Here is a 55922-nt window from a genome sequence, read left to right on the forward strand (position 1 = left end):
TTTATTTTTACAGTGAAAATTTCACAGTCAGAATGACTATGATGTATGCAGTCAATATGACACTATGCATTGTCAAATTGACAGTGAGGCTGGAATGAGTTTTTCCTTGAATGTGCTGGCGGGCATCGCCATTGAATTGCAGAGCGGTATTGGGCATGCGGATCGTTTCCAGCGGTTGATCACCACGTTGCGTCAGGTGCTGGAGTGCGACGCCTCAGCGCTGCTGCGCTATGAGGCACGGCAGTTTATTCCTCTGGCCATTGATGGGCTGGCGCAGGACGTACTGGGGCGGCGTTTTACCCTGGAAGGCCACCCGCGGCTGGAAGCCATTGCCCGTGCCGGAGATGTGGTGCGTTTCCCGGCGGACAGTGGCTTGCCCGACCCCTACGATGGGTTAATTCCCGGGCAGGAGAGCCTGAAAGTGCATGCCTGCGTTGGTTTGCCACTGTTTGCCGGGCAGAACCTGATTGGCGCCCTGACGCTGGATGGGATGGCACCTGACCAGTTCGACACCTTTAGTGATGAAGAGCTGCGGCTGATTGCGGCGCTGGCGGCAGGAGCGCTCAATAATGCGCTGCTGATTGAGCAACTGGAAAGCCAGAATATGCTGCCCGGCGCGCCAGCGGCGTTTGAGCAGGTGGCGCACAGCGAGATGATTGGTCTTTCCGCCGGGATGACGCAGTTGAAAAAAGAGATCGATATTGTCGCGGCGTCCGATCTTAATGTGTTGATCAGTGGCGAAACCGGCACCGGCAAAGAGCTGGTCGCGAAAGCAATCCACGAAGGATCGCCGCGTGCCGCGAACCCGCTGGTTTATCTCAATTGTGCTGCATTGCCGGAAAGCGTAGCGGAAAGCGAATTGTTTGGTCATGTCAAAGGGGCCTTTACCGGTGCGATTAGCCACCGTAGCGGCAAATTTGAAATGGCTGACAATGGCACGCTGTTCCTGGATGAAATCGGCGAGCTTTCACTGTCGTTACAGGCAAAACTGCTGCGTGTGCTGCAATATGGCGACATTCAGCGAGTGGGGGACGATCGTAGCTTACGTGTGGATGTGCGTGTGCTGGCGGCCACTAACCGGGATCTCCGCGAAGAGGTGCTGGCCGGGCGGTTCCGCGCAGATCTGTTCCACCGGCTGAGTGTTTTTCCGCTGTCGGTGCCGCCGCTGCGCGAGCGGGGCGACGATGTGGTGCTGCTGGCCGGGTATTTCTGCGAGCAGTGCCGCCTGCGCCTTGGGCTTGGCCGCGTGGTGCTCAGCCCCGGCGCGCGTCACCACTTGCTCAGTTACCGCTGGACAGGCAATGTGCGCGAACTGGAACATGCTATCCACCGGGCAGTGGTGCTGGCGCGCGGCACGCGTAATCAGGGTGAAGTGGTGCTCGAAGCACGCCATTTTTCCCTGACTGATGAACCCGCGCAGCCGGAACCGGCACTGGCGGAACTGCCTGTCGGGCTGAACCTGCGCGAGGCAACAGAGGATTTTCAACGGACGATGGTTTCCCGCACGTTGCAGGAGAGCGGCGGCAACTGGGCCGCCAGCGCCCGCAGGCTGGAAATGGACGTTGCCAACCTGCACCGGCTGGCGAAACGCCTGGGCCTTAAGGGTTAGAGAATGCCCGCCTGATAGAAGTCCTGCAGGTTGATGGCGCCGACCAGAAGTCCGGCGTCATCAATGACGGGGGCGGCAGCAATCTTACGCTGCATTAGCCGTTCTTTGGCGTCTACGGCGCGGCTGTGGGCATTTAGCGTGATACCGCCGTGGGTCATCGCTTCGCTGACGTCGGTGCTGAGCGCACCGCCCGCTACCAGCCAGCGACGCAGGTCGCCATCGGTAAAGACGCCCTGTACGCGGCGCTGGCTGTCGCATACTGCCACCATACCCAGCCCGGTGCGGCTGAGTTCCAGCATCGCGTCCATTACGCTGGTGGTCAGCTGTACCTGTGGCAGTTGCTCATCTTTGCGCATCAGGTGGTGCACTTTATTCAGCAAGCGTGCGCCCAGCGCGCCTGCCGGATGGGAGCGGGCAAAGTCTTCTTCATCAAAGCCGCGCGCCTGCATCACCGCCATAGCCAGCGCATCGCCCATCATCAGCGTGGTGACGGTGCTGGAGGTCGGGGCCAGATGCATCGGGCAGGCTTCACGTTCCACGGAAATATCCAGCACCGCATGGGCGGCTAACGCCAGCGGCGAACGCGGTTTACCGGTCATCGCCAGCAGTGCGACGGATTTCTCTTCCAGCCGGGGCAGGATGAGTTCCAGCTCTCTGGCGGAACCGGAGTAAGAGATAAACAGCATAATGTCCCGGCTCTCGACCATGCCTAAATCGCCATGCAGCGCTTCCGCAGGATGAACGAAGAAGGCCGGGGTGCCGGTACTGGCTAGGGTGGCGGCGATTTTCTTGCCGATATGCCCGGATTTGCCAATACCCGAGACAATGACTTTGCCACGGCAGTTCAGTACGGTTTCGGCGGCGCGAACGAAATCGTCGCCCAGTCTTTCGGGCAGGCGGCTGGCTTCCTGAAGCTCCAGCAGCAGGGTTTGCCGCCCGGTATTGATGAAGGATTCACTCATGATGCTCTCCGGCAATGATCACCTCGACCCCTTTCTCCTCCAGCGCGGCACGAACGTCCGGCGGGATCCCGGCATCGGTGATCAGTTTATTCACGCTTTCCAGGCTGCAAACAACGTTAGGGCTTTTACGGCCGAACTTTGAGGAGTCTGCCATCAGGATCACCTCGCGGGCGGCGTTACACATGGCTTTGCTGACGGTAAACACTTCGTTGAAGGTGGTCACGCCGGCATTCAGGTCGATGCCGTCTGTCCCCATAAACAGTTTGTCGAAACTGAAATGCTCAAAGGCGTTCTCTGCCAGTTGCCCATGAAAAGAGGCCGATTTTTTGCGGAATGTCCCGCCCGGCATCAGGATGGTTTGCTCGTTATCCAGCTCTGACAACGCGTTGACGATATGCAGGCTGTTGGTCATCACCGTGATGTTATTGAAGTGACTGAGCAGCGGCACCATCTGCAGTACGGTGCTGCCTGCATCAAGAATAATGGAGTCGCCATCGTGAATATAGGCAACCGCCGCTTCGGCGATCTGCCCTTTTTGCACGGTGTTGATCAGCGTTTTGTGATCGATGGGCGGATCGGCTTCGTCTTTATTAAGCACCACACCGCCATAAGTGCGGATCACCGCACCAGAGTGCTCCAGCGCGACAAGATCCTTACGAATGGTCGTCCCTGTGGTGTCGAAGTATGCTGCCAGCTGTTCAACAGAACACTTTCCCTGCTTTTGCAGATGCTCAAGAATAGCCGCCTGACGCTGACGTGGTTTCATAGGCGCTGATATCCTGCGTTACGTTGCGAAATGATAATTTCGCAAGCTAATAGCGTTCACAACGAAATTATCAATGTTTCATTTTAAGCGCTAATGATAGAGCATTCCGACAGCCAGGATCATGGGGAAAGATCACATCAGGGTTTAATTCCTCTCTTTTTAAGCCGATTAAGTGATTGATTTTTGCCGGACGGGCAAAAACAGTGATGCCGCGCATCAGCAGCGTGTCGCTGACGCAGTCCTGCTTATCAAAAGCCAGCGCCAGCACCGTGCGGGGTTTAAAGCGCCCACCTGAGCGCCCGACCCCTACGCGCCCGCGCAGGCAAAGCGCATCGAACGCATGGTTAAACTGACGGATTTGCCAGCCGCCCAGCGCAAACTGGCTGAGCCAGGCGATAGCAGCAACGGTGATCAGTGCGGGAACCATAACTTTCTCCTTCTCCTTTTCAGGACGTATAACCCGGCCTGCACGCAGTGGCAGGCCAGATATAAAAAGCGCCACCAGCATTTGCCCGTGATGTCGCCGGAGGGGGATGCGTCAGAACATCACCTGGCCGCCGGTCACATTGATGGACTGGCCAGTGCAGTAAGACGCTTTACTGCTGGCGTAGAACATCAATACGTTCAGCACATCCTGGTAGTCGCAGCCACGTTTCAACGGCACTTTGTCGATGTAGTACTGCTCTACTTCGTCTGCAGCAATGCCGAGTTTGCTGGCGTATTGCGGGATCAATGACTGGAACATAGGCGATTTCAACAAGTTGCCGAGCATCAGCGAGTGGACGGTAATGCCATACTCTGCCAGATCCAGCGCCAGCGACTGCGTCAACCCTACGCCGCCGAACTTGGCGGCGCTGTAACCGGAGTTGTGTTTGCTGCCCACTTTGCCCGACTTCGAATTGATTTGGATAATGCGCCCCTGGATACCGTCGCGGATCATCAGCCTGGCGAATTCCCTCGCGCACAGGAAATAGCCCACCAGATTGACCTGCAATGAGCGGTCGAAGTCCCCGAGGGCAAAGTCGCTAATAAACGCTGCCTTAGCGATGCCAGCGCTGTAGACCAGCAGATCGGCGCGGCCGAAGATTTCATCGACGCCGCGTGCCAGCGCCAGTACGCTCTGTTCGCTGGTGGCATCGGCGCCAAAGCCGTAGGCAGTACCTTCGCCAAACTCGCTGTTGATTCCCTGCGCGACATTCGCCGCTTTATCACTCTGAATATCCACTACCGCGACGCGGTACCCTTCTGCGGCAAGCCCACGGCTCAGGAACGCCCCAAGAGTTTGTCCTCCGCCAATGACTACGGCAACCTGTTTCATATGATTCTCCTTACCTCTTAAGCAACAAATTTCAAAATGCAACCTGGGGCGACGCCGGCCGGTGTCGGGCCGTCGACATGTACTGTGCCGGGGTATTCCGCCTGTGTTTGCCCGTCGAACCGCAGCGTAATGTGGCCCAGTTCGCGCAGATTAAGTTCGGCAACCTCGCCGACAGCGGTGACCGGATAGCGCTGTTCGCCCAGCAGTAACTCCGCGCCAGGGCGCAGCGCACCGGACAACTCGCCGTGGTTATGGATAAAGCAGAACTCCGCCACGTCGGCAGGTGCGCCTTCACGAAACGTAATCAGCATGTTGTCGCTGAGCGCATCCTGCGCGCAGCCGCCGATATGGGTAATGGTGGTCTGGTAAATGACACTCATCGCACACCTCTTATTGGTAAATGAAACCCGACACGAACCAGGCAATCAGCACGGTAGGCGCACCGGTTAAAAAGCGACTGACGAGCACCGAAGGGACGCCAACGCGTACCGTTTCCTGGCGGGCTTCAGCCAGCGACAGACCGACCGGAATAAAGTCGCAGGCGGCCTGGGCATTAATCGCAAACAGGGCGGGCAGAGCAAGGTGCGGCGGAATGTGCCCCTGGCCGATTTGCACGCCAATCAGTACGCCGATCACCTGAGCGATAACGGCGCCAGGGCCGAGAAAGGGCGACAGCAGCGGGAAGGAGCAAATCAGCGCCAGCGTGACCAGCCCGAGCGGATGACTGGCAAGCGGCGCAAGACCGTGGGCAATCCAGTCGCCCAGTCCAGAGGCCATAATGATGCCGATCAGCGCCGAGACGAAGGCCATAAAAGGCAGGATGGTTTTCAGTACGGTATCGATGGTGTCGCGTCCGGCCTGAAACAGCACTGCGACGGCTGATCCCATGCCCATGCCGACTTTTGCCAGCAGGCCGTCGCTCTGCTCGGTGATTTTTTTGCTGGTGTCGTAATCGCGCGGCTGCGGCTGTTTTGCCGTTGACGATTCCCCCTGCAGGAAGATGTTTTCCTCTTTTACGCCAGAGACATAGATATCTTCCACAATGTACTGCGCCAGCGGCCCGGACTTGCCGGTGGCGTGGATATTGATGGTTGGAATACGGCGTTTTGGGTAGATGCCGCAGCGCAGCGTTCCGCCGCAATCAATGACCGCGACGCCAATCTCCTCTTCCGGCGGTTCACCTTCTTTAAAGCCATCCACCGCTTGCCAGCCGGTCAGTTGCGCCAGCTTGTCGACGATAGCCGGGCGGGTACCTGCAGTGATATAGACGATTTTTTTACTGGTACTGGCCTCGAGTTGCAGCGGGCCGCCCCAGCCGCCAGTGCCTTTTTCAATAACGATATTGCTCATGATGTTGCTCCGGCGAGTCGGACGTTTTGTTCAAGCTGAATGCCCATTTTTTTCTCGAAAATGGCGGTCGTCAGGTCGGTCACCCAGCCACGGAAGAAGTTGGTGACCAGGCCGACCAGCAGATAGCTGATCGCCAGCGGACCAAGCGGCAGGCCGAGCGTGGTAAGACCGTTGGCAATGCCGAGGTAGACAAATAATTCGCCGGGATTGATATGGGGAAACAACCCATTCATAGAGTGGCAGCTATAAGAGGCTGCGGCGTAATAACTGGGTTTGTACTTTTCTGGCATAAAGCGCCCGAGGCTGAGGGTCATCGGGTTGCAAAAAACAAAGGTGCCGACACAAGGCAGCAGCAGATAACGGGCAACGGGATTACCTGCGCAGCGCTGGGCGAATCTTTCAATACGGTGCTGGCCAATAAAATTTATCAGCGCGTTCATGATCACCAACAGGCTTATCAGTAGCGGCAGAATACCGGTCACCATCCCGGTAAAAACTTCGCCGCCTTTCTGAAACAGCCCGATGAACCATTCGGCGCCATGTGTAATGGTCTCCATTGTTCTCTCCTGTAGGGTTATCGTTTTGTGGTTTAACTGTGCACTATGATAATCATGATGAAAGCTAAAAATGTGTTATTTAGATCTCGTTATGAAAGAAAAAATGATCATTGTGAAAGTTTTTTGAATGAGCAAGGTTTAAATGCACGCGAAAGAAAGGGTGAACAAACGAAAAATGATCGTGCGGGGCCGTGTTGCGGCGCTTCCTTGTCGGTAGCCAGATGCTTTACCATACTTGCTCCTGGCTGAATTCGTTTAATGGATGCCCCATGTTGAAGCGTTATTACGCAGTGTTACTGCCTGCGTTTGTTGTGCTCTGTGCCTGTAGTAGTAAACCCCCGCTTGCTGAAACCCCGCAGACTGCCACACCCGCCGCGCCATCCGGTGGGTTCCTGCTGGCACCACAGCATAATGTGGTGATGGCGGGGGGGGATTTCGCCAATAACCCCGCGGCGGAGCGCTTTATCGACCGAATGGTCAGCAAGCACGGTTTTGACCGTCAGCAATTGCATGAAATTCTTTCGCAGGCCAAACGTCTGGACTATGTGCTGCGCCTGATGGACAAACAGGCACCGACCAGTGCCGGGCCAACCGGGCCGAATGGTGCCTGGTTGCGTTATCGCAAGCAGTTTATTACCCCGGATAATGTGCAGAATGGCGTTGCTTTCTGGAATCAGTACGAAGATGCGCTGAACCGCGCATGGATGGTGTACGGCGTGCCGCCGGAGATCATCGTCGGCATTATTGGCGTGGAGACACGCTGGGGCCGCGTGATGGGCAAAACCCGCATTCTTGACGGGCTGGCAACGCTGGCGTTCGATTATCCGCGCCGTGCCGACTATTTTGCGGGCGAGCTGGAAACCTTCCTGCTGATGGCGCGTGACGAAAGTGACGATCCGCTGGATCTGAAAGGTTCCTTCGCCGGAGCAATGGGGTACGGCCAGTTTATGCCGTCTTCCTATAAGCAGTTTGCGGTGGATTTCAACGGCGACGGTCACATCAACTTGTGGGATCCGGTGGATGCCATCGGCAGCGTTGCTAACTATTTCAAACAACACGGTTGGGTGAAAGGCGATGTGGTTGCCGTACCGGCTAACGGCCAGGCGCCGGGGCTGGAAAATGGCTTTAAAACCAATTACAGCATCGGGCAACTGGCGGCGGCCGGGTTAACACCGCAGCAGCCGCTGGGCGATCATCAACAGGCCAGCCTGCTGCGGCTGGATGTCGGCACCGGGTATGAGTACTGGTACGGCTTGCCGAACTTCTTCACGATCACCCGCTATAACCACAGCACGCACTACGCGATGGCAGTCTGGCAGCTTGGCCAGGCTGTAGCGCTGGCGCGCGTTCGCTGATCCACGTCCCCTCCCGCGGGAGGGGATTGAAACATTTCGACGCACTCCCGTTTCGTCTTGTCGTTTACATCATTATCACTTCTGATTATTGTTATGTTATAACATATGAGGTGTGTGAATGATTCCCGTAACGCTGTTCTCCCTTTCTGGCGTCGCCCGGTTGCTGCTGGCAGCCGGGTTAGTGCTGGTGCTCTGGCTGCTGACTTGCTGGGCGGTAGCGCTGCCATGATTGAACTGGATCACCTGGTCGCGGGCTATGATCGGCTGGCGATCACACCGGCATTGTGCGGCAGCGTGGCGCGCGGCAGCATGACCGCGATTGTCGGCGCGAATGGCTGCGGTAAGTCAACGCTATTGAAAACGCTGGCCGGTTTTTTACCGCCGGTAAGCGGCGTAATACGCTGGCCTTCGCACCGCCCGGTGGTGGGCTGGCTTGCCCAGCGCCACGCTCTGGAGTCGCAATTTCCGGTTACCGTGCAGGATGTTGTTTGCATGGGGTGCTGGCCGCGCTTTTCGCTGTTTCGCGGTCTGAGCCGTGATGCCCGCCAGCGTGTGGCGCAGGGGCTGGAGCGCGTGGGTTTGTCGACGATGGCGCAAGAAACCATCGACACCCTTTCCGGCGGGCAGTTTCAGCGCATGCTGTTTGCCCGCATCTGGGTGCAAAATGCGCCGCTGGTGATGCTTGATGAACCTTTTACCGGTATTGATGAAGTGACTTCGCATGTGCTGATGGAGCTGATTGTCGACATGCACCAAAGCGGGCAAACCATTCTGGCGGTACTGCACGACAGTGAACGCGTCACGCGTTATTTCCCTCAGACGTTGCGCCTTGACGAACAGCGGGCGCAATGGGGGGAAACACCCGCACAGGTGTTGCCGCCGGAGGAATGCCGCGCATGATCTGGCACCTCTTTTTCCAGCCTTTTATTGAGTTTGGTTTTATGCGCCGTGCGCTGGTGGTGTGTCTGGCACTCTCTGTTAGTACCACGGCGCTGGGCGTCTTTCTGCTATTGCGGCGAATGAGCCTGATGGGAGATGCGCTGTCGCACGCCATTCTGCCCGGTGTGGCGGTGGGTTTTTTGCTGAACGGTATGTCGTTACTGGCAATGAGCATCGGCGGTTTTATCGCTGGGATCGCCGTGGCGCTGGTGGCCGGTTGGGTAAGCCGCCGCACGCCCCTCAAAGAGGATGCCAGTTTTGCCGGTTTTTACCTCGGATCGCTGGCGCTGGGCGTGACGCTGGTGTCGTTACGCGGCTCCAGTGTCGATCTGCTCCATCTGCTGTTTGGATCCATTCTGGCGGTAGATAACGATGCGGCGCTCTTTGTTGCTGGGGTTTCCAGTCTGACGGTAGTGATACTGGCGCTGGGGTATCGCGGGCTGGTGAGTGAAGCTTTTGACAGTGCTTTTTTGCAGGTCAATGCCCCCCGGGTGCCCGGGCTGTTTCATGGGTTATTTCTGGCGTTGCTGGTGCTCAACCTGGTGGCGGGTTTCCAGGTGCTTGGCACGCTGATGGCCGTTGGGGTCATGATGTTGCCCGCCGTGGCAGCCCGTTGCTGGGCGCGCACCTTGCCGGGGCTGTTATTACTGGCGGCCGGCATTGGCGCACTCTGCGCCTGGCTGGGGTTAAGCCTCTCCTGGACGGCTGGCTTACCTGCGGGGCCAGCCATTGTGCTTACCGCCAGCATCACCTTCTTTTTTTCGATTTTATTCGGTACGCGTAGCGGGCTGGCGCACAGCCTGCGAGCGCTTTTAACGTAGCAAGGGGACATGATGAAACGTACAGGGGTAATTCTGGCACTCGCGCTGGGCTTAATGTCACAGGGCGTAATGGCTAAAACAATTAACGTGGTCGCCAGCTTTTCCATTCTCGGTGATATGACGCAGCAGGTCGGGGGCGAGCACGTGCACGTCACGACGCTGGTTGGGCCGAATGGCGATCCGCATACTTTCGAGCCGTCGGCAAAAGACAGCGCCATGCTTAACAAAGCCGATGTGGTGGTGGTCAATGGTCTGGGGCTTGAGGGCTGGCTGGACCGACTGGTTAAAGCCTCCGGCTTTAAAGGCCAGATTGTGGTGGCATCGAACGGTGTTGAAACCCACACGCTCGAAGAGGACGGCGCGACGGTAACCGATCCGCATGCCTGGAACAGCGCCGCCAACGGTGCGCAGTATGCGCAAAATATCCTCGCCGCATTAATCAAAGTCGATCCGGCGGATGAAGCGGCTTTAAATGCCTCCGGCCAGCGTTATATTGCCGCGCTAAAAGAGATGGATAGCTGGGCCAAAGAACGCTTCAGCGCCATCCCGCAGGCCAAACGTAAAGTGCTGACCAGCCATGACGCCTTTGGCTACTTTGCCCGTGCTTATCATGTTGAATTTATGGCGCCGCAGGGCCTTTCTTCTGAAAGCGAAGCCAGCGCCGCGCAGGTGGCCACGCTGATTAAACAGATCAAAGCCGATGGCGTAAAAGTATGGTTTATGGAAAACCAACTGGACCCACGACTGGTGAAACAGATTGCCAGCGCCACCGGTGCGCAGCCTGGCGGGGAACTCTACCCGGAAGCGCTGAGTGCGAAGGGGGGAGTGGCTGATACTTACCAGAAAGCGTTCCATCATAACGTTGAAACCATCGCAAGCAGCATGCAATAACCTCGTATGACCGGATGGCGACAGCGTTGGGATCATTACCCGGCGCTGTCGCCATCCGGCTTACCGAATCAGCCACATAATTCCACTTTTTCTGAAGCGTCCTCGTAAATTTGTTCACCCATCCCCATCTCTGTGCTGAAAGTGGTATCTTTTCCGCCACGGTTTTTTGGCGCATGGGAGCCAGTATGACGGACAGTGAATTAACCCAACTGAGCGAACGCGTTGGACAGGCGTTAAAAGCGCGTGGTGCGACGTTGACGACCGCAGAATCCTGCACTGGCGGGTGGATAGCCAAAGCGATTACGGATATTGCAGGCAGCTCCGCCTGGTTTGAACGCGGATTCGTCACCTACAGTAATGAAGCCAAATCGCAAATGATAGGCGTTGAGCCTGCCACGCTGGACGCGCACGGCGCGGTGAGTGAGCCGGTAGTAATAGAGATGGCAATTGGCGCACTGAAAGCGGCATGCGCCGATTACGCAATATCGGTAAGCGGTATTGCCGGGCCGGATGGCGGCAGCGCGGAAAAACCGGTCGGCACTGTCTGGTTTGGTTTTGCCAGTGCTTGGGGCGAGGGCATTACCCGGCGTGAATGTTTCCTGGGGGACCGGGAAGCCGTGCGCCGACAGGCCACGGCTTATGCGTTGCAAACCCTGTGGCAACATTTTCTACAAAACACTTGATACTGTATGACCATACAGTATAATTGCGGCAACAAAACAGTAATTCACAGCGAAGCGTAACGCGCTTCACTCTGCATGACAGGAGTAATAATGGCTATCGACGAAAACAAACAAAAGGCGCTTGCAGCTGCACTGGGTCAGATCGAAAAGCAATTCGGTAAAGGCTCCATCATGCGTCTGGGTGAAGACCGTTCTATGGATGTGGAAACCATCTCTACCGGCTCGCTCTCTCTGGATATTGCACTGGGTGCTGGCGGTTTGCCGATGGGGCGTATCGTCGAAATCTATGGGCCTGAATCATCCGGTAAAACCACGTTGACGCTACAGGTCATTGCTGCAGCACAGCGCGAAGGCAAAACCTGTGCGTTTATCGATGCTGAACACGCCCTCGACCCGGTTTATGCTCGTAAACTGGGCGTAGATATCGATAACCTGCTGTGTTCTCAGCCGGACACCGGTGAGCAGGCGCTGGAAATTTGTGACGCGCTGGCGCGTTCAGGTGCGGTTGATGTGCTGGTTGTCGACTCCGTTGCGGCGCTGACGCCGAAAGCGGAAATCGAAGGCGAAATCGGCGACTCTCATATGGGTCTCGCGGCACGTATGATGAGCCAGGCGATGCGTAAGCTGGCGGGTAACCTGAAGCAGTCCAACACGCTGCTTATCTTCATCAACCAGATCCGTATGAAAATTGGTGTGATGTTCGGGAACCCGGAAACCACTACCGGTGGTAACGCGCTGAAATTCTATGCTTCTGTACGTCTGGATATTCGCCGTATTGGCGCGGTGAAAGAGGGCGATAACGTCGTCGGCAGCGAAACCCGTGTCAAAGTGGTGAAAAACAAAATTGCGGCGCCGTTTAAACAGGCTGAGTTCCAGATCCTTTACGGTGAAGGCATCAACTTCTACGGTGAGTTGGTTGATCTTGGCGTGAAAGAGAAGCTGATTGAGAAAGCGGGCGCCTGGTACAGCTACAACGGCGACAAGATTGGCCAGGGTAAAGCAAACGCAACGACCTGGCTGAAAGAGAACCCGGCGGCTGCGAAAGAAATCGAGAAGAAACTGCGTGAAATTCTGCTCAGTAATCAGAACTCCGCAGCGGAATTTACTGTGGGTGACAACGGCGAGGACGTTGAAGAAACCAACGAAGATTTCTGATAATGTGAATCTCAATCAAGGGCTGCTGATGCAGCCCTTTTGTTTTTTTACGGTTACAGGATTTTGTCATGTCTGATAATGCTCCCCGACGCTCCTCCATTGCACGCTTGCGCGATCGCGCGATGCGGATTCTGGCCATGCGCGACCATAGCGAGCAGGAGTTCCGGCGGAAACTGACCGCGCCAGTCATGACCAAAAATGGCCCTGAGGCGCTGGACACCACGCCAGAAGAGATCGACGAAGTGGTGGAGTGGTGCCAGCAGCATAACTTTCTTGACGATGCGCGTTTTGCCCGTCAGTTCATTGCCAGCCGCGCCCGGAAAGGTTATGGGCCAGCGCGTATCCGCCAGGAATTAAACCAAAAAGGCATACCGCGGCAAATGGGGGAAAACGCCCTCTATGAATGCGAGATCGACTGGGCCGTCAGCGCGCGAGAACAGGCCGTGCGGAAATATGGCGAACCGCTACCCACGGAATTCGTCGCCAAAATAAAAGTGCAACGCTTTTTGCTCTATCGCGGCTTTCTGCAGGAAGATATTCAGGAAATATGGCGAAATTTTGCCGACTGAGCGCATACGGGATTTTACTTCGTAGTAAAGAAAACTTATCTTATTCCCACTTTTTCCAGTAGCTGGCGCGTTTGCCGGGCAAACGGCTACGGTCAGTTACCACATTTCGTTAGCTTGATTTCAGGATAATTATGAGCAAGAGCACCGCTGAGATCCGTCAGGCGTTTCTCGACTTTTTCCATAGCAAGGGACATCAGGTAGTTGCCAGCAGCTCCCTGGTGCCGAATAACGACCCGACTTTGCTGTTTACCAACGCCGGGATGAACCAGTTCAAGGACGTATTCCTTGGGCTCGACAAACGTAATTATTCCCGCGCTACCACTGCACAACGTTGCGTTCGTGCAGGCGGTAAACACAATGACCTGGAAAACGTCGGTTACACCGCACGTCATCACACCTTCTTTGAAATGCTGGGCAACTTCAGTTTCGGCGATTACTTCAAACATGATGCCATTCAATACGCATGGGAACTGTTAACCGGTGAAAACTGGTTCAACCTGCCGAAAGAACGTCTGTGGGTAACGGTGTACGAAACGGACGACGAAGCCTACGAAATCTGGGAAAAAGAAGTGGGTATCCCGCGCGAACGTATTATTCGCATTGGTGATAACAAAGGCGCAGCGTATGCGTCTGACAACTTCTGGCAGATGGGTGATACCGGGCCGTGCGGTCCGTGCACCGAGATTTTCTACGATCATGGCGATCACATTTGGGGTGGTCCTCCGGGCAGCCCGGAAGAAGACGGCGACCGTTACATCGAAATCTGGAACATCGTCTTTATGCAGTTCAACCGCCAGGCCGATGGCACCATGGAGCCGTTGCCGAAACCGTCTGTGGATACCGGTATGGGTCTGGAGCGTGTTGCGGCGGTTCTGCAACATGTGAATTCCAACTATGAAATCGATCTGTTTGCGAACCTGATTAAGGCCGTGGCCGGGGTAACGGGCGCAACCGATCTGAGCAACAAATCACTGCGTGTGATTGCGGACCATATCCGCTCCTGCGCATTTCTGATTGCTGATGGGGTGATCCCGTCGAACGAAAACCGCGGCTACGTGCTGCGCCGCATCATTCGTCGCGCCATTCGCCATGGCAACATGCTGGGCGCGAAGGACACCTTCTTCTATAAACTGGTTGGCCCGCTGATTGCGGTAATGGGTTCTGCCGGTGAAGATCTGCAACGTCAACAGGCGCAGGTTGAACAAGTTCTGAAAACTGAAGAAGAGCAATTTGCCCGTACGCTGGAACGCGGTCTGGCGCTGCTGGACGAAGAACTGGCGAAACTGCAAGGGGATACGCTGGATGGCGAAACCGCTTTCCGTCTGTACGACACTTATGGTTTCCCGGTTGACCTGACGGCGGACGTTTGTCGTGAGCGCAATATCAAGGTTGACGAGGCCGGTTTTGAAGCCGCAATGGAAGAACAGCGCCGCCGTGCGCGTGAATCCAGCGGTTTTGGCGCTGACTATAACGCGATGATCCGCGTTGATGGTGCTTCCGAATTTAAAGGTTATGACCATCTGGAACTGAACGGCAAAGTCACTGCGCTGTTTGTTGATGGTAAACCGGTTAACGCCATTGCTGCCGGTCAGAACGCTGTGGTGGTGCTTAATGAGACGCCTTTCTATGCCGAGTCTGGCGGCCAGGTTGGCGATAAAGGCGAACTCAAAGGCACCGGCTTTGCTTTTGCCGTTCAGGATACGCAGAAATATGGCCAGGCGATTGGGCATGTAGGTCAGTTGCTTAGCGGTTCACTGAACGTGGGCGACGGCGTGAAAGCCGAAGTAGACGAAGCGCGCCGCGCCCGTATCCGCCTTAACCACTCTGCCACTCACCTGATGCACGCTGCGCTGCGTGAAGTATTAGGCACGCACGTTGCGCAGAAAGGGTCGTTGGTGAACGACAAAGCGTTGCGTTTTGACTTCTCACATTTCGAAGCCATGAAACCTGCGGAAATCCGCGCGGTGGAAGATCTGGTCAACGCGCAAATCCGTCGTAACCTGCCGATCGAAACCAATATCATGGATCTGGAAGCAGCGAAGGCCAATGGTGCGATGGCGCTATTTGGCGAGAAGTATGATGATCGTGTACGCGTACTGAGCATGGGCGACTTCTCTACCGAACTGTGCGGCGGCACGCACGCAGCTCGCACTGGTGATATCGGTCTGTTCCGCATTGTTTCCGAATCAGGTACGGCGGCAGGCGTGCGTCGTATTGAAGCCGTGACCGGTGAAGGCGCGATTGCCAGCTTGCATGCACAGAGCGATCAGTTGCACGATATTGCGCAGTTGCTGAAAGGCGACAGCCAGAATCTCGGCGACAAAGTGCGTACCGTCATGGAACGTACCCGTCAGCTGGAAAAAGAATTGCAGCAGCTTAAAGAGCAGGCGGCCGCGCAGGAGAGCGCAAGCCTGTCCGGAAAAGCTATCGATCTCAACGGTGTTAAGCTACTGGTTAGCGAACTGGCAGGTGTCGAACCGAAGATGCTGCGTACCATGGTGGACGATCTGAAGAACCAGTTGGGTGCGTCAGTGATTGTTCTCGCTACCGTGGCGGAAGGCAAAGTTTCTCTGATTGCGGGCGTGTCGAAGGATGTAACCGACCGTGTGAAAGCAGGGGAGCTGGTTGGAATGGTTGCCCAGCAGGTTGGGGGCAAAGGTGGTGGTCGCCCGGACATGGCGCAAGCCGGTGGTACCGATGCGGCCGCGCTGCCTGCAGCACTTGCCAGTGTTAAAGACTGGGTAAGCGCTAAACTGTCATAATTACAAAGCGAAAGCAGACGCCATGACCTTGCGGTTATGGCGTTGTTGCCACTACGCTATGATAACGAGAAAGTCAGGTTGAAGTTTTGTATATCGGCTAAACTTAGGTTTAACAGAATGTAATGCCGTGACTGCTTACACATTAGGTGTTTGTCATCGCTTACTTTTTGGCGTTATATGATGGATAATGCCGGGATACAGAGAGACCCGACTCTTTTAATCTTTCAAGGAGCAAAGAATGCTGATTCTGACTCGTCGAGTTGGTGAAACCCTCATGATTGGGGATGAGGTCACTGTGACTGTATTAGGGGTTAAAGGTAACCAGGTGCGTATCGGCGTTAATGCCCCTAAAGAAGTTTCCGTTCACCGGGAAGAGATCTACCAGCGTATCCAGGCTGAAAAATCACAGCAGTCGAATTACTGATGCAATTATCGCGTCTCGCTGCATCCCGGCGAGACGCAACTTCACTCCCCGATTGTCCCCCGAAGACATTTCCTTTTTATTTCACTCATCCTGCATTTTTGCGCATCGCTCTTTTTTGATGGCCTGTGGCTACCTGTTTTTCTTTAGCGGTACGGCGGAAATTCTGCTGATAAAACATCCTTTTTGGCCTTTTTAACGGCTAATTGCCTGCGAAGTGTGCAAACGATTCAGGGTCTGGAAAAAGTGTTTGACTTATAAGTCCCAGAAAGTAATATGTGCGCCACGCAGCGACGATGAGCTCTCAACAAGTTCTTCGAAGCACTCGAAAGAGGCGTGTGGTGAGGTGGCCGAGAGGCTGAAGGCGCTCCCCTGCTAAGGGAGTATGCGGTCAAAAGCTGCATCCGGGGTTCGAATCCCCGCCTCACCGCCATTTTGCATCCGTAGCTCAGCTGGATAGAGTACTCGGCTACGAACCGAGCGGTCGGAGGTTCGAATCCTCCCGGATGCACCATATTCAATGAGATAGCCTCAGCGCTGTTTCATCGTCAAAGCAGTAATCCTGATGCATCCGTAGCTCAGCTGGATAGAGTACTCGGCTACGAACCGAGCGGTCGGAGGTTCGAATCCTCCCGGATGCACCATTTCAATGAGATAGCCTCAACGCTGTTTTATTGTCAAAGCAGTAATCCCGATGCATCCGTAGCTCAGCTGGATAGAGTACTCGGCTACGAACCGAGCGGTCGGAGGTTCGAATCCTCCCGGATGCACCATTTCTAAGAGATAGCCTCAGCGCTGTTTCATCGTCAAAGCAGTAATCCCGATGCATCCGTAGCTCAGCTGGATAGAGTACTCGGCTACGAACCGAGCGGTCGGAGGTTCGAATCCTCCCGGATGCACCATTCTCTCCGTAATAAAAAGCCTTCTTTCTGATTAAACCGCTCTTAATGCTGACACCATGCAATAGATACATTGCTTCAGCAACGGCCCGCAACCTGAAAACTGCGCCATTTTCCGAAATCGCCATCCTTTGAATACCGCTCCCAAATAAAAGACTAAACCTTCGCTTATTACTCACTGGCAGCGACAATAAACGGTGTTTACGCTAAAGTAACAACCTGTTATCCAGTTTGTGAGAGCAAGATGTACGAACGTTATGCGGGGCTGATTTTTGATATGGATGGCACCATCCTGGATACTGAACCCACTCATCGTAAAGCCTGGCGTGAAGTACTGGCGCGTTATGGCATGCACTTTGACGAACAGGCGATGATCGGGCTGAATGGCTCGCCGACCTGGCGTATTGCTCAATCAATTATTGCTGCCAATCAGGGCGATCTTGATCCTCATCTTCTTGCGCAAGAGAAAACAGCAGCGGTAAAAGCCATGCTGCTGGATTCTGTGCGTCCTTTACCGCTTATCGACGTGGTTAAAGAGTGGTACGGGCGTCGCCCTTTGTCTGTAGGCACTGGCAGCGAGAGCGCGATTGCCGAAGCGTTGCTGGCGCACCTGGGGCTACGGCACTACTTCGAGGCCGTCGTGGCTGCCGATCATGTCAAAAATCACAAACCCGCACCGGACACGTTCCTGCTGTGCGCGCAAAAAATGGGCGTTGAACCCCGGCAGTGTGTGGTGTTTGAAGATGCTGATTTGGGTATCCAGGCGGCGAACGCTGCCGGTATGGACGCCGTGGATGTACGCTTACTGTGAGTGACACGCTGTCGCTCTTTTCACTGTTTGCCAGCAGTTTTCTTAGCGCCACGCTACTCCCTGGTAATTCGGAAGTGGTGCTGGTTGCGATGCTGCTTTCTCACGTTAGCCAGCCCTGGCTTCTTGTTGTAATAGCAACAATGGGTAATAGCCTTGGAGGGCTGACTAACGTTATTCTTGGGCGTTTCTTCCCGCAGCGTAAAACTTCGCGCTGGCAGGAAAAAGCGACCCACTGGCTTAAACGTTACGGTGCGCTGGCACTGTTACTGAGCTGGGCGCCTGTTATAGGCGACATACTGTGCCTTCTGGCGGGATGGATGCGCCTTCCATGGGGGCCAGTAGTGATTTTTCTGTGCCTTGGGAAAGCGTTGCGCTATGTGGCTATCGCCCTCGTAACGCTTCAGGGTATGACGTGGTGGCACTAATTGGACTGAGTGAGTGACCTTTAATCGTCAACCATTACAATTATGCTTAATAAAATGATTATTACAGGCGGGAGGTCAATTTGATCCCGGACGTATCACAGGCGTTGTCCTGGCTGGAAAAACATCCTCAGGTTCTGAAGGGGATCCAACGTGGTCTTGAGCGTGAAACGCTGCGCGTAAATGCGGATGGCTCACTGGCGACGACTGGCCATGCGGCAGCGCTAGGTTCTGCTTTAACCCATAAATGGATCACTACTGATTTTGCCGAAGCTCTGCTGGAGTTTATCACTCCGGTGGAGGGCGATATCGACCATATGCTGACGATCATGCGTGATATTCACCGCTACACAGCCCGCCAGATTGGCGACGAGCGGATGTGGCCGTTGAGTATGCCGTGCTATATCAAAGAGGGGCAGGAGATAGAACTGGCGCAGTATGGCTCCTCGAATATCGGTCGTCTGAAAACCCTGTACCGTGAAGGGCTGAAAAACCGCTATGGCGCGCTGATGCAAACCATCTCTGGCGTGCATTATAACTTCTCGTTGCCGATGGCATTCTGGGAAGCGCGTAATGGCAGCACGGATAAAGACTCGGTTTCGGAAGGCTATTTCCGCCTGATCCGTAACTATTACCGTTTTGGCTGGGTGATCCCGTACCTGTTTGGCGCTTCTCCGGCAATTTGCTCGTCCTTCCTGCAAGGGAAGCCGACCACGCTGCCCTTTGAGAAAACGCAGAATGGTATGTATTACCTGCCATATGCTACCTCGCTGCGTCTGAGCGATCTCGGTTATACCAATAAATCGCAGAGCAACCTGGGCATCACCTTCAATAACCTGCAGGATTACGTCGTGGCGCTGAAGGCGGCAATTAAAACGCCCTCAGAAGAATATGCCAAAATCGGTCTGCAGAAAGAGGGTAAGTATCTGCAAATTAACACGAATGTGCTGCAGATCGAAAACGAACTTTATGCGCCGATCCGTCCGAAACGCGTTACCCGCAGCGGTGAAACCCCGTCAGATGCGCTGTTGCGCGGCGGTATTGAATATATCGAAGTGCGTTCGCTCGACATTAACCCGTTCACCGCGATCGGCGTTGATGAACAGCAAGTTCGCTTCCTCGATCTGTTTATGGTCTGGTGCGCGATGGCCGACGCGCCGCAAATGAGCAGTGATGAACTCCTGTGTACCCGTACCAACTGGAATCGCGTCATTCTGGAAGGGCGCAGACCTGGCCTGACGCTGGGCATTGGGTGTGAAACTGCGCAGTTCCCGCTTGCCCAGGTCGGCAAAGATCTGTTCCGCGATCTGAAACGTGTCGCACAAACGCTGGATGGCGTGTACGGTGGTAATGAGTACGAAAAAGTATGTGACCAGTTGGTTGCCAGTTTCGACGATCCGGAATTAACGTTCTCGGCGCGAATTTTGCGCTCTATGATTGATAATGGGATTGGTGGTACCGGCAAAGCGCTGGGCGAGCAATATCGTGCTCAGCTGTGCAATGAGCCGCTGGAAATTTTGCGTGATGAAGATTTTATCGCCGAGTGTGAAGCGTCGCTGCTGCGTCAGCAGGAAGTGGAAGCCGGGGATACAGAGTCATTCGAGGCGCTTCTGGCGCGACACGCCTGACACAAAAGAAAAAGGCCACATCTCTGTGGCCAAAATTTCATCTCTGAAAATCAGGGATGATGATAACAAATGCGCGTCTTTCATATACTCAGACTCGCACGGGAAAAAAGAGTTCATTTTATTTTAAAAAAAATCACTATCGGAGGTGACTAAATGCCATTGTTGGATAGCTTCACTGTCGATCATACCCGTATGGAAGCGCCTGCAGTCCGTGTTGCAAAAACTATGGACACCCCGCATGGCGACACCATCACCGTATTCGACCTGCGTTTCTGCGTACCGAATAAAGAAGTGATGCCGGAAAAAGGCATTCACACGCTTGAGCATCTGTTCGCCGGTTTTATGCGCAACCACCTGAACGGCAACGGTGTTGAGATTATCGACATCTCCCCGATGGGCTGCCGTACGGGTTTCTATATGAGCCTGATTGGTACGCCGGATGAACAACGCGTCGCCGATGCATGGAAAGCCGCGATGGCCGATGTGCTGAAGGTCAAAGAGCAGAACCAGATCCCGGAACTGAACGTTTATCAGTGCGGGACTTACACCATGCACTCGCTGGACGAAGCGCAGGACATCGCCCGTCATATTCTTGACCGCGATGTTCGCGTCAACAGTAACGAAGAGCTGGCCCTGCCGAAAGAAAAACTGCAGGAACTGCACATCTAGTTGTGTTGCCGTAAACCGCCTCTTGTGAGGCGGTTTACTCTCAGAGATCGACCACGCGATATTCCACGCAGTGGGCCTCATCTGGCTGCGGCACTTCAAGTTTTGCCGCCATCCGTTCTATTGCCGCTTCCGGCACTGCATGCTGGCGGTTCGCATTCTGCTGTTTCCACTGCTGCCACGGCACCTCCAGATAGACAATTTTGACCCGTGCGCCATAAGCGCTGAACAGGCCAGTCAACTGGCCGCGCAGCTGGCGCGTGATGTTAGTCGCGTTCCAGACAAACGGTATTTTCTGGCGAAGCAGCACGCGAGCCTCTTCTTTGGCCAGTTGGACGACCCGGCCCGTAGCCTGACGATCCTGCGGACTAACGCCGATGCGTCTGCGAATATCATCCAGACTCACCACCGCCATTCCCTGGCAGTGCTCGCGGACGTAGTGATCTTTCCCCATACCCGGCAGGGCGCTAAGCAGCGTAACGTCAAAGCCTTCGGCCTCCCAGGGGGTAAAATCCGGCGAACTGTTTTCATGCGTCAAATAGTGCCAACGTGCCGCGTTCGAAGCGAAAGGGCGCGCCTGTCCCCAGCACTGTTGCTCCTGGCAGAACAGTTCAAACAGCGTGATGCGGTCAAGCATCTCCTGCTTATCTGCGCAATGGCGTCCTTCCATATCGGCCCGTGCCAGAAGCGCCAGTAAGCGGGTATCAATACGCAGAGCGGCGCTCAGCAGCAACCGTTCTGGTGCCGGGCGTTCCAGCAACCAAAGCGGTAAGCCGTGCAGGCGCACCAGAGCGGCAATCTGTTCCCGCAGGGTGAAAGGCGTCGGAATATCACGCCATAAAATTTTTCTCGCTGTTAATTCGCCTTTACGCGCATGGCCTGGCGACTGAATGCGTCCATCTTCGTCCTGCACGGTAGTGCTGCGCTTTTCAACATCGTGAAGCAGCGCTGCGGCCCACATTATTTCCTGCTGTTGGGGCGCAAGCCGCGAGTAGCCAGGCTGTGCTGCCAGTGCGTCGAGCACCATCTGGGTGTGGATGCCCACATCGCCTTCAGCATGATGCAAGGGATCCTGCGGCACCTGGTGCATCTCCTCTACCCAGCTAAAACGCTGGCGCAGCGCAGTCCAGCGCTTGTCATCGCTCAGTTGCCAAATCATTGTGCGCCTCCTGCAAATTCATGCGCCATGCGTGCCCGCCGCCAGTGACGTTTCCAGTGCTCTGTTGTCTTGACGTGATTTTTCCGCACAAATTTAAAAACCTGATGAGAAAAATCCTCAACCGGAAATTCCCCGGTATTACGACTGACGATCCCCTCCAGCGTGCAGGGTTGCCCGGTCTGGGTATCCCAGGGATCGAATGCGCCACGCCCGGTAGTGAGCGCCAGAAATTCGCGCTGCCAGGCTTTTTCGTCGTGGCCCGGTTGCGGGCCGTCAATCACCGGAACGCAGGGGAAGTCAAACAAAGCCGCGTAAAATTGCACTTCTTCCCAGCTCAGCCACATATCTTTGCAGCGCACGGCAAACAGGAAGAAATCCTGCTCCAGCCCGCGGTATTCGATGGAGTGAACGGCATAAAGGTTTTCGCCGAACAGTTCCAGGTCGCCAAGGTCATTTTTGAGCCACTGCCAGCGCTGGCGGATTTTATGGGTCCACGCCGATTCGGTTGGTGCGGCATGAGAACGGGCAAACACACCATAGCGGTTAAGGCAGTTATTTTCGCCGTCCAGTTTTTCAGTGTGCACGAGCGTGTCGATGCACTGCACATCACGCCAGTAATGGGCGTTGATACGATCATCGCTGGTCGTGCCAGGGGAGAACGGATAGTGCCAGGTTCTCCCGTACTTTCGTTGCGTATTCATGATAATCCATTATTTTTTGTGTAATAAATGTTCGCCCACAGGGCGTTAAGGGTTAAATGCGTTAAAAGAGGGTTGGTGAAACACACACCCGCGAAAAGAGGGTGAACGGCGAATAAGGGAGAACACCTGAGCGAAATGCCCAGAACCGGTTACGGGTGAAGGGGGAAAATCGAAGCGGCGTAAAGATACACGCAGGATGGCGACAAAACAACCACCAAAAATTGTGGGAAAAAAGGGATCCGCAGATCCCTTTTTGCAACCGTTATGCCGGCAGGTGGCGCTTAATGCGCCCCACCTCCGCCACCGCCCGCGCCAAACGGTGGTTTAGCGAACCACACCAGACCGAGCAGGATCAGGAATACGCCGGCAGAGAACCAGAAGATCTCATTGGCGGAAATAATCAGTCCCTGGTTGGTGATCTGCTGAGCTATCCAGGCAGAAGACTGCTGCTGCGACATACCCAGGCCTTGCAGCTGATTATAAATCTCCTGCGAGTTCGGGTTGTACGGATTCACCGACTCCGTTAGCTGGGCGTGATGCATTGACTCGCGGTTAGTCCACAGGGTAGTGGTAATCGATGTGCCGATAGAGCCAGCCAGCGTACGCGCAAAGTTCGACAGGCTGGACGCAGCGGCCAGACGCTCCGGCGGCAGGCCAGACAAGGTAATGGTAGTCAGCGGCATAAAGAAGCACGCTACGGCAAAACCCTGAATAAACTGCGGCCACGCTGAAGCGCCAAAATCCATGCCCGGCTCAAACGTGTACGCACGCCAGTAGAAGCACACTGCGTACATAATAAAGCTGAAGGTCACCAGTCGGCGCATATCCAGTTTGTGGGCAAAGCGGCCGATAATCGGCGACAGCAGCACCGGGATCACCCCGACAGGCGCCGATGCCAGCCCCGCCCAGGTTGCTGTGTAGCCGTAAACCTCCTGCAATAACTGTGGCAACAACACAATGGCGCCAAAGTAGAGCATATAGGCGAGGCTGATACACAAACAGCCGATGGTAAAGTTGCGCGACTTAAAGAGTGACAAGTCGACAATTGGGTTATCGTCGGTGAGCTCCCACACCACCAGAAAACTGATGGACACCACGGCGACAATCGTCAGGACGATGATCTCCGTAGAGTTAAACCAGTCCAGCTCTTTCCCCTGATCGAGCATCACTTGCAGACTACCAATGCCAATCACCAACAGCGCAAGGCCCACGCCATCAATGCGCCGTTGCTCGGTACGGGTTTCACGGCCACGCAGGCTTTGCAGGGTCATCAATACCACGACAATGCCGATTGGCACGTTGATAAAGAAGATCCAGCCCCAGTGGTAGTTATCACTGATATAGCCGCCAAGGATCGGCCCGCAAATGGGGGCCACAATCACAGTCATCGACCATAACGCCAGCGCAATAGAACGTTTGGCTGGCGGGTAATTACTCAGCAACAGACTTTGCGACAGCGGGATCAGCGGCCCGGCAACAATCCCCTGAATCACGCGGAAGAAGATCAGCATACTCAGGCTGCTCGACATGCCACATGCCCAGGACGCAATGGCAAAGGCCACGGTTGACCAGAGGAACAGTTTCACCTCACCCACGCGCTTTGCCAGCCAGCCGGTGATAGGGATGGAAATGGCGTTCGCCACCCCGAAAGAGGTAATAACCCAGGTTCCCTGGCTCAGCGAAGAGCCAAGGTTCCCGGCGATCGTTGGAATAGCAACGTTAGCGATGGTGGAGTCCAGCACCTGCATGAAGGTCGCGAGCGACAGCGCAATGGTCATAATGACCAGCTGCGCGCCTTCCAGCGGTTTCTGTTGCATTGCACTCACCTCAGATTAACCGGCGTTGGCTTTCACGATGTTATCGATCAGGGTATTGACCGGCTCAAGGCTGATTTCCCGCGCGTTACTTTCATACGCCGGGCTGGTACGAACCTGGCTTGCCAGCACCTGGCCGTCACGCTCGGACGTATCCACCGTTACCAGCGTAGAAAGACCAATACGCAGTGGATGATCGGCCAGTTGCTTCGCATCCAGCTCAATACGCACTGGCAAACGTTGCACCACTTTAATCCAGTTACCGGTCGCGTTCTGGGCAGGCAGCAGCGAGAAGGCGCTGCCGGTACCCATATCCAGGCCAACAACCTTACCGCTGTATTTCACTTCATCGCCGTAAATGTCGCTGACCACCGTCGCGGTCTGGCCAATGCGCATATGCGCCAGCTGCGTCTCTTTAAAGTTGGCATCGACCCACAGATTGGTGGCCGGAACGACTGCCATCAGCGAGGTGGTCGGGCTGATCTGTGCGCCTGGTTGAACCGCACGGCGCGACACATAACCGGTAATCGGGCTAACGATTTTGGTGCGTTGCAGTGCCAGCCAGCTATTGCGCACTTCTGTGGCGGCCTGTTTGACGGCAGGTTGATCTTCCAGACGGGTATCCAGCACGATCGCCTGGTTTGCATTAAATTGCTGTACTGCGACATCCAGCTCGGCCTGCGCGCTGGTGACCGCATCGCGCGCATGCTGCAGCTCTTCGCGGCCAATCAGGTTAGCGCTACCCAGCGGTACACGGCGGTTGAAGTCGCTCTGCGCCTGGGCGAGGGCGGTTTTTTTCACTTCAATGGTCGCCTGCAATTGTTTGCTGTTGATCATTGACTGACGTGTCTGACGGACGCTGGTTGCAAGGCCGGTCTGCGCTTTTTCAAACGCCTGCTGAGCATCGGTTGCATCCAGCGTGACCAACACATCCCCTTGCTTAACGAAATCGGTATTATCGGCCCAGACTTTCGTCACGCTACCGGATACCTGCGCCATGATTTGTACCTGGTTCCCTGCCACGTATGCGTCGTCGGTCTCTTCAAAATGACGCAGTACCAAAAACCAATAAATTCCATATGCAACGGCAATAACAACAAAGAGCAAGGTCAGCAGCAGAAGGGCGCCTTTACGTTTGCCTTTCTTTTTGACCGGTTGCTGCGGGGTTTGACTCTCCGCACTTACGCTCATGCTTTTCTCCACGATCTTATTATTTCTTATCGGCAACGCCGACCTGTTTTTGCCAAAAAGGCCAGCATGAAATCTGCCAGCCCACTTGTCTGAATGCTTTTATCCTGGATAGTCGAGCGTCTTTTCGCGTTAGCGCAACGCCTCGAGAATGACGTCGTCTTCGTCCATCTGGTCGAGACGCGACAGGAGTTTACGGGTGATATGCTCAAGCTGATCTTTCTCGGCAACGCTTAGCGAAGACCAGAGTTGATGCAGGCAGTTGTGCTGCGGGGGCAGAACCTGACGCAGAAATTCGTGACCTTTTTCGGTCAATTGCAGATGCAGACAGCGACGATCATTATCGCTTTCGCGGCGCTCAATCCAGCCGCGTTTTTCCAGCTCATCGGCGATACGCGTGGCATTGGTGCGCGATGAACCCAGCGCACTGCTCAGCTCAGAGGGCTGAATACTGTGGTTTTCCTGGGATTCCAGCGTGATTAACGCCATAAACAGCGTTTCGTTGATGCCCTGCGCTTTTAGCATTTTGTTGCGGTTTTCCAGCAACTTGCCCTGCATATGCATACACAGACGCGTTAACAGAATTTCCTGGAAGGGGAAATCCTCGTAGCGGCTGGCGCGAAATTTAAGCATTTGTTCAATGGGCGTAAAAGAACTATCCATTTGGGCATAACCTCATTAATTGCAGTCGATATAGTAACGACAGTGACAAATAAAGTAAATGTATTATTTGTGCTAATAAATTTGCCTTATCTATACACTTGTCAGTAGCTTCCAGGCGATTCCGTAAGCGAATGCGCTGAGTAACGTGGGAACAATAATGCTGCGCGTCTTCCAGAAACTGACGCCCAGCACCACAAAACCGGCCAGTGTTGGTAACAGACGGCGGCTGTCGGCGGCAATCTCCGGTACACAGGAGACCACCAGTAACGCACAAATAGAGGCGATACCAATCGTGTCGAGCAGGACCGCGGTATAACCGCGTTTAGCAGGGCGTGCCTGCCCGGCGCGGACACGCAGGGGAAGATAGCGAAAAAGAAAATTGACGCAGCCTACCAGCACCCCGAGAAACACTACTTCATGACTCATCGGGCGTACCTTGATAAAACGCCTGCACCAGCGCCGTCAGGCACCCGGCCACGATGCCAGCCAGGATCGCCGCAGGAATAGAAAACAGCGTGACGCCGCCCAGCGCGCCCACCAGCGCCGCCGTGACGCTGAGTGTCTGCCGGCGCTGGAACGACGCCAGTAAAAAACTCATAAACAGGGCGGGCAGCATAAAGCCGAGGGCCGATTCCACCGCCGGGTAGTGTTCCAGCAACCCGCTACCGGAAAAGGCGCCAAGCAGCGTACCCGCCACCCATGAGAACCATGAGCAGAAGGCAATGCCGATCATCCAGTTCTCGCTCCAGCGGCGGTTATCACGCACCAGTTTGGCGGTCGCGGCTGCAAACACTTCATCGGTCAGGCCAAAGGCCCAGATGGCGGTTTTTGGGTTTTTCAACGGCTGCAAAATACGGTTACGCAGTGAAGGGCCGTAAAGAACATGGCGCACATCCATCGCCATGACGGTGAATGCGGCAACCCACAAGGCGCTACCGGCAGCAAGCATGGTAGTGATCACAAACTGACTGGCGCCTGCATAAATAATGCAGGAGAAAAAAACGCTTTCGAAGGGAGTAAAACCGAGCTTGGTCGCATTCATTCCAAAAGCAAACGCCACAGGAACGTAACTTAATACGATCGGCAGACTGTCTTTGATGCCTTCCTGCAGCGTAGCCCTATTCATGGCACTGGCGTCTGTCGGTGTTGCTGAACTATCCATAGTGTTTGTTATATATCACCCACGTTAATATAACCGGGATAAACAAGTCCCTTAACCTTAACAGACTAAAGGACACCTTTACACCCCGGTTTTTCTCTGAAACCGCGAAACGTGGGCGGTTGATTACATCGCCGCCTCCTGGCGGTGGAATCCTCGCCACCACACCAGCAAGTTAATGACCGCCATCGTACTGCCCGCGGTGCACACACCCGCCCAGCCAGCCTGCTGCCAGGCCCATGCCGACATCAGCGAACCCGCCGCGCCGCCAATAAAGTAACTGGTCATGTAGCCTGCGGTCAGGCGATTACGCGCATCTGGCTTCACACGGTAGATCACCGTCTGGTTGGTGATATGTACCCCCTGCACAGTGAGATCCAGTACGATAATGCCCACAATTAATGCGATAACCGAACTGTGGCCAAGCCAGATAGCGACCCACGACAGCAGCAACAGAATCAGCCCTCCGGTGGTGGTGAGGTGAGATTTGCCTTTGTCGGCCAGTCCACCAGCCTGGCGTGCGCCGAGCGCGCCGGCCGCGCCAACCAGGCCAAACAGACCGATCACCGCTTCAGAAAAGTTAAAGGGTGGCGAGGCCAGCAAAAAGGCCATTGACGTCCACAGGATGCTGAAGTTGGCAAAACTCAGACAGCCCAGCATGGCACGCGTGCGCAGCAGCTTGTCACCGGCGAAGAGGGTAAATACGGAGGCCAGCAACTGTGGATAGTTCAGGTGCGTCTCCGGTTTAACTTTCGGCAGGCCGCGCCACAGCGCCAGCGCCATCAGTGCCATCAGGACGCTGGCGACCCAATACACGGTACGCCAGCCGCCGAGGCTTGCCAGTAAACCCGCGACGGTACGCGCCAGTAAAATTCCCAGCAGCAGGCCGCTCATAATAGTGCCGACCACTTTGCCGCGCGTGGCCGGTGTGGCAAGCGTAGCAGCCAGCGGCACCAGGATTTGCGCGACGACGGAGAATAACCCGGTCAGCGCGGTACCGAGGATCATCAGCGGCAGCGTGCTACTGCTGGCGGTGATCAGCATGCCGCCAGCGGACAGCAGCGTCATCACAACAATCAGGGTTCGACGTTCGAACATATCGCCCAGCGGCACCAGGAACAACAACCCTGCGGCGTAGCCCAGCTGTGCGGCGGTAACAATAAAGCCCGCCTGATTCGGTGAAAGCGAAAAGGCGCGGGCGATAGTTTCAAGCAGCGGTTGCGCGTAATAGTTGCTGGCGACCGCGAGGCCGGTCGCGACGGACATCAGCGCAATCAGCGCCGGGCTCAAGCCATGATGTGGTTTGGTCATTGGAATAATGAGTCTGCTCAGTATTTTTGTCAGAAGCGAATCATAACCAATGACCAGCCATTTGTGACGAGGAATGCGTGTCGGAATGTGCGGTTAGCGTGCAGCAAGAAAAACAAAAGCGCCATCCGGAGCTGCTCCCGATGGCGCTTCGACAGTTATGCCAGAATGCTTTATTTCTGTGCGGCTAATGCCTCTTTCACCCAGCCATCGAACTGCTGCTGGTGCGCTTTGATCCAGCCGTCCACATGCCCCTGAATGTCGGCTTCAGAGTTTTTGCCTGCGTGCATCATGGCATTTTCAGCATTGATATCGGCCAGCGGCAGTTTCATCACCGCGAACAGTTTCGCCGCCGCCGGATTTTTCTCCGCCCAGGCTTTGTTCGCCACAATGTGCATGGTATTAACCGGGAAACCATAGTTCATGCCGTTTGGCAGTTTGGTATCCAGATTTTTTTGCTCGCCAGGCAGGGAAGAGAAAGGCACCTGCAACCAGACCACATCTTTACCCGGCTTCAGCACATCGCTGACCCAGTACGGCGTCCAGGTGTAGTAAAGCACGGGTTTGCCTTCTTTAAAGCGGGTTATGGTGTCGGCCATCATGGCCGAGTAGTTGCCATGATTCACCGTGACGGTTTTTTCCAGCCCATACGCCTGGTGCTGGTGGTTAATCACCGCTTCACAACCCCAGCCCGGTGAGCAACCCATCAGGTCCGCTTTACCGTCGCCGTTACCGTCAAACAGTTTGGCGATCTTTGGATCTTTGAGCTGATCAATGCTCGTAATGTGGTACTGCCCGGCAGTTTTCTTATCAATAAGATAACCCTGCGCCGCGCCAGTGACATAAGTCCCCTGGCGGTAGAATTTTTTATCGCCACCCGCGGCGGCATACATGTCGTCATGTAACGGCTGCCAGTTTACGGCGGTGAAAGTGACGTCGCCTGCGGCCATTGAGGTATAACCGACGTTGTAATCGACTTCGTCCGGTTTATTGACGGTGTAACCCAGCTTTTCAAGGGCGCGGCTTACCAGCAAGGTCTGAAAGGTTTCTTCAGAAATGGTGCTTTGAAAAGGCTGTACGGTAATGCCTTTGCCCGGCAGGTCTGCATCGGCTGCGAACGTGCTGGTAGAGACAAGGGTGGCAAACGCTGTGGCAAAAAGTACGCTATGTCGCATCGTTGTTCCTTATTTTCAGGTGGGATACTGGAAGCCCGGCAGGCAGTACGCCGCCGGGCAACAGGATTATTTGGCGAATGGGCGGGTCAGCAGACCCAGAGGACCGGTTTGATACCAGCGGCGATTTCCCCGGCTGCGGGAGTCGCGGCCAACAGCCTGTGTCAGGCGGTCGAGAATGATGGCGAGGATCACGATGCCCACCCCGCCAACAGTGGCCAGCCCCATATCAAGGCGACCGATCCCGCGGAGTACCATCTGGCCAAGCCCGCCAACGGCGATCATCGAGGCGATCACTACCATGGAGAGGGCAAGCATCAACGTCTGGTTAATTCCCGCCATAATGGTGGGCATGGCCAGTGGTAACTGTACTTTGAACAACATCTGACGCGGGCTGGCACCAAATGAGCGCGACGCTTCGATTAAATCCGCCGGCACCTGGTTAATCCCAAGAATGGTCAGACGCACGACCGGCGGTAGGGCGAAGATAATCGTCACCACCACACCCGGTACGTTACCGATACCAAACAGCATGACGATCGGCACCAGATAAACAAACGCCGGTGTTGTCTGCATCGCATCCAGCAGGGGACGAATAATTTTTGCCGCCCGCTGGCTGCGTGCCAGCCAGATCCCCAGCGGCAGACCAATCACCACGCAGAACAGCAGTGCGGTGAGCACCAGCGCCAGCGTGATCATCGCCTGCGACCAGGCACCAATTGCGCCAATGGCAATCAGCGATACCAACGTGGCGATCCCCATTCCGGCGCTACTCATCTGCCAGGCTATCAACGAGAAGACGATGATGGCGACGGGCGCAGGCATCCCCAGCAGCAATTGCTGGAACGCGCTGAGGATGTAATCCACCGGTACGCGGATCCCCTGAAATACCGGGCGGAAATGCATGACCACCCAGTCGATCGCGTGCGTCACCCAACTGTCCAGTGGGATCAACGACTTATGGAACGGATCCATAATATTGAAATGCTCTGGCGCAGGCGCAGGTGCGCTGTTTAGCCAGTCTGCGCTGCCGCCATCGGCGGGCGCGGATGCACCGCCGCCCCAGGCGTCGGTAGATTGTGCCGCGCTGTCGGCGGCGGGCGTGCTATCCCACGGATTGTTTTGATCAGCCATTGTTTGCCCCCTCGCGATCTAAAGCCTGTAGCAACATCCGTTTTGAGATGATGCCCACGTACTGTTGTTCTTCTCCGACGACCGGCACCGCGCACGGTGCCTGGCCAACATGAGAGAGCAACTCGCTCAGCGGCGTTTCAGCCTCCACCGCCAACGGGGAGTCAATTAACGCCGCATCGATTCCCTGGTTCTGGCGCAAGGCCTCTTTCAGCGAATCGATGGAAACAACGCCAACAAATTTATTGCCGCGTTCAATCACATAACCATATTCACGATCTTCATCCTGCAGCAGTTTCAGCGCAGAGCGCGGACCAAAACCGGGCGTGCGACGGATCAAGCCGACAGGGGTACGACGCGCAATATCTTTGGCGCTGAACACCTGGCTAATATCTACGCCGCGGAAGAAGGTACGCACATAATCATTGGCCGGATTATTTAATATCTCATCCGGAGTACCGACCTGAACCACTTCGCCATTTTGCATAATGGCAATCCGGTCGCCAATACGCATGGCCTCATCGAGATCGTGCGAAATAAAGACAATAGTGCGCTGATGTTTTGCCTGGAGTTTTACCAGTTCATCCTGCATTTCCGTTCGAATTAATGGATCGAGTGCTGAGAAAGCTTCATCCATTAATAAGATATCGGGATTGATAGCCAGTGCGCGCGCCAGACCAACACGCTGACGCATACCGCCAGAGAGTTCATCCGGATACGCATGCGCATAATTCTCCAGCCCGACCTGACGCAGTGCATCCAGCGCTTTTTCCTGACGCGTCTGTGCCGAAGTGCCCGCTAATTCCATACCGAATGCAGTATTATCCAGTACCGTCATATGCGGCATTAGGGCAAATGACTGGAAGACCATCGCAATCTTTTTCCTGCGCACCTCGCGTAATTCGGCGTCCGATATTTTGGCGATATCCACACCATCTATCAGCACCTGCCCGCGGGTGGGTTCAATCAGGCGATTGAGAAGGCGTACCATAGTGGATTTACCCGACCCGGATAATCCCATGATGACAAATATCTCGCCTTCTTCAATGGCCAGACTGGCGTCTTTTACGCCAAGCGACAGACCCGTTTTTTCCAGAATTTGTTCTTTCGAAAGTCCTTTTTCTATATATTTGAAAGCCCGCTGTGGATGCTCACCAAATACTTTATAGAGGTTCTTAACTTCTAATTTAATTGCCATGCAATAATAGAGTTCCTGTTATTTATTGTGTCGATATAATACCCGATGAGAATAATTGACTGGCTATACCCTAGCATACTCAGAATCTGAGACAACCCTCAATTTCCGGGCATCGAGAATTTCAACGTTGCTGAATCGGTGCTATTTCCCATGAGATAAGGGCTGGCGGCTGGTGATAAAATTTTCGTTTGCATCGCGAAATCGCGTCTGAATTGAGTAAATTCAGACGAAAATGACAGGTGCATTACAGTGTAGAGGCTGTATGGATATTATGCTGAAGAATTCGGTAAATATTATTCAATGAACAATAACCTTTTTGGCAGGCGGGATATTTAATTTTAAATAACGGATGGGATATTCCCTCCCCGTGAAAGGGGAGGGCGAGAGGATCAAAAGTTCCAGTCTTCGTCTTCGGTTTCGACTGCTTTACCCATTACATACGAGGAACCAGAACCTGAGAAGAAGTCGTGGTTTTCGTCTGCATTGGGCGAAAGGGCGGCCAAAATCGCCGGGTTCACTTCTGCCATTTCCGCCGGGAAAAGGGCTTCATAGCCGAGGTTCATCAAAGCCTTGTTGGCGTTGTAGCAGAGAAACGCTTTCACATCCTCGACCCAGCCACTGTCACCGTACAGATCTTCTGTATAGCGCACTTCGTTATCGTAGAGGTCGAGTATCAATTCCAGCGCGAAGTTTTTCAGTTCTTCGCGTTTATCGGCGCTCACTTTCTCCAGCCCTTTCTGGTACTTATAACCAATATAGTAGCCGTGGACCGCTTCATCGCGGATGATCAGCCGAATCAAATCTGCCGTATTGGTCAGCTTACCGCGGCTCGACCAGTACATCGGCAACCAGAAACCGGAATAGAACAGGAAAGATTCCAGGAACACGCTGGCAATTTTCTTCTTTAGCGGCTCATCGGCGCGGTAATGCGCAAGGATCAACTGCGCTTTACGCTGCAAGGCGGCATTCTCTTCACTCCAGGCGTAGGCAGCATCCACGTCTTTGGTCTGGCAGAGCGTGGAGAAAATCGAACTGTAGGAGCGGGCATGCACCGCTTCCATAAAGCTGACATTCGACAGTACCGCCTCTTCGTGCGGTGTGATCGCATCGCTCATCAGCGCGGGCGCGCCAACGGTGTTCTGAATAGTGTCGAGCAGTGTCAGCCCAGTGAACACGCGTATAGTCAGTTGTTGCTCCGCCGGGCTTAGTGTTTGCCAGGCGGGAATGTCGTTCGACAGCGGCACCTTTTCCGGTAGCCAGAAGTTGCTGGTCAGGCGATTCCACACTTCCAGATCTTTGTCGTCCTGAATGTTGTTCCAGTTCACCGCGCTGACGCGTGACAGTTGGCTCATCCTTTTCTCCTTACAACGCGCAGGACACGCAGCCCTGGATCTCAGTGCCTTCCAGCGCAAGCTGACGCAGGCGGATGTAGTACAAGGTCTTAATGCCTTTTTTCCACGCGTAAATCTGCGCTTTATTGATATCACGGGTAGTGGCGGTGTCTTTAAAGAACAGCGTCAGCGACAACCCCTGATCGACATGGCGCGTGGCTTCGGCGTAGGTATCAATGATTTTTTCCGGCCCAATCTCATAGGCATCTTCATACAGCGCAAGGTTATCGTTGTTCATAAACGGCGCAGGATAATAAACACGTCCGGTTTTGCCTTCCTTGCGGATCTCAATTTTCGACACGATGGGATGAATGCTGGATGTCGCGTGGTTGATATACGAGATCGACCCGGTGGGCGGTACCGCCTGCAGGTTCTGGTTATAAATCCCGTACTGCATCACATCCTGGCGCAGTTGTTGCCACATCTCACGCGTAGGCAATGTAATGCGGGATCGTTCGAACAGCGCACGGACTCTCTCTGTCTTCGGTTGCCAGTCGCCTTCCAGGTACTGGTTGAAATATTCACCGCTGGCGTAACGGGAGGCCGCGAATCCGGCAAAAGCGTGCCCCCGTTCACGGGCGATCATCATTGAGGTATGCAGCGCATGCCAGGTGATGGTGTAAAAATAGAAATTGGTGAAATCCAGCCCTTCCGGGCTACCGTAGGCAATGCCTTCACGCGCCAGGTACCCATGAAGATTCATCTGCCCAAGCCCGATTGCGTGAGACGCGGCATTGCCTGCCTCCACCGACGGCACTGAACGAATATGACTCATATCCGAAACGGCTGTCAGCCCGCGAATGGCGGTTTCGACGGTACGGCCAAAATCCGGAGAATCCATAGTGTGGGCAATGTTCAGCGAACCGAGGTTGCAAGAGATATCGTGCCCAATGGCGGCGTAATCGAGGTTTTCGTCGAAAGTCGAGGCGCTGTTTACCTGCAAAATTTCCGAACACAGGTTACTCATGTTAATGCGCCCGGCAATCGGATTGGCGCGGTTGACCGTATCTTCAAACATAATGTACGGGTAGCCGGACTCAAACTGGATCTCTGCCAGCGTCTGGAAGAAATCACGCGCATTAATGTAGCTTTTGCGCACCCGATCGTCTGCCAACAACCGATCGTACATTTCGCTGATCGCCACATCGCCAAAGGGTTTGCCATATAAGTGCTCAACATCGTAAGGCGAAAACAGCGCCATTTGAGCATTCTCTTTTGCCAGCCGGAAGGTGACATCCGGGATCACGACTCCCAGCGACAGGGTTTTGATGCGGATCTTTTCGTCAGCGTTCTCACGTTTGGTGTCGAGAAAACGCAGAATATCCGGGTGATGGGCGTGTAAGTACACCGCGCCAGCCCCCTGGCGTGCGCCCAACTGGTTGGCATAAGAGAAGGCGTCTTCCAGCATTTTCATTACCGGGATCACGCCGGAGGACTGGTTCTCAATACGTTTGATCGGTGCGCCCGCTTCGCGCAGATTGGACAGCAAAAACGCCACACCGCCGCCGCGTTTTGAAAGTTGCAACGCCGAATTCACCGCACGCCCAATTGACTCCATATTGTCTTCAATACGCAGCAGGAAACAGGAAACCAGTTCACCGCGTTGCTGTTTGCCGCAGTTGAGGAAGGTGGGCGTCGCCGGCTGGAAGCGTCCGGAGAGGATCTCTTCGGTCAGTTGACGCGCCAGCGCATTGTCACCCTGCGCCAGCGTGAGTGCGACCAGGCAGGCGCGATCTTCAAAATGTTCCAGGTAACGTTTGCCGTCGAACGTTTTCAGCGTATAGCTGGTGTAAAACTTCCACGCGCCGAGGAACGTCTGGAAGCGAAAACCGCGGGCGTGTGCGTGGGCAATCAGATCAACCACAAAGGCGCGATCGTAACGGGCCAGTACGCTTTCATCATAATAGCCTTCCGCCACCAGATAATTCAGGCGCTCATCCTGACTGGCAAACGTCACGGTATTCGGGCGCACATGTGTTGCCATAAACACATCGACGGCCTGGTGATCTTTATCGAACTGAATGCGCCCCGCGTTATCATAAAGATTGAGCATTGCATTCAGTGCATGGAAATCAGGCGTGCTTTGCGTCACGCGTTCTGCGGTTGTCGTAGCCAAAATTCGCTCACTCCTTTACGCACGTTATCGATGTCCTGCCGGGTGCCCATCAGCTCAAAACGATACAGCCAGGGGACGTTGCATTTCTGTGCAATCACATCGCCCGCGCGTCCGTAAGCGTCGCCGAAATTACGGTTACCGGAGGCAATCACACCGCGGATCAACGCGCGGTTATGCGGATCGTTCAAAAAGCGGATCACCTGACGGGGCACCGCACCCGCCGTGCCACCGCCGCCGTAACTGGGCACCACAAGGATATAGGGCTCGTCTACCTGGATACGTTCGCGCTCATTCAGCGGAATGCGTACCGCCGGCAGCCCGAGACGCGCCATAAAACGCTGCGTATTTTCGGAACTGCTGGAAAAGTAGACGAGGGTGCTCATGCGCTGGCCACGCTGGGGGCGCTGTGCAGGCGGTTGATCATATCCGGGCGAAAACCGGACCATTTATCCTCTCCGGCGACCACCACCGGTAACTGACGAAAACCCATCGCCCGCAGATCCTCTACCGCTTCCGGCACCAGATCGACGTTCACCATTTCGAACGCCAGGCCACGGCTTTCCATGGCACGTTTGGTGGCGTGGCACTGTACACAATCGTTTCGAGTGTAAATGGTAATGCTCATAATTCGTATTTCCGTTTAGAATGATTAAGCGGCGCGAAAGTTCGCGTCAGTTAGTGTGTCAGTTACTGAGAAGAATACTAGATGTAGTTATTAGAAGATGCAACCACACAATATATAGGAATTTGTCATAGGCTTTACCCGAAGGATGGAAACAATGGGTAAGGGGGTTTTGTACACGTTTTACACAGAGTTAGTGCCGCCGGAGCAAATAAAAACCCCTGCAGGCGGGGATCCGGCAGGGGTTAGCGGTAGTCAGTTAATCGTTAGCGACGCAAGCTCAACAGGGCGCCAAGAAAGATCCCTACCGCGGCGGCAGCGCCCACGCTGCACCAGGGTTTATCTTTAACAAACGTATCTGCGCAACCTACGGCATCTCGCGCCGCTTGTTGTACGCGGTTGCGACCGTGCAAACGAGCACGCGTCTCTTTTAGCAGCGCCTGCGCCTTGCGACGTGCGGTTTCAGCTTCGTCTTTGGCATCACTGCCCCAGGATTTCAGCACCGCTTCCAGGCTGTCTGCCAGCTGGTTTACATCGTGGTTGATCTCCTCAACACCTTCATCTACATCACGGCGATTCGGTCTGTTAAACATAGGATCCTCCCTCGTTTTTGATGTGAAATTTAGTGTAGACCATATTTTTCGAGGCCAGACGGCAATCGCGCCTTTCGCCGCCGTTTGTGGACTTTTCTGAAAGCGTTGCCAATGCTGAGTCATGTAAGGTGGCGATGCTGTAGAAAGATGACGAGGAAAATCTATGTATTTAAGACCCGATGAAGTGGCACGCGTTCTGGAAAATGTGGGATTCACAATGGATGTGGCAACGACGAAAACGTACGGTTATCGCCGTGGCGAAAATTATGTTTATGTGAATCGCGAAGCGCGTATGGGCCGCACAGCGCTGGTGATCCACCCCACGCTTAAAGAACGGAGTTTGTCGCTTGCGGAGCCCGCCTCGGACATTAAGATGTGCGACCACTACCAGAATTTCCCGCTTTATCTCGGCGGCGATGCGCAGGAACATTACGGCATTCCGCATGGCTTTAGCTCACGGATGGCGCTGGAAAGGTTTATTACAGGATTATTTGGTGAACCACAGCATTAAGCAGCAGGTTTTAAGCCTGCTGCCCGCCATCAGGCTTTGGCCTGATGGTAACGACTCACCCGGAACAGACGGCGGCAATAATCAAGGAAATAGCCGTACACCGCGCCCATCATCATCGACAGCACAATATTAGAGCTGACTGCAGCGATAATCTGGTGCCCGTCTGCACCCACCGACCACAAAATTGCCACATACACTGGCGACTGAAACGTCACGTAGGCCAGCACGTCCGCCAGATTTTTCATCCAGCCTGACGGGCTAAAACGGCGGGCAAAACGCATAAAGAGATCGCGGTACATTCCATATGGCCAGGCAATAATAATGTTTACCGGAATCGCCACCAGACGCGATGAAAGTGACTGCTCAAAGCTCATTCCAGAGAGAAATATTTCAATCAGCATGTTCACTACCGAGCAATAGACAACCATCGCGAAGGTGTCTGCTGCGGCGTGACGCAGGCGGGACTGCGAAGAGAACATGAGCGAGCTCCTTGATACTCAATAAAAATAGCAAACGTAAAGGGGATATAGCGTTTTGACGTGCCTGATTTGATGCGGATAGATTATCTGTCTGGATATAAACTAACAACTAGCGATTAATTTTTATTATTTTCTCTTTATTGGATAAAGTGCTCTGCGAGTGTGCGTTTTTTGTGCATTTCATTATTTTTGTTGGGGTTGGTTAAAAAATTCTTTATTTTCATGTTGTTATATTTTCATGTGTAACGACAGGCTGTTTTAAGCGAGATAAATAAATGCTCTTTCAGAGGAGTGTGCTTAAGGCTGCAACATGGAAAGGCCTTGCAGGATTTTTTATGCTGATAAAGCTGCATGGGTAGTGTTTAATTCTGAGGATTACTGTGATTATTTATGCGTTTTTATTGCATAAGAACGGCATGTGCGGTGAGAGGACTCTCACCGCAAACGATCAGCAAACGCCGAAATCTCCCTCTTCTTTATAGAGAGAAACATCCTCGGCCTTCAGCGTAAGTTTGTCCGCTTGCTCATCATGGGCAGGCACTGCAACGAGTTGATCTTCATGGACTTCAAGCACCTTTAATTTCGGGCCGCCAATGCGCGGTTGCACGATATCGCCGACAGAAAACATACAGAGCTCCTTTGTTGTGAGTTTGTGTTCATAACCATAGCCTGGCGCGGAGTTACGGTATAGCGCAGCGATAGCGTAAAACAGCGTAAAAGCGCCAGATAAAGGTGGCGAGGCCAGCCTCAGCAACTATTCTTAAAGAGAAAGTGTTTTTTTTCAATGAGCTGCAATGTACTTGCAAGGGAGGCTGTATGGGTTTCTGGCGTATTGTCTTTACGATTATTCTGCCGCCACTTGGCGTACTGCTTGGCAAAGGTTTCGGCTGGGCATTTCTTCTTAACATCTTACTCACGCTGCTGGGGTACATCCCAGGTCTGATCCACGCCTTTTGGGTACAAACGCGCGACTGATCTTCAGGCGGGCGGTTTACCGCCCGCCCTGCTCGCATGCTGCATATATTCTCGCCAAAATCGTAAAGATTTGTTTCATTCAGACGATAAATACCTCGTCTGGTAATGATTCTAAGGAGAAGAGATGAGCATTAAGGACGTCGGAGCTGTGTCTGCCACACAAAATATGCCCGATACGACGCGTCAGTCAAAGACCATCATCTTTGCAGGTAAAGAGATCGTCACCGAGCGTTCCATTGCAGTAACTTTCTCTGCCGAAGCGCTTGCGCGCGGGATGGAAGGTCATACCCCACCGACCAAAGAACAGATTGAAGAAACGACCCGCGCTGTGGCAGCGACGCGGAATAACAACATAGCAGCCACGACCCGTGGTGGACCGAGCCTGGCCAGTGCGTTTTATGGCGATCCGGCCACCGCTAACGATGCCGTGCGTTTTATCGACTTTTTCCAGCACTCAACAGTTGCCGCTGACGATATGGCCAATGCGCTCCATCAGGCAATGACGTCACCTGAAGTTAGTGGCGACTACACCACCAACGCGATGGATTTGGCACTGACACAAGCCAAGCTTAACAAAGTGGTGCAACAGTACGTCTCTGCGGATTATCAGCAGCAGGCCAGCGATTTTGTTGCCCAGTTTATCCGTGAAAAAGCCGATCAAGCGGATCAGCAGACCCGCGTGGTACTCACCCAGGCGGCCACGCTGGCACAAAGTCTTGGCGATAGCGGGCAGGCGCAGCACCATCAGGAAGCGATTGCGCAACTGAGCGCCGGGACACACGCTTCGCAGACCGTGCGCAACGAGATGTTACAACTGACTGCCGGCAGTAAAGACAGCGATGTCTGGTTTACTCAGCTTAATGACCGGGTGAATGCAAGCCCTTCGCTGCCGTACATCAGTGAGATGGAAAAAAGCCACATCAGCGCGTTGCAGCAGCAGTGGCAAAGCTTTGTGAATAACGTCAGTGCCGTAAAATAGTGGCCATCCCCGCTACGGCGGGGATGTGTTTAATAACCAACGGCATAGGTGCGCCCGGTCTGCACGCCAGCGATACTGCGGCGATAAGCCAGTGCGACGCGCGCTGCCGGCACACTTTCAAACCCCGGAAAGAAGGGGCCATAGCCCGCGGCGGATTCTGCCAGCATCGTTGGGCTAACCACATTGATACGTATGCCACGCGGCAATTCGCAGGCCGCCGCTTTGACAAAACCCTCCAGCGCAGCGTTAACGGTGGTGGCATTAGCGCCCTGGGCAATGGGTTCCACACCAACGATCCCGCTGGTCAGGGTAATCGAGCCGCCATCATTGAGATAATGCTGGCCAATTAATGCCAGCCGTACCTGTCCCAGCAGTTTACTTTCCAGACCCAACGCAAAATCTTTCGCCGTCATGCTCGTCAGCGGGCCGAAAAACAGATCCCCCGTCGCGGCGACGATCGCATCCACACGTCCGGTTGCGGCAAACATGGCCTGCACGCTCTCATCCCGGGTAATATCGACCTGCAGATCGCCGCGCGTAAAGCCAACGCAAAAAATGTCATGCTGATTGTCTTTGCGCAGTTCATCAACCACCGCGCTGCCCACGGTGCCGGTGGCACCAATAACGATAATTTTCATTGTGCTCTCCATCTGTCCTGGAAGAGCGCATTCTTTCCCTAATCATTGATAAGATAAATGAGTGAAAGGTTTGTTGATTACAAAGTGTAGGTTAGCAATATGGATAAACTGCGCAGTATGGAGATCTTCGTCACGGTAGTGGAGGAGGGCAATTTTACAGAAGCCGCCGCCCGGCTGGCGATCTCGGCAGTGATGGTGGGGAAGTACGTCGGGCAACTGGAAAACGCCCTCGGCACGCGTTTACTGGTACGCAATACCCGGCGGCAAAGCCTGACCGATGCTGGCCGCGTGTTCTACGAAGAAGCCCGCCGGGTGCTGGAGCAGGTACATGTAGCGGAAACCTCCATTGAGCGGCTACGGGCTACGCCCGCCGGCACCCTGCGTGTTAGCGCCCCGACCACGTTTGGCGCCTGCGTCATTGCACCCTTGACGGCCGTTTTTCTGAACGAGTGGCCGCAGGTGCGTGTTGAACTGGATCTCAGTAACCGGCGGGTCGATCTGGTCGAAGAGGGATTTGACCTGGCGATCCGTATTGGCGACGTGTGCCCCGACGATGTGGTGGCTAAACCGCTGTGTCTGTACCGGATGGTGATTTGCGCTGCGCCGTCCTATCTGGCGCGTTATGGCACGCCGGTGACACCGGACGATCTGCGCGATCACCGCTGCCTGACACACATGGTATGGAACGCGCATAACGAGTGGAAATTGCCTGGCGACGGCGGTGAAATACGCTGGCAGCGTGATCCGGTGTTGCGCTGTAATGACGGGCAGGGCTTGCGGATGGCGGCCATTGCCGGAGCGGGCTTATTGTTGCAGCCGGAGATTCTGGTTCGCGGTGAGCTGCACAGCGGCAAGCTGGTGCCGGTACTGCAACGCTTTTTGCCCGTACCACGCCCGATTCACCTGCTGTGGCGGCAGGATAGCCGCCCGTTACCGAAACTGACGCACTATATCGATCACTTACGGTTTCACATAACGGAATGGGTTAATGATTAACCGGCGCGATATACGCTCGCGCCGGCCGTCTCAGTGGATTAGAAGGTTTCCCAGTTATTGTCGCTGGTGGATTGCGTCGCAGCTACCGGGCGAAGGGGCGCTGCTTGCGGTTTGCCGGGTTTGCTACTGGTCAGTGCGTTATGGCCGTTGACGCGGAATACCGCAACCGCCTGGCGCAACTGTTCAGCCTGCTCTTCCAGCGCCGCAGAGGCGGCGGCAGACTCCTGCACCAGCGAGGCGTTCTGCTGGGTGACGCTGTCCATTTGCGACACTGCAAGGCTCACCTGCTCGATCCCTTTGCTTTGCTCTTCCGACGCAGAGGCGATTTCCCCCATGATATCGGTCACGCGGGTAACGGCGTTAACGATCTCCTTCATCGTGTCGCCCGCTTCTGCTACCTGGGTGGTACCCGAGTTGACACGGTTAACGGAGTTTTCGATCAGTGTCTTGATCTCTTTCGCTGCCTGGGCGCTGCGGCTGGCAAGGGTGCGAACTTCCCCGGCGACCACGGCGAAACCGCGACCCTGCTCACCCGCGCGGGCAGCTTCGACGGCGGCGTTGAGCGCCAGAATATTGGTCTGGAAAGCGATGCCATCAATCACACTGGTAATATGCGCAATTTGCTGCGAGCTGTCGGAGATTTCGCTCATTGTGCGCACCACATTGCTGACGACCTGGCCGCCGCGCGCGGCGGTATCCGAAGCCGTTTTCGCCAGTTGCGAGGCCTGACGGGCGTTGTCGGTGTTCTGTTTCACCGTGGCAGTCAGTTGCTCCATACTGGCGGCCGTCTCTTCCAGCGAGGCAGCCTGCTGCTCAGTACGAGAAGAGAGATCGTTATTGCCGGTAGAGATTTCACTCGCCCCGGTGTAAATCGAGTCGGAACTGTTACGCACGGCGCTAACAGTCTGCACCAGCGAGGATTGCATTTCATGCAGGCCCGCGGCCAGTTGGCTCATTTCGTTGCGGCCCTGGGCGGAAATGGACTGGGTCAAATCGCCGCCAGCAATCGCGCGGATATGGCTCATAATGCTGTGCAGTGGCCTCAGCAATAAATGTTGCAGGCCGAGCCAAATCACCACCATTACCGCAATCACCACCAGCAAAATCGTGCCGAGTGTCCACTGCATGCTGGTAAAGCTGCTTTGGTTTTCCTGGGCGGCGGCTTGCAGGAAGGTGTTATTTTCAGCCCGCCATTTGGCATAGCTGGCCTCCATATCATCCTGCGCTTGCTGCGCATCCAGGTTGCCGTAGGCTTCGTAATTATTGGCTTTCAGGAAGGTAATCGACTGTTGCAACACATCGTGCATTTTGGTGACGTTTTGCGCGACTTCATCGGCTAACGCCTGATCCTGACCCGCAACACGCGGTGTGCTTTTATAGTTGTTGAAGTAAACGTCGGCTTTACCGAGCGAGTCGGTCGCCGTGGTCAGCAGTTTATCGATACTGGCAAGCGACGCGGGATCGCGCTGGTTTTTTAAAAAGCGGATAGCCACTCGTGTAACGGTGACACGTGTTTTGACTAGCGTATTTACGCTGTCGCCAAGATTTTCTTGCTGTGCGTTCAGAACACCCGTGTTCTGGAAGTTGATTCTGTCGTTGTTGACCGCCGAGTAGAAGAGACCCCCGGTGACCAGTTGAAGGAGGCAAAATACTGAGAGAGCAATAATAATGCCGGTAATAACCCGTATATTTTTAAGCATGGCCATAGTCCGTGAAAGAGTCGGGATTGCTCAACAATTATCGACCTGGCCGGCAGTAACTTTATGATCGCTTTTTAAACACTTAACGTGGACTAAATAAAGTGCCCGGTGCGTCACACACCGGACTGTTGGGTTACTTTTTGTTGCGCCGTTTTACCGCCAGTGCGATACGCGGCTCCAGCAGTTTTGCCACGGCGGCAAACACCGGTACCACCACCGAATTGCCAAACTGGCGGTAAGCCTGGGTATCAGAGACGGGAATACGGAACGCGTTTTGCCCCACTTTTTCGAAGCCCATCAGGCGGGCGCATTCGTGCGGTGTCAGGCGGCGCGGGCGTCGGGCCTGGTTTTCTGCGTGCGTAAAATCGGTTTCGCCAAGCGCTTTATCCCAGCCGCGATCGACCAGAATCTCCGAGCCATCTTTATGGTAGCGTGCCGACAGGGTGCGGGCGACGCTATCGGCACGGGTCGGATCGACCAGCCCAAAGCCGAAACCGTTGCCTTTTGCCGCATGTTTTTTGGCATAGCGATAGAGGTAGCCCCACAATTTCTGCGACAGCACGTACTTACTGTCGACGGAGGGATCAAGCAGCTCGCCAAATGTCGGGCGCTGCGCCGGGTAAAGGCGGTCAATATCGCGCAGTGTAAAGCCTTCGCTAAGTTGTAAATCCCGGCGGAAGCCGACCAGCACAATGCGCTCCCGGTGCTGCGGCAGAAAATGCTTACCATCGATAATTTTCGGATCGTCTTTACCCGACGCATCGGCGTCGGCCACGTCGTAACCCAGTTCGTCCAGCGTATTCATGATCACGCTAAAGGTTTTGCCTTTGTCATGGCTTTTCAGGTTTTTAACGTTTTCCAGTACAAAAATGGCCGGGCGGCGGGCTTTGATGATCCGTGCAACGTCAAAAAAGAGCGTCCCTTGCGCTTCGCATTCAAAACCGTGGGCGCGGCCAAGCGCATTCTTTTTACTGACGCCAGCAAGGCTGAATGGCTGACAGGGAAAACCTGCCAGCAGCACATCGTGTTCGGGGATGTGCTGCGTAATGTGTGCGTAGGCTTCTGTTTCACTGATAGCGGGGTTGCCGCTCAGCGTCACCTCGCGAATATCCTGATTAAAGGTGTGCGTGGCTTTATCGTTGTACCAGTTGGCTTTGTAGGTGCGCACCGCATTTTTATTCCATTCGCTGGTAAAAACACACTGCCCGCCGATGGCCTCAAAGCCGCTACGAATGCCGCCGATACCGGCAAAGAGATCGATAAAACGAAAGCGATAATGCGGGTGGTGTGCCGGCGGGGAAGGCAGCAGGTCGCGCAGCAACGCTTCTTCGGCTGCGGTCAGCCTTTTCGCCGCGCCTTTGCCATTGACCCAGCGGTTAAGGGATTCGCGGCTCCATTCGAGTTTGCCCGCTTTTTTTAACTGCTCTGCCACATATTTCTGGCCGTAAATTTCCAGTACCTGGTCGAGTAATGCCCGGTCGCGCAACTGCTGCCGCTGTTGGTCAGTGTCGGCCTGCGCCAGCAGATCCTGCGCAAGTGAATCTAATTCCGCCATGGCGTCTCCTTGGATTATGGGCTGAATATATCACTCATTTGACCCAGAGGAGAATCGCCAGAACAGGGGGTTATTGCTGAATAAATGCCGCTGGTACGGCTTCCGTCAGCCACACGCCGTTGTCGGCTTGATAGAAAACAAAGCCTTGCGCATGCATTTCGCCCGCGAGAATGCGTAACACCACGGGTTTGCCGTGGCGTTGCCCTACAGTTGTTGCGGTGACTTCATCGGCAGATAAATGCACATACTGGCGCGACTTCGCCTCCAGCCCCTGGGCCAGGATGTCCTCCAGAAAACGGGTAGCAGTACCGTGGTATAGCGTACCGGGCGGTGTTACAGGCGTGTACGAAATTTTCACTTGCGAAGTTGAATGCCCCTGCGCGGCGCGAATGCGTGCGCCATCGGCAGAAAGCGTAAAGCGCTTTTTGTCGCTGGTATCGACAATTTCCTGGATCAGCGCAGGGGTATAGTGATAACCCTGTCTGGCTGCCCCCGCGATTAACGCGTCAACACTGGCCCAGCCTTCTGCATCCAGTGTCAGGTCAATCGCCTGTGGCTCATGGCGCAGCACGTAGCTTAAAAACTTACTCAGTTCACTCTGTTTTTTGTTCAATGATGGCTCTCCCTCGCAAAGTGCTATTATCCTGCCGCTGTTTTTGCCTGGCAATTCACGACAATTGGCGATGGCCTGCAAAACCCTTAACGGTTGTTCCACGGCATTTTCGCCAGCAGTAGCGCCATGCCACACCAGCCGCTAAGCCCGGCGAACAGCAGTCCCGCGCCGACAAAACCCGACAGCAGGAAAAAGCCAGGGTTGACGGTATAACCCAGTACCACACCGGCGAGGATCAACGTACCGGCAACGATTTGCACCTGTTGCATCAGCGGGCGTGGCTGGCTTTTATCTTCAATGGTTGGCAGGTTCACCTGTTTCCAGTGATTTAATCCGCCTTCAAGGATCATGACCTCTGCCGTGCCGGCTGCCTGCACCAGTGCCGCAATGTTTTGTTGAGTTCGCATGCCGGACTGGCAATGAAAGATCACCGTTTGTGTCGGCGGGAGCATTTTCCCGGCCTGTATTTCGTCAAGCGGCAGCGAGAGCGCGTCTTGCAAATGCTCGCGGCGAAACTCTGCCGGCTGGCGAATATCGACAATTACTGCGCCCTTTTTCTGTAACGCAAGGGCCTCTTTCGGCGTGGCCTGAGTGTAATGCATGATTATGCCTCCGGGCAGTATATGCCCTTGAGTGTGCTGATAATTTCCCGTACTGCAGGATCTTTAATAAAGTAATTCACCCGCTGAGCGTCGCGCTGACTTTCGACCAGACCTTCTTCCTTCATGCGTGCCAGATGTTGGGATGTAGCAGAAGGGCTCAGACCAGTGATAGCGCTCAGTTCGCCTGCCGGAGTGCCTGGCGCATCGATCAGCATACAGAGAATAAGCAGTCGGTGCGGGTTGCTCATTGATTTCAGCAGGCAGCTGGCCTGAGCGGCCTGCGCCTGCAGTAGGTTGATTTGGGTCGCGTTCATTTTAGTTTAGATTTTTCTAAATTTAGATAAATCTAAAATAAAGGGGGGGAGAATACAAGTGAAGAGTGCCGCCAGACTCTGGCGCTGACGGCATGACTTTACGGGCGCATCAGGGTCGGGCGCTTGGCGTTAAACGTCCAGTTATCGATCAGAAATTGCATGCCGATGGCATCGTTACGGTTTTTATCCGGCAATGACAGGTAAAGTTGATGCGCCGCTTCTACGCGCGCCATATTCAGCGTAATCCCTAGCCCTGGTCCTTCCGGCAGCGCCAGAAAACCGTCGCGAATTTTCGGTGGTTCCTGGCTAAGTTGCTGGCCATCCTGCCAGATCCAGTGCGTATCAAACGCGGTAATGCGATCGCCCGGCGCGGCGGCGCCCAGGTGAGCCACCATCGCCAGCGAAATATCGAAGTGATTATTCGAATGACAACCGGTTGTGAGTCCCCACTCACTGCATAATTGCCCGACGGTATGGGCATTGCGCAGTGTCCAGAAGTGCGGGTCCGCCAGAGGGATATCGATAGCATTCAGTCGTAACGCATGCTCCAGCTGCCGCCAGTCATTGGCAATCATATTGGTCGCAACCGGGACGCCCGTGGCCCGTTTAAACTCCGCCAGGGTTTCGCGACCAGAAAATCCCTGTTCCGCCCCGCAGGGATCTTCCAGGTAAGGCACGCGCCCGGCCAGCTGTTTGCCCAGCCGTATCGCCTCTTCCAGCGACCAACTGGCATTAGGATCAACCGTCACCCGCGCACCGGGGAAGCGCGCCAGCAGCCGCTCGACCGTTTCCACTTCATAGTCGCCCGCGTGCACGCCGCCTTTCAGTTTAAAGTCGCGAAAACCGTACTGTTCTGTGGCCGCCTCGGCCAGACGCACCACACTTTCATGATCCATAGCCTGCTGGTGGCGCAGCCGGAACCAGTCGCCATGCTCATCTTCGCCGGACAGGTAGTTCATCGTCGTTTTACGGCGATCGGCGACATAAAACAGATAGCCGAGCACCGGAATGCGATCGCGCTGTTTGCCGCAAGCCAGCAGATCCGCCACCGGCAAATTGAGCCATTTTCCCTGTAAGTCCAGCAGCGCGGCTTCAATCGCCGCCACGGCGTTATAAAACTTTTCCGGGTTCATCTGCGGAATATGAATCGTGTCGGCCAGCGTACTGTGCTGGTTGCGTGCATCGCTGCGCCACAGCTGGCTGAGGGTGTGATTCAGACGCAGCAACTCACTGCCGACAATCTGTGGTTCAAAGCGCGCCAGCAAGTCCAGCACTGAACTGTGGCATGGGCATTCGCCGACGCCGGTATGACCGCTGGAATCGGTCAGTTGCACCAGAATGCGGGTGAAATAGCAGTTATGCGCCCCGCCAATATTTAGCAGCATACTGTCGTACCCGGCCACCGGAATGACCTGCATTTTGGTTATTATCGGGCTAGCGGACATGTTTATTCTCCACGGTCACAAAGGCACCGGGGGAGGGGGTATGCCGGAACAGCAGCAGCCACAACCCGGTGATCACAGAAACGCTGGTTAACGCATACAGCCCACCGGTGGTGGAGCCGGTGGTCAGTTCCAGGTAGCCAAACACCGTCGGGGCGAAAAAGCCGCCGAGATTGCCAATGGAATTAATCAACGCAATGCCTGGCGCCACAATGCTGGCGGGCAACTCGCCTTGCGGCATCGGCCAGAACAGCGTGGCGCTCACTTTCGAACCGATGCAGGCAATAATCATTGCCACAAAACCGAACCACGGGTTACCCATTGTCGCCATAAAGGTGCCACAGGCGGCAACCAGCATCGCCAGGCCCAGCCCCTGGTTCAGTTTGTCGCGGTAGCGGTCGCTGTAACGGCCCACGACATTGAGCGCAATAATGGCGCACAGCCAGGGGATGGCGGTGAGCAGGCCGATACCAAAACTGCTGAACCCCTGAATACGCTGGATAATCTGCGGCAGCCAGAACACCAGCGTGTAGCCGGTCATGGTCATGGTGAAGAAGATCAGACAATAGGTCAGCAGCCGCCGGTCGGTAAGTAACGCCCATTTTCCCGGTGTGGTGTGGTAGCTTTCACGCGCGTGGTCTTCCTGCTCCAGCAACGCAGTCAGCGCGTGTTTCTCTTCGGCGCTAAGCCAGCGTGCATCTTGTGGGCGCGACACCAGCACTGCCAGCGCAATCAGCCCTACCAGGACCGAGCCGCCGCCTTCCAGAAACATCACCCATTTCCAGCCAGCAATACCCATGAAATCATGCATCATCAGGATGGAACCGGTAATCGGGCCGGAAAAGAGGAATGCCCCTGCCGAGGCGCTTAAGATCATTGCCGTCGCGCGCCCGCGATGGCTGTTTGGCACCCACTGACGAAAGTAAAACAACACACCGGGGAAAAAGCCCGCTTCCGCAACGCCGAGCAAAAAACGCAGTGCATAAAACTGTACCGGCGAGGTAACAAACCCGGTCAACATCACCACCAGCCCCCAGGTCACCATAATGCGGGTGAGCCACAGCCGCGCGCCATAACGTTTCATCATGATATTACTGGGGACTTCAAACAGCGCATAACCAATAAAAAACAGACCGGCCCCAAGGCCAAAGGCCGCGGCGCTGATCCCGGCGTCAGTGTGCAGTTCAGCTTTAATAAAGCCAATATTAGAACGGTCGATTTGATTAATGATCAACATTATTGCCAGCATAGGAATGATACGGCGGAAGAATTTTCCGACCGCGCTGGAAATATGTTTTTGCAATTCGGGAGGTACCTGCAGATGCCCTGTCTCAGTCATGGGTGTGCTCCTGTTATTATAGTTTTTAAATAGTAAGGAGCTCGATAAGGGAAAAATATGTGCATCAGCACAAGGGTTGTTGTGTGTTTATGCAAAAGTTACACGCTATCATGATGTTATGTTTGATATTGACGGGCATTTGACTTACGGATATGCGTGATTATTCACAAAAAACACATCAATAATGAATAAATCGCCCGGATGGTTGGAAAAATCATTATTGTGGTCTAGCGATATATCGTTGCGTCATTATTATTTGAAATTTTCTGGCGATATTTTAAAAATAACGTCACGCTTCGTGTTGAATAAAACACTCACACTTTTCGGTTGAATTATTACAAACATATGCGTTTACTGGCCTGAAATACCTTGTTATTAATCAGAGAATAACCTGAGGTTTGCCGGACGATGAAAAACACATTATGGGTGCTGGCAGCATGGCTGACGGCGTGGGCCAGTGGTGCAAACGCATGGAGTCATGCGTTGCCTGTGGGAGCGGCGGTGGGCGACCAGTCGCTTTCGCCGTTTTATATCTGGGACAGCGCGCTGCCCTCTCAACCGGGCGTGATGCTGCGCGAAGAGCCTCAGCCACCTTCGCCTGGCATCACCGATGCCGGGCAAACGCAACGCATTCTTTATACCTCGCAAGATAAACGCTGGAATGCAGGCATTGTCCCGGTCAGTGGTGCTGTCTGGTTCCCGAAAGGAGAGCCGCCCGCCGGTGGCTGGCCGGTGCTCGCGTGGGCGCACGGGACGCTGGGCGTCGCCGATGCCTGCGCGCCCTCATGGACCAACCCCACCCCGCGCGATGCAAACTATATCAATCAATGGCTTAAGCAGGGCTTTGTTGTGGTTGCGACCGATTACCAGGGACTCGGTGGGCCAGGCCCACACCCCTATATGAACTGGGAGGCGGAAGGGCGTTCGGTGCTCGACAGCGTGCGCGCGGCCCGGCAAACCTGGCCGCAGCAGGTTGCCAATAACCTGGTGATCAGCGGGCAATCGCAAGGTTCCGGTGCATCGCTCGGGGCGAGCCTGATTGCGCCAGACTATGCACCCGAACTGAAGCTGCGCGCGACAATCGCCACAGGAATTGTCGCCACCTTTCCGGATGGCCCCATCAAACCTGGCCATGCCCGCCCTGGTCAGCGCGATCCTGCGCGTTTTACGTTACTGCGGTTGATCGGCGGATCGCTGCCGGACGGTGCCCCCGAGGCCGATAAATGGGTAACTGAGCCGGGGGCGAAGATGCTGGCTCTCGCCAGAACGGCCTGTATGCCAGAGTTGGGGAAATATGAACGGCGCGAGAACATCACCGGCGCGAAGGCGTTTATCGGCGGTTCACGCCAGGTGGATGCCGCCCTGCTGCCGGTGACGGATATGCCCGTGAAGCTATTTCCTGCGCCGCTCTTTACCGCCACCGGGCTGGCTGATCACACACTGGCTCCGCATCATCAATATGCCGCTGTCGCCGCGCTGTGCGCCGGGGGGAATGCCGTCGAGTGGAAAACCTATCCCGGCATTACCCACAACGGCACGGTGAACGTGGCATTTGGCGATGAACTGGCCTTTGTGCGTGAGGTAATGGCGCACTCCCCGCAGCAAAACAGCTGCGGTTCATTGCTCGCGCCAGGCGAACCGCAACAGCCGCTGAAGGGAATACCATTCAACCGCTGAGGCCTTACGGGTGCCGCCAGCGCAACGTTGCAGGCAAAATGCGCTGCGGCGGAGTCGGCTCGTTGCCCTCAATCATCTGCGTGATGATGTCGAAGCAGTCCTGCGCCAGGCGTGGGATATGTTGTTCCACGGTATCAATCGGCAGCGACAGTGAGTCATAGAGGTAGTGATCGTCAAAGCTGGCAATGTGGATGTCGCTCTCCAGCAGATGGTGCTGGCTCATATAGCGCAGCACCCCTTCCAGCAGACCACAGGCGGCGGTAAACAGCGCTTTCGGCGGGCGGCCTAACCTGGCGCACAGCGCGGCGAACATCTCATAGCCGCTGCTGGGGTGATAATTGCCGTGAATAATCCATTCAGGGCGCGGCGTGACGCCGGCGCGTTCCAGCCCTTGCATAAACCCGGCGAGGCGATCTTTAGTCGGTGACAAACGTGGCTGGCCGCCAAGAAAATAGATTTCGTCAGGATTGGCCCGTGCCAGGCGTTCCACCAGCCCGGCGGTAGGGGTGAGCGAGTCGGTGATCACCAGCGGCAGGCGCGTTTCATTGATATGGCGGTCAAACAACACCACTGGCAGCTGTTCACTGAGCTTCACGTAGTCGCTGTCGCTTTGCATGCTGGAAGCGACAATCAGGCCATCGACCTGACGCGCCACCAGGTTGTTAACCACCACGGTTTCCTGACTGGCGTTTTCGTCAGTGCAGGAGATCAGCAGTTGCAGGCCCGCTTCGCGGCAGAGGTTTTCCAGCTCGTGAGAAAAAACGGCAAAACCGTAGTTGGTAATTTCCGGCACCACCAGCCCCAACGTATGGCTGCGGTTTTCGCGCAACAGGCGGGCGTGAATACTCGGCTGATAATGATGCTGCTGGGCAATCGTCAGGACACGCTCGCGTGTCTCCTGCGCCACCCGCAACTCTTTACCCCGGCCGTTAAGCACCAGGCTGGCAGTGGCTTTTGACACCCCTGCCAGCGCGGCGATATCACTGATGGTAACGCGTTTTGTTTTTCTCACGGTTTTGCATCGGTTAATGAAACAAGCACTTATTCTACCATGCAAGAACGTAACGACCAGTAGCGTGCCCGTACTTCTGCGTCGCCTGACAGGGTTAATTTCGCCGGATGCTCAGGGAAGTAGCGGCTGCTCATCACACCTTCGCCATCGTTAATAAAGATCTCAACGCTGGAGTGATCGCACAGAATCTGCAATTTCCGGGTATTACCGCACCAGTAGCGGTACAACCACTCGCCCGTTTCGAGGCTACGACGCGCAAGACGCAGTTCGTCCTGGTGCCACTGCAGGATCAGCGTACCGGCAAAATCCAGCGTCACCCCGGCGTCGCACTCCAGCACCAGTTCAAGACGTTGTGCATCCAGCGCGGGCAGGCGATCGGCCGTGCCCTGCCAGCTCTGCTCTTCACCGCGCAGCGCCTGCAACTCAACAATCGGCTGTTGCAAAAGTTTGCCATCGCGAGAGGTGAGTTCGCGCAGGCAGGTCATTTGGTGGATCCAGCCATTGGCGACGGTAGGTTGCAGCATCTCTTCGCCATCCGGTACCCCCATCCAGCCCACCAGCAGGCGACGCCCGTCTGCGGTCAGGGTGGTTTGCGGGGCATAAAACTCAAACCCTCTGTCCAGCTCGCTAAACCCGCCGTGCAGGTAGCGCGCGTTGGCGTAATCCAGTTGGCCGCTCAGGTAGGCGCTCGGATAGGTATTCAGCCAGCGCTTCTCTTCCCGTGCCAGCCCCTGCGGGCAGCAGATAAGAAATGTGTGGTCGTCGAGGGTGAACATGTCCGGGCATTCCCACATATAACCCGCTGCATCCAGACCGCCGAGTCCGCTTCCGGCGACTTCGCCCAGGTTCTGCCAGTTCCATAAATTTTCGGAACGCAGCAGCAGCACCTTACCTTGCAATTGCAGATCCTGCGCCCCCAGCACCATGTACCAGTACTCGCCATGCCGCCAGACTTTGGGATCGCGCACATGCCCGGTATAGCCATGCGGTAAGGGGAGCGCCGGGCCAAGCTTATCGAAGCCGCCTTCGCTGTTTTGCACCGCCAGACATTGCCAGGCGGTACGCGTACCGTCATCAAACTTCACATTGCCGGTGTAGCAGAGTGTCAGCACACCGTTATTATCCACCGCGCTGCCCGAGTAGCAGCCGCTGCGGTCATACTCTTGATCCGGCAACAGCGCCACCGGTTCATGCTGCCAGTGCAGCAGATCGTCCGAACTCCAGTGCGCCCAGCCTTTGTGCAGGTGCTGGCAGCCCAGCGCATTCCACTGGTAAAAAAGGTGGTAACGCCCGCCAAAGTGAATGAAACCGTTCGGATCGTTGAGCAGCCCTGTGGTGGGCGCAAGGTGCCAGCCGGGGTAATGGCTGTCTTTTAGCGCCCTGGGCTGGCCTTTCATCACTGCCTGTAACATGGCAGGGAGCAGGTTTTTTTCAGCCATTATTCAGAGTCCGTTTTGTATTTCAGCAGGTATGAGAGCACAAAGGCGACGCTAAATGCGATAACCATGCCGATGGCATAATTAAGCAGCGAGCTGGCCTGCACAATCGCCATGCCCGGAATGCCGGTCAGGCCGACAGCAGTCATATAAACATGCACAGACACCACCCAGGCCCCGCCCACGGCTCCGCCCACCAGCGCAGCAATAAACGGTTTAACAAAGCGCAGGTTGATACCGAAAATCGCAGCTTCGGTAATGCCGAGCAGGGCAGAGAACGCCGACGGCAGGGTGATCGCTTTGATTTTCGCATCTTTGGTTTTAAACCACACGGCCAGGCAGGCGCCGCCCTGAGCAACGTTCGCCATCGCCCAGATCGGTAACAGGAAGTTTACGCCGATTGAGGGATTACCCAATAGCCCGGCTTCAATAGCGTGGAAGCTGTGATGCACGCCGGTGATGACAATCACTGAATAGAGCCCGCCAAACAGCAACCCGGCCAGCCAGCCGGCATGGGCGATCAGCGTGCTGAGCACAAAGGAGATGCCGTCGCCCAGCGCACGTCCGGCGGGGCCGATAATCAGCATGGCGATGAAACCGGAGATGATCACCGTCAGGAATGGCGTCAGGATCAGATCCAGCGCATCCGGGATCACACGACGCAGTTGCTTCTCCAGCACGCTCATAAACCACACTGCCAGCAGGACCGGAAAAACGGTGCCCTGGTAGCCAATCATCGCCACTTCAATGCCGAAGAAATTCATGGTGTGGAAACCAGCCGCCACCCCCCAGGCGTTGGTCAGCGCCGGGTGAGTCAGAATGCCGCCCAGCGTTGCGCCGAGGTACGGGTTACCGCCGAACTCACGGGCAGCGGTAAAACCAATCAGGATCGGCAGAATGATAAACGCCGCCGAACTGAACATGTCGAGCATGATATAGAGTGCGTTATCCGGGTTGACCCAACCGTAGGTTTTCACCATACCCAGCAGGCCCATTAACAGACCAGAAGCGACAATCGCCGGAATAATCGGTACGAAAATATTCGACAACAAACGGGCGATACGCTGGAACGGGTTCAGCTTACGTGCGGCGATATCGGCGGCTTCTGACTTACTGGTTTCGCTGATCCCCGCTTCGGCAATAAACGCCGCGTAGACTTTGTTGACGACGCCGGTACCAAAGATAATCTGCAACTGTCCGGCGTTACGAAAACAGCCTTTTACGCCGTCCACTTTGCCGATGGCGGCGGTGTCCGCTTTTGCATCCTCGACCAGCACCAGGCGCAGACGCGTGGCGCAGTGCGCGGCGCTGGCGATATTCTCCTTGCCACCCAGTAACGGCAGTAGCGACCGGGAAATTTGTGCAAAATCCATAAAAACCTCTGTTTTATCGTTTTTGTGGTGTCAACCAGGCGAGAGACGGCTCCTGCACCCCGCAGGAGCCAGCCTCATCAGAACCAGGTTTCCATTTGTACGCCGAAGTTCCATTCGCCGCCGGCTTTGAAGCCGTTGCTGCCAAAGGCATCATCGCTGGCATACTTATCCAGACGGTGATCCCAGTCCATCCAGGTGGCGAAGAGGCGAATTTCCGGACGTTTCAGGAATTCACCCACATCGCTGGCTTTCAGCGTCGGGGCGACGGTGAGTTTGTAGAAGCTGCCGCTCACGGCGTTACGGCTGTTATAGCCTTCCGGGCGCAGATCCATGTACTGATAGCTGCCTTCGTACTGCATTTCGAAGTTTTCAGTAATGCCCTGAATCAGGCGCAGGTTAGCGGTCGCCCACTGGTAGCTGTCGCCTTTGACGTAGCGATCTTTACTGCTCTGCGCCAGCAGTGCCGGCGCAATATGCCAGCCACCGCCCAGCGGGGTAATGCCGTAGCTCGCCAGGCGCCAGGTGTTGGCATCCGACAGCAACGCGCCATCGGAACCGATAGATTTCACCTCTGCGCCCAGGCCGTGACCGTAAAGCAGCGCGGTCTTCGCTGACCCCTCGCGCAGGCCGTAGAAGCTGTCGTTATGCAAGCCGAGCAGGGCATGTACACCGGTGTTGGCCGCATCTCCTTTCACTTTGTTGCCGTCCAAATCCAGACGATCGTCGTTATCTTTGGCACGCATACCGCTGACCATCAACTGTACCGGGCCGTAGAAGTTGTTCAACGACAGAATATAGTTTTGCGCGGTGTTTTCGCTGTTCTCAATATCGCCAAATGTGCGGCCATACACCGAGATGTTACTGCGGGCATTATCGCTCCACTTCATGTCATAAACACCCGCCCCTGTCCCGGCGAGGAAGACGACATCGGAGTCAATCCAGTGGATGTCGAAGTTATCCCTGTCGAAGCGTTTACCTGCCCAGACGGTGGAGTCTTTAAACGCACCGCTAAAGCTGGGCAGGTGGCCGATTTCGGTGAAAGCCTGGCGCAGGTTGAGATCGCTGGAGGAGGCCGTCCAGTCGTTGTAGGTTTTCTGGCCGTCGGCGAGCATCACCTTAAAGCGGGTAGTCGCTCCGTTGGCCAGCGTCTGTTTATGTTCGAGGTTCATCTCCACATAGGTATCCGGCTCGTTACCGAGACGACCTACGTGACCGCCGGTTTCTCCTGCGGGCGTGACCGTTGGACCGCCCTGGGTTTTGGCGGCGGAGTTGTTCATCAGCAGGCCTGAACGTGCATAGCCGTGAAATTCAAAGCCGCCTTCGTCACTGGATTTCTGCTCCAGTTTCGCAGTGCGCTGCTCCACTTGTGTGGTGGTGGTTTGCGTTTTTTGCTGTGCGGCAGCCAGTTGCTGCGCCTGTTTTTCTGCAGCCTGTGCGCGGGTTTCAGCGGCACTCGCGCGCTGCTCTGCTGCCTGCAAGCGC

General features: G+C 55.1%; 56 protein-coding genes and 5 tRNA genes (1 of these 61 cut by a window edge). 24 read left to right on the top strand and 37 right to left on the bottom strand.

The window, feature by feature from the left end:
* Positions 1-94 precede the first annotated feature (94 nt).
* Entirely contained in the window at positions 95-1609 is a 1515-nt protein-coding gene (gene norR / locus ACUY4S_RS05325) for a nitric oxide reductase transcriptional regulator NorR (RefSeq protein WP_458022091.1), read from the top strand.
* Here norR and gutQ read toward each other — a convergent pair.
* From gutQ to srlA, 7 genes are all read right to left on the bottom strand, one after another.
* Positions 1606-2571, bottom strand: a complete 966-nt coding sequence (gene gutQ / locus ACUY4S_RS05330; protein WP_312691353.1) for an arabinose-5-phosphate isomerase GutQ — start codon at positions 2569-2571, stop codon at positions 1606-1608. The two genes, norR and gutQ, sit on opposite strands and share 4 nt — an antisense overlap.
* Positions 2564-3337, bottom strand: coding sequence for a glucitol operon DNA-binding transcriptional repressor SrlR (srlR, locus tag ACUY4S_RS05335; protein ID WP_312691354.1), 774 nt, complete (start codon positions 3335-3337; stop codon positions 2564-2566). Before srlR ends, gutQ begins: the two co-directional genes overlap by 8 nt.
* A gap of 70 nt (positions 3338-3407) precedes the next feature.
* Entirely contained in the window at positions 3408-3764 is a 357-nt protein-coding gene (gene gutM / locus ACUY4S_RS05340; protein WP_458022090.1) for a transcriptional regulator GutM, read from the bottom strand.
* 111 nt (positions 3765-3875) lie between these two features.
* A complete protein-coding gene (gene srlD, locus ACUY4S_RS05345) occupies positions 3876-4655 on the bottom strand; it encodes a sorbitol-6-phosphate dehydrogenase (RefSeq protein ID WP_312691356.1) in 780 nt (259 codons plus the stop codon).
* 17 nt (positions 4656-4672) lie between these two features.
* Entirely contained in the window at positions 4673-5035 is a 363-nt protein-coding gene (srlB, locus tag ACUY4S_RS05350; protein WP_312691357.1) for a PTS glucitol/sorbitol transporter subunit IIA, read from the bottom strand.
* A gap of 10 nt (positions 5036-5045) precedes the next feature.
* Complete coding sequence (srlE, locus tag ACUY4S_RS05355; protein WP_312691358.1) at positions 5046-6005, bottom strand: PTS glucitol/sorbitol transporter subunit IIB; 960 nt, start codon at positions 6003-6005, stop codon at positions 5046-5048.
* Positions 6002-6562, bottom strand: a complete 561-nt coding sequence (srlA, locus tag ACUY4S_RS05360; RefSeq protein WP_312691359.1) for a PTS glucitol/sorbitol transporter subunit IIC — start codon at positions 6560-6562, stop codon at positions 6002-6004. Before srlA ends, srlE begins: the two co-directional genes overlap by 4 nt.
* Positions 6563-6831: 269 nt before the next feature.
* Here srlA and mltB point away from each other — a divergent pair, with 269 nt between their 5' ends.
* The 18 genes from mltB to luxS all read left to right on the top strand — a co-directional run bounded on the left by mltB (position 6832) and on the right by luxS (position 20587).
* Complete coding sequence (gene mltB / locus ACUY4S_RS05365) at positions 6832-7917, top strand: lytic murein transglycosylase B (RefSeq protein WP_458022089.1); 1086 nt, start codon at positions 6832-6834, stop codon at positions 7915-7917.
* 225 nt (positions 7918-8142) lie between these two features.
* Entirely contained in the window at positions 8143-8817 is a 675-nt protein-coding gene (locus ACUY4S_RS05370) for a metal ABC transporter ATP-binding protein (RefSeq protein WP_458022088.1), read from the top strand.
* A complete protein-coding gene (locus ACUY4S_RS05375) occupies positions 8814-9677 on the top strand; it encodes a metal ABC transporter permease (protein ID WP_312691362.1) in 864 nt (287 codons plus the stop codon). The genes ACUY4S_RS05370 and ACUY4S_RS05375 overlap by 4 nt, the downstream gene beginning before the upstream one ends.
* Positions 9678-9689: 12 nt before the next feature.
* Complete coding sequence (locus ACUY4S_RS05380; RefSeq protein ID WP_312691374.1) at positions 9690-10568, top strand: metal ABC transporter substrate-binding protein; 879 nt, start codon at positions 9690-9692, stop codon at positions 10566-10568.
* Positions 10569-10753: 185 nt separating this feature from the next.
* A complete protein-coding gene (pncC, locus tag ACUY4S_RS05385; protein WP_312691363.1) occupies positions 10754-11251 on the top strand; it encodes a nicotinamide-nucleotide amidase in 498 nt (165 codons plus the stop codon).
* Positions 11252-11341: 90 nt separating this feature from the next.
* The gene (gene recA, locus ACUY4S_RS05390) at positions 11342-12406 is read left to right on the top strand and encodes a recombinase RecA (protein ID WP_312691364.1); all 1065 of its coding nucleotides are present in this window, start codon (positions 11342-11344) and stop codon (positions 12404-12406) included.
* A 68-nt stretch (positions 12407-12474) separates the two neighbouring features.
* Positions 12475-12975, top strand: coding sequence for a recombination regulator RecX (recX, locus tag ACUY4S_RS05395; RefSeq protein ID WP_312691365.1), 501 nt, complete (start codon positions 12475-12477; stop codon positions 12973-12975).
* Between the two features lie 131 nt (positions 12976-13106).
* Positions 13107-15737 carry an alanine--tRNA ligase gene (alaS, locus tag ACUY4S_RS05400; RefSeq protein ID WP_458022087.1) on the top strand — a complete coding sequence of 877 codons (2631 nt, stop codon included), beginning with the start codon at positions 13107-13109 and terminating at the stop codon, positions 15735-15737.
* A gap of 238 nt (positions 15738-15975) precedes the next feature.
* Entirely contained in the window at positions 15976-16161 is a 186-nt protein-coding gene (csrA, locus tag ACUY4S_RS05405) for a carbon storage regulator CsrA (RefSeq protein WP_007370562.1), read from the top strand.
* Between the two features lie 337 nt (positions 16162-16498).
* Positions 16499-16591, top strand: a tRNA-Ser gene (locus tag ACUY4S_RS05410).
* A 4-nt stretch (positions 16592-16595) separates the two neighbouring features.
* Positions 16596-16672 (top strand) — tRNA-Arg (locus ACUY4S_RS05415).
* Positions 16673-16725: 53 nt separating this feature from the next.
* Positions 16726-16802 (top strand) — tRNA-Arg (locus ACUY4S_RS05420).
* A 52-nt stretch (positions 16803-16854) separates the two neighbouring features.
* Positions 16855-16931, top strand: a tRNA-Arg gene (locus tag ACUY4S_RS05425).
* 52 nt (positions 16932-16983) lie between these two features.
* Positions 16984-17060 (top strand) — tRNA-Arg (locus ACUY4S_RS05430).
* A gap of 241 nt (positions 17061-17301) precedes the next feature.
* On the top strand, positions 17302-17868 hold the full coding sequence (gene yqaB, locus ACUY4S_RS05435) for a fructose-1-phosphate/6-phosphogluconate phosphatase (RefSeq protein ID WP_458023608.1): 567 nt from the start codon (positions 17302-17304) through the stop codon (positions 17866-17868).
* Positions 17865-18293, top strand: coding sequence for a YqaA family protein (locus ACUY4S_RS05440; protein ID WP_312692000.1), 429 nt, complete (start codon positions 17865-17867; stop codon positions 18291-18293). The genes yqaB and ACUY4S_RS05440 overlap by 4 nt, the downstream gene beginning before the upstream one ends.
* Positions 18294-18373: 80 nt before the next feature.
* Positions 18374-19918, top strand: a complete 1545-nt coding sequence (gene gshA / locus ACUY4S_RS05445; RefSeq protein WP_458024253.1) for a glutamate--cysteine ligase — start codon at positions 18374-18376, stop codon at positions 19916-19918.
* A gap of 153 nt (positions 19919-20071) precedes the next feature.
* Positions 20072-20587, top strand: coding sequence for an S-ribosylhomocysteine lyase (luxS, locus tag ACUY4S_RS05450; RefSeq protein ID WP_312692006.1), 516 nt, complete (start codon positions 20072-20074; stop codon positions 20585-20587).
* A 40-nt stretch (positions 20588-20627) separates the two neighbouring features.
* On the opposite strand, the gene ACUY4S_RS05455 is transcribed toward luxS, so the two are convergent.
* From ACUY4S_RS05455 to ACUY4S_RS05530, 16 genes are all read right to left on the bottom strand, one after another.
* Positions 20628-21743 carry an AAA family ATPase gene (locus ACUY4S_RS05455; protein ID WP_312692008.1) on the bottom strand — a complete coding sequence of 372 codons (1116 nt, stop codon included), beginning with the start codon at positions 21741-21743 and terminating at the stop codon, positions 20628-20630.
* On the bottom strand, positions 21740-22444 hold the full coding sequence (locus ACUY4S_RS05460; RefSeq protein ID WP_458023198.1) for an RNA ligase family protein: 705 nt from the start codon (positions 22442-22444) through the stop codon (positions 21740-21742). The genes ACUY4S_RS05455 and ACUY4S_RS05460 overlap by 4 nt, the downstream gene beginning before the upstream one ends.
* 281 nt (positions 22445-22725) lie before the next feature.
* A complete protein-coding gene (gene emrB / locus ACUY4S_RS05465; protein ID WP_312692014.1) occupies positions 22726-24261 on the bottom strand; it encodes a multidrug efflux MFS transporter permease subunit EmrB in 1536 nt (511 codons plus the stop codon).
* 15 nt (positions 24262-24276) lie between these two features.
* The gene (gene emrA / locus ACUY4S_RS05470; protein ID WP_458023199.1) at positions 24277-25449 is read right to left on the bottom strand and encodes a multidrug efflux MFS transporter periplasmic adaptor subunit EmrA; all 1173 of its coding nucleotides are present in this window, start codon (positions 25447-25449) and stop codon (positions 24277-24279) included.
* A gap of 129 nt (positions 25450-25578) precedes the next feature.
* Positions 25579-26109: a transcriptional repressor MprA gene (mprA, locus tag ACUY4S_RS05475; RefSeq protein WP_312692020.1), complete on the bottom strand. Its 531-nt coding sequence runs from the start codon at positions 26107-26109 to the stop codon at positions 25579-25581.
* A 90-nt stretch (positions 26110-26199) separates the two neighbouring features.
* Positions 26200-26535: an L-valine transporter subunit YgaH gene (ygaH, locus tag ACUY4S_RS05480; RefSeq protein WP_312692023.1), complete on the bottom strand. Its 336-nt coding sequence runs from the start codon at positions 26533-26535 to the stop codon at positions 26200-26202.
* On the bottom strand, positions 26525-27235 hold the full coding sequence (locus tag ACUY4S_RS05485) for an AzlC family ABC transporter permease (RefSeq protein WP_312692026.1): 711 nt from the start codon (positions 27233-27235) through the stop codon (positions 26525-26527). The genes ygaH and ACUY4S_RS05485 overlap by 11 nt, the downstream gene beginning before the upstream one ends.
* A gap of 159 nt (positions 27236-27394) precedes the next feature.
* Positions 27395-28579, bottom strand: a complete 1185-nt coding sequence (locus ACUY4S_RS05490; protein WP_458023200.1) for an MFS transporter — start codon at positions 28577-28579, stop codon at positions 27395-27397.
* A 170-nt stretch (positions 28580-28749) separates the two neighbouring features.
* A complete protein-coding gene (gene proX / locus ACUY4S_RS05495; protein WP_312692032.1) occupies positions 28750-29751 on the bottom strand; it encodes a glycine betaine/L-proline ABC transporter substrate-binding protein ProX in 1002 nt (333 codons plus the stop codon).
* Positions 29752-29817: 66 nt separating this feature from the next.
* On the bottom strand, positions 29818-30882 hold the full coding sequence (proW, locus tag ACUY4S_RS05500; RefSeq protein WP_458023201.1) for a glycine betaine/L-proline ABC transporter permease ProW: 1065 nt from the start codon (positions 30880-30882) through the stop codon (positions 29818-29820).
* Positions 30875-32077 carry a glycine betaine/L-proline ABC transporter ATP-binding protein ProV gene (gene proV / locus ACUY4S_RS05505; RefSeq protein ID WP_312692040.1) on the bottom strand — a complete coding sequence of 401 codons (1203 nt, stop codon included), beginning with the start codon at positions 32075-32077 and terminating at the stop codon, positions 30875-30877. Before proV ends, proW begins: the two co-directional genes overlap by 8 nt.
* A 389-nt stretch (positions 32078-32466) precedes the next feature.
* Positions 32467-33429, bottom strand: coding sequence for a class 1b ribonucleoside-diphosphate reductase subunit beta (gene nrdF / locus ACUY4S_RS05510; protein ID WP_458023202.1), 963 nt, complete (start codon positions 33427-33429; stop codon positions 32467-32469).
* Between the two features lie 10 nt (positions 33430-33439).
* Positions 33440-35584: a class 1b ribonucleoside-diphosphate reductase subunit alpha gene (nrdE, locus tag ACUY4S_RS05515; RefSeq protein ID WP_458023203.1), complete on the bottom strand. Its 2145-nt coding sequence runs from the start codon at positions 35582-35584 to the stop codon at positions 33440-33442.
* Entirely contained in the window at positions 35557-35967 is a 411-nt protein-coding gene (nrdI, locus tag ACUY4S_RS05520) for a class Ib ribonucleoside-diphosphate reductase assembly flavoprotein NrdI (protein WP_312692048.1), read from the bottom strand. The genes nrdE and nrdI overlap by 28 nt, the downstream gene beginning before the upstream one ends.
* Entirely contained in the window at positions 35964-36209 is a 246-nt protein-coding gene (gene nrdH / locus ACUY4S_RS05525; RefSeq protein ID WP_458023204.1) for a glutaredoxin-like protein NrdH, read from the bottom strand. Before nrdH ends, nrdI begins: the two co-directional genes overlap by 4 nt.
* Positions 36210-36472: 263 nt before the next feature.
* Positions 36473-36799, bottom strand: coding sequence for an ElaB/YgaM/YqjD family protein (locus ACUY4S_RS05530; protein ID WP_312692054.1), 327 nt, complete (start codon positions 36797-36799; stop codon positions 36473-36475).
* 163 nt (positions 36800-36962) lie between these two features.
* Between ACUY4S_RS05530 and ACUY4S_RS05535 the strand changes: the two genes are divergently transcribed.
* A complete protein-coding gene (locus tag ACUY4S_RS05535; RefSeq protein ID WP_312692057.1) occupies positions 36963-37310 on the top strand; it encodes a DUF2002 family protein in 348 nt (115 codons plus the stop codon).
* Between the two features lie 29 nt (positions 37311-37339).
* Here the strand turns inward: ACUY4S_RS05535 and alaE are convergent, their stop codons facing one another.
* Both alaE and ACUY4S_RS05545 read right to left on the bottom strand, forming a co-directional pair.
* Complete coding sequence (gene alaE, locus ACUY4S_RS05540; RefSeq protein ID WP_312692061.1) at positions 37340-37789, bottom strand: L-alanine exporter AlaE; 450 nt, start codon at positions 37787-37789, stop codon at positions 37340-37342.
* Between the two features lie 448 nt (positions 37790-38237).
* Positions 38238-38417 carry a GDFGVC terminal motif YodC-like protein gene (locus ACUY4S_RS05545; RefSeq protein ID WP_312692064.1) on the bottom strand — a complete coding sequence of 60 codons (180 nt, stop codon included), beginning with the start codon at positions 38415-38417 and terminating at the stop codon, positions 38238-38240.
* 188 nt (positions 38418-38605) lie between these two features.
* On the opposite strand from ACUY4S_RS05545, the gene ACUY4S_RS05550 reads away from it, so the two are divergent.
* Together ACUY4S_RS05550 and ACUY4S_RS05555 are read left to right on the top strand one after the other, a co-directional pair.
* Positions 38606-38764 carry a YqaE/Pmp3 family membrane protein gene (locus ACUY4S_RS05550; RefSeq protein ID WP_312692067.1) on the top strand — a complete coding sequence of 53 codons (159 nt, stop codon included), beginning with the start codon at positions 38606-38608 and terminating at the stop codon, positions 38762-38764.
* A gap of 124 nt (positions 38765-38888) precedes the next feature.
* Positions 38889-39743 carry a hypothetical protein gene (locus ACUY4S_RS05555; protein ID WP_458023205.1) on the top strand — a complete coding sequence of 285 codons (855 nt, stop codon included), beginning with the start codon at positions 38889-38891 and terminating at the stop codon, positions 39741-39743.
* A 29-nt stretch (positions 39744-39772) separates the two neighbouring features.
* On the opposite strand, the gene ACUY4S_RS05560 is transcribed toward ACUY4S_RS05555, so the two are convergent.
* On the bottom strand, positions 39773-40381 hold the full coding sequence (locus ACUY4S_RS05560) for a short chain dehydrogenase (RefSeq protein WP_312692073.1): 609 nt from the start codon (positions 40379-40381) through the stop codon (positions 39773-39775).
* A gap of 99 nt (positions 40382-40480) precedes the next feature.
* Here ACUY4S_RS05560 and ACUY4S_RS05565 point away from each other — a divergent pair, with 99 nt between their 5' ends.
* Positions 40481-41377, top strand: coding sequence for a LysR family transcriptional regulator (locus tag ACUY4S_RS05565; RefSeq protein WP_458023206.1), 897 nt, complete (start codon positions 40481-40483; stop codon positions 41375-41377).
* A 38-nt stretch (positions 41378-41415) separates the two neighbouring features.
* Here the strand turns inward: ACUY4S_RS05565 and tcp are convergent, their stop codons facing one another.
* The 7 genes from tcp to ACUY4S_RS05600 all read right to left on the bottom strand — a co-directional run bounded on the left by tcp (position 41416) and on the right by ACUY4S_RS05600 (position 48942).
* Positions 41416-43077, bottom strand: coding sequence for a methyl-accepting chemotaxis citrate transducer (gene tcp, locus ACUY4S_RS05570; RefSeq protein ID WP_312692080.1), 1662 nt, complete (start codon positions 43075-43077; stop codon positions 41416-41418).
* A 133-nt stretch (positions 43078-43210) separates the two neighbouring features.
* Positions 43211-44632 carry a DNA cytosine methyltransferase gene (locus ACUY4S_RS05575; RefSeq protein WP_458023207.1) on the bottom strand — a complete coding sequence of 474 codons (1422 nt, stop codon included), beginning with the start codon at positions 44630-44632 and terminating at the stop codon, positions 43211-43213.
* A gap of 70 nt (positions 44633-44702) precedes the next feature.
* Positions 44703-45245, bottom strand: coding sequence for an RNA 2'-phosphotransferase (locus tag ACUY4S_RS05580; protein WP_458023208.1), 543 nt, complete (start codon positions 45243-45245; stop codon positions 44703-44705).
* Between the two features lie 86 nt (positions 45246-45331).
* Positions 45332-45847 carry a rhodanese family protein gene (locus ACUY4S_RS05585; protein ID WP_458023209.1) on the bottom strand — a complete coding sequence of 172 codons (516 nt, stop codon included), beginning with the start codon at positions 45845-45847 and terminating at the stop codon, positions 45332-45334.
* 2 nt (positions 45848-45849) lie between these two features.
* Positions 45850-46161, bottom strand: coding sequence for an ArsR/SmtB family transcription factor (locus ACUY4S_RS05590; protein ID WP_458023210.1), 312 nt, complete (start codon positions 46159-46161; stop codon positions 45850-45852).
* A gap of 98 nt (positions 46162-46259) precedes the next feature.
* On the bottom strand, positions 46260-47606 hold the full coding sequence (locus ACUY4S_RS05595; RefSeq protein WP_312692094.1) for an enolase C-terminal domain-like protein: 1347 nt from the start codon (positions 47604-47606) through the stop codon (positions 46260-46262).
* Positions 47596-48942: an MFS transporter gene (locus tag ACUY4S_RS05600; RefSeq protein WP_458023211.1), complete on the bottom strand. Its 1347-nt coding sequence runs from the start codon at positions 48940-48942 to the stop codon at positions 47596-47598. Before ACUY4S_RS05600 ends, ACUY4S_RS05595 begins: the two co-directional genes overlap by 11 nt.
* Before the next feature lie 408 nt (positions 48943-49350).
* Here ACUY4S_RS05600 and ACUY4S_RS05605 point away from each other — a divergent pair, with 408 nt between their 5' ends.
* Positions 49351-50619 (top strand): lipase family protein, encoded by a 1269-nt coding sequence (locus ACUY4S_RS05605; protein WP_458023212.1) that lies wholly within the window; start codon positions 49351-49353, stop codon positions 50617-50619.
* 4 nt (positions 50620-50623) lie between these two features.
* On the opposite strand, the gene ACUY4S_RS05610 is transcribed toward ACUY4S_RS05605, so the two are convergent.
* The 4 genes from ACUY4S_RS05610 to ACUY4S_RS05625 form a co-directional block, all read right to left on the bottom strand.
* On the bottom strand, positions 50624-51631 hold the full coding sequence (locus tag ACUY4S_RS05610) for a substrate-binding domain-containing protein (RefSeq protein ID WP_458023213.1): 1008 nt from the start codon (positions 51629-51631) through the stop codon (positions 50624-50626).
* Between the two features lie 29 nt (positions 51632-51660).
* The gene (locus tag ACUY4S_RS05615; protein WP_458023214.1) at positions 51661-53070 is read right to left on the bottom strand and encodes a sucrose-6-phosphate hydrolase; all 1410 of its coding nucleotides are present in this window, start codon (positions 53068-53070) and stop codon (positions 51661-51663) included.
* On the bottom strand, positions 53070-54440 hold the full coding sequence (locus ACUY4S_RS05620) for a sucrose-specific PTS transporter subunit IIBC (RefSeq protein ID WP_312692105.1): 1371 nt from the start codon (positions 54438-54440) through the stop codon (positions 53070-53072). The genes ACUY4S_RS05615 and ACUY4S_RS05620 overlap by 1 nt, the downstream gene beginning before the upstream one ends.
* A 77-nt stretch (positions 54441-54517) precedes the next feature.
* Positions 54518-55922, bottom strand: partial view of a carbohydrate porin gene (locus ACUY4S_RS05625; protein WP_312692108.1) — the 3' portion only. The gene runs 113 nt beyond the window's last position; 1405 of the gene's 1518 nt are visible here — the last part of the coding sequence; its start codon lies off the right edge, out of view — the gene reads right to left on this strand; its stop codon occupies positions 54518-54520.

This window comes from Kosakonia beeri (assembly GCF_054165705.1).

What these genes read in the sequence shown, in the direction of transcription:
- norR (WP_458022091.1), top strand. Translation starts at nt 95, where the DNA reads ATGAGTTTTTCCTTGAATGTGCTGGCGGGCATCGCCATTGAATTGCAG.
- gutQ (WP_312691353.1), bottom strand. Translation starts at nt 2,571, where the DNA reads ATGAGTGAATCCTTCATCAATACCGGGCGGCAAACCCTGCTGCTGGAG.
- srlR (WP_312691354.1), bottom strand. Translation starts at nt 3,337, where the DNA reads ATGAAACCACGTCAGCGTCAGGCGGCTATTCTTGAGCATCTGCAAAAG.
- gutM (WP_458022090.1), bottom strand. Translation starts at nt 3,764, where the DNA reads ATGGTTCCCGCACTGATCACCGTTGCTGCTATCGCCTGGCTCAGCCAG.
- srlD (WP_312691356.1), bottom strand. Translation starts at nt 4,655, where the DNA reads ATGAAACAGGTTGCCGTAGTCATTGGCGGAGGACAAACTCTTGGGGCG.
- srlB (WP_312691357.1), bottom strand. Translation starts at nt 5,035, where the DNA reads ATGAGTGTCATTTACCAGACCACCATTACCCATATCGGCGGCTGCGCG.
- srlE (WP_312691358.1), bottom strand. Translation starts at nt 6,005, where the DNA reads ATGAGCAATATCGTTATTGAAAAAGGCACTGGCGGCTGGGGCGGCCCG.
- srlA (WP_312691359.1), bottom strand. Translation starts at nt 6,562, where the DNA reads ATGGAGACCATTACACATGGCGCCGAATGGTTCATCGGGCTGTTTCAG.
- mltB (WP_458022089.1), top strand. Translation starts at nt 6,832, where the DNA reads ATGTTGAAGCGTTATTACGCAGTGTTACTGCCTGCGTTTGTTGTGCTC.
- ACUY4S_RS05370 (WP_458022088.1), top strand. Translation starts at nt 8,143, where the DNA reads ATGATTGAACTGGATCACCTGGTCGCGGGCTATGATCGGCTGGCGATC.
- ACUY4S_RS05375 (WP_312691362.1), top strand. Translation starts at nt 8,814, where the DNA reads ATGATCTGGCACCTCTTTTTCCAGCCTTTTATTGAGTTTGGTTTTATG.
- ACUY4S_RS05380 (WP_312691374.1), top strand. Translation starts at nt 9,690, where the DNA reads ATGAAACGTACAGGGGTAATTCTGGCACTCGCGCTGGGCTTAATGTCA.
- pncC (WP_312691363.1), top strand. Translation starts at nt 10,754, where the DNA reads ATGACGGACAGTGAATTAACCCAACTGAGCGAACGCGTTGGACAGGCG.
- recA (WP_312691364.1), top strand. Translation starts at nt 11,342, where the DNA reads ATGGCTATCGACGAAAACAAACAAAAGGCGCTTGCAGCTGCACTGGGT.
- recX (WP_312691365.1), top strand. Translation starts at nt 12,475, where the DNA reads ATGTCTGATAATGCTCCCCGACGCTCCTCCATTGCACGCTTGCGCGAT.
- alaS (WP_458022087.1), top strand. Translation starts at nt 13,107, where the DNA reads ATGAGCAAGAGCACCGCTGAGATCCGTCAGGCGTTTCTCGACTTTTTC.
- csrA (WP_007370562.1), top strand. Translation starts at nt 15,976, where the DNA reads ATGCTGATTCTGACTCGTCGAGTTGGTGAAACCCTCATGATTGGGGAT.
- yqaB (WP_458023608.1), top strand. Translation starts at nt 17,302, where the DNA reads ATGTACGAACGTTATGCGGGGCTGATTTTTGATATGGATGGCACCATC.
- luxS (WP_312692006.1), top strand. Translation starts at nt 20,072, where the DNA reads ATGCCATTGTTGGATAGCTTCACTGTCGATCATACCCGTATGGAAGCG.
- ACUY4S_RS05455 (WP_312692008.1), bottom strand. Translation starts at nt 21,743, where the DNA reads ATGATTTGGCAACTGAGCGATGACAAGCGCTGGACTGCGCTGCGCCAG.
- ACUY4S_RS05460 (WP_458023198.1), bottom strand. Translation starts at nt 22,444, where the DNA reads ATGAATACGCAACGAAAGTACGGGAGAACCTGGCACTATCCGTTCTCC.
- emrB (WP_312692014.1), bottom strand. Translation starts at nt 24,261, where the DNA reads ATGCAACAGAAACCGCTGGAAGGCGCGCAGCTGGTCATTATGACCATT.
- emrA (WP_458023199.1), bottom strand. Translation starts at nt 25,449, where the DNA reads ATGAGCGTAAGTGCGGAGAGTCAAACCCCGCAGCAACCGGTCAAAAAG.
- mprA (WP_312692020.1), bottom strand. Translation starts at nt 26,109, where the DNA reads ATGGATAGTTCTTTTACGCCCATTGAACAAATGCTTAAATTTCGCGCC.
- ygaH (WP_312692023.1), bottom strand. Translation starts at nt 26,535, where the DNA reads ATGAGTCATGAAGTAGTGTTTCTCGGGGTGCTGGTAGGCTGCGTCAAT.
- ACUY4S_RS05485 (WP_312692026.1), bottom strand. Translation starts at nt 27,235, where the DNA reads ATGAATAGGGCTACGCTGCAGGAAGGCATCAAAGACAGTCTGCCGATC.
- ACUY4S_RS05490 (WP_458023200.1), bottom strand. Translation starts at nt 28,579, where the DNA reads ATGACCAAACCACATCATGGCTTGAGCCCGGCGCTGATTGCGCTGATG.
- proX (WP_312692032.1), bottom strand. Translation starts at nt 29,751, where the DNA reads ATGCGACATAGCGTACTTTTTGCCACAGCGTTTGCCACCCTTGTCTCT.
- proW (WP_458023201.1), bottom strand. Translation starts at nt 30,882, where the DNA reads ATGGCTGATCAAAACAATCCGTGGGATAGCACGCCCGCCGCCGACAGC.
- proV (WP_312692040.1), bottom strand. Translation starts at nt 32,077, where the DNA reads ATGGCAATTAAATTAGAAGTTAAGAACCTCTATAAAGTATTTGGTGAG.
- nrdF (WP_458023202.1), bottom strand. Translation starts at nt 33,429, where the DNA reads ATGAGCCAACTGTCACGCGTCAGCGCGGTGAACTGGAACAACATTCAG.
- nrdI (WP_312692048.1), bottom strand. Translation starts at nt 35,967, where the DNA reads ATGAGCACCCTCGTCTACTTTTCCAGCAGTTCCGAAAATACGCAGCGT.
- nrdH (WP_458023204.1), bottom strand. Translation starts at nt 36,209, where the DNA reads ATGAGCATTACCATTTACACTCGAAACGATTGTGTACAGTGCCACGCC.
- ACUY4S_RS05530 (WP_312692054.1), bottom strand. Translation starts at nt 36,799, where the DNA reads ATGTTTAACAGACCGAATCGCCGTGATGTAGATGAAGGTGTTGAGGAG.
- ACUY4S_RS05535 (WP_312692057.1), top strand. Translation starts at nt 36,963, where the DNA reads ATGTATTTAAGACCCGATGAAGTGGCACGCGTTCTGGAAAATGTGGGA.
- alaE (WP_312692061.1), bottom strand. Translation starts at nt 37,789, where the DNA reads ATGTTCTCTTCGCAGTCCCGCCTGCGTCACGCCGCAGCAGACACCTTC.
- ACUY4S_RS05545 (WP_312692064.1), bottom strand. Translation starts at nt 38,417, where the DNA reads ATGTTTTCTGTCGGCGATATCGTGCAACCGCGCATTGGCGGCCCGAAA.
- ACUY4S_RS05550 (WP_312692067.1), top strand. Translation starts at nt 38,606, where the DNA reads ATGGGTTTCTGGCGTATTGTCTTTACGATTATTCTGCCGCCACTTGGC.
- ACUY4S_RS05555 (WP_458023205.1), top strand. Translation starts at nt 38,889, where the DNA reads ATGAGCATTAAGGACGTCGGAGCTGTGTCTGCCACACAAAATATGCCC.
- ACUY4S_RS05560 (WP_312692073.1), bottom strand. Translation starts at nt 40,381, where the DNA reads ATGAAAATTATCGTTATTGGTGCCACCGGCACCGTGGGCAGCGCGGTG.
- ACUY4S_RS05565 (WP_458023206.1), top strand. Translation starts at nt 40,481, where the DNA reads ATGGATAAACTGCGCAGTATGGAGATCTTCGTCACGGTAGTGGAGGAG.
- tcp (WP_312692080.1), bottom strand. Translation starts at nt 43,077, where the DNA reads ATGCTTAAAAATATACGGGTTATTACCGGCATTATTATTGCTCTCTCA.
- ACUY4S_RS05575 (WP_458023207.1), bottom strand. Translation starts at nt 44,632, where the DNA reads ATGGCGGAATTAGATTCACTTGCGCAGGATCTGCTGGCGCAGGCCGAC.
- ACUY4S_RS05585 (WP_458023209.1), bottom strand. Translation starts at nt 45,847, where the DNA reads ATGCATTACACTCAGGCCACGCCGAAAGAGGCCCTTGCGTTACAGAAA.
- ACUY4S_RS05590 (WP_458023210.1), bottom strand. Translation starts at nt 46,161, where the DNA reads ATGAACGCGACCCAAATCAACCTACTGCAGGCGCAGGCCGCTCAGGCC.
- ACUY4S_RS05595 (WP_312692094.1), bottom strand. Translation starts at nt 47,606, where the DNA reads ATGTCCGCTAGCCCGATAATAACCAAAATGCAGGTCATTCCGGTGGCC.
- ACUY4S_RS05600 (WP_458023211.1), bottom strand. Translation starts at nt 48,942, where the DNA reads ATGACTGAGACAGGGCATCTGCAGGTACCTCCCGAATTGCAAAAACAT.
- ACUY4S_RS05605 (WP_458023212.1), top strand. Translation starts at nt 49,351, where the DNA reads ATGAAAAACACATTATGGGTGCTGGCAGCATGGCTGACGGCGTGGGCC.
- ACUY4S_RS05615 (WP_458023214.1), bottom strand. Translation starts at nt 53,070, where the DNA reads ATGGCTGAAAAAAACCTGCTCCCTGCCATGTTACAGGCAGTGATGAAA.
- ACUY4S_RS05620 (WP_312692105.1), bottom strand. Translation starts at nt 54,440, where the DNA reads ATGGATTTTGCACAAATTTCCCGGTCGCTACTGCCGTTACTGGGTGGC.